Origin of the sequence: Pseudarthrobacter sp. NPDC058329 (assembly GCF_042879835.1) — a bacterium.
Lineage (GTDB): Bacteria > Actinomycetota > Actinomycetes > Actinomycetales > Micrococcaceae > Arthrobacter.
In genome coordinates this window covers 633,295-688,134 of the sequence record NZ_JBHVZR010000001.1, presented here as the reverse complement: position 1 = coordinate 688,134, position 54,840 = coordinate 633,295, and the positions used below count along the sequence as shown (strand labels likewise).

Here is a 54,840-nt window from a genome sequence, read left to right as displayed (position 1 = left end):
CCCAGATCGTGCCGCGTCCCGTCTCATAGAGATACGCCAACGGGACCGAGGTGCTTGCGGCGACGAGCAGTGCACCTATACCCACGGTGGATCCACTTCGGAGGACGATCGGTATGTGGGCCGCGGCTACTAGGGGCATCGTCCAGAGAACGGTGCGCGAGAAGGAGCGTCCCAGCCGCAGCCGGCGGAAAGCATAACCACGCCAGACGAGTTCTTCCGCGAGGCCGTGAAAGGCGAAAAGTCCGATCAAAATCCAGGGCCAGTCGATGACGAGCTCGAGGTCGGCCCCCGTGACGATTTCGGTGGTCGGAAAGACGAGCAACACCAGTACGGACACCACCAAGGAGAGTGCAACGGCGCGCCAGGCGGGCAATCCCAGACCGAGGTGCCGGATCGTCGCGCGCCACGGTGTCCGCGGGGTCGCCCGATCCACCACTACAGCAACGAGCACGACGACTATCAGGATCAAGATGCCCCACCGTCCGGTGGCATCCCATTCGCCGAGCAGGGCGAGCGTGCCCCACAGCAAACCGAACCCGATCAGGAACGGGACCCAGGCGCGGCCGCGCACGACACCCGGCTGGTTCGTCGGCGACGTCGCCGAGGCAGGGTTGGTCGGAGTGATCACGGCGGCCCTTCCGTTCGATGGCAAAAGCGGTCCTCACGGAGTCGTCCCAGTGTGCGCGCGATCAGGCGCCCGGACCAGTGCGCGCGACCGGGCGACTGGAATTATCCGCCACCAACTACTTCAAGAACCTGGCGATGATTTTGTTCATGGGGCTGAGCCTAGCTGGCGGTCTCCATCCCCTGAAGGAGTTAGCACCCTGTTCCGCAACTCATGGTTGGCCTCAAGGGGTCGTTGCAACACCTGCTTTATTGAGGTGTCTTCGAGGGGTCGGTGGTTCGCAGCGCTATTTGGCGCGTGGTACAGCCCGCAAGGGGATCCTTCACCGCGCATCATTATGGATCCACATTTCAGCCTTGGCGGACTAAACGCCAACTGAGTCCTCCCGTCGCTGGCAGGGCGCCTAGGGTTCAGCCGACTGGTCGCGTGCTTTGCCAATGATGGGGCGAAAACCGCGAAGGACTCCTATACCTCCCACGAGTGCCACTACGGCCCCCACGATCATGGCAATGCCGAGAACCCAAGTTCCTGCTGCCAAAAAATAGATGCCGAATGCCACCAATAGCGCAGACGAAGCAAAGCTAATTGAGACTCCGACTATCACGCTCGTTCGCAAACCACTCATGTCTATCGTCCTTGGTGATTGAACCCAGCGGCTGCTTCCTCTTCGAGGCAGCGGTCATCTTTGGCCCGAGCCTACTTTCGAAAATGCGTACCCGTCGAGGGTCAGGAATTCAATCGAGGTGGCAACGTTGCCTGCGTGACGTCCGGTAAAGGATCCTCAACCGGGCGCCCGATTTATAGCCCAGTACGGTAGCCCTGCAGGTAGCGTTCGCGAACCTCGAACCAATCGTTGGGTCCGGGCTTTCCGGGATAGGGCAACGGTGTCATCGCCAACCGCGATGAAGGAATGACGCCCACCTGCCACTGATCTTCATAAATGATCTCACCAGGATCAGCTGAAGTTTCGCACTCCCAAAAGACGCTGTTTGTGTCAAGCGTCTCTAGGAGCGGCTGAAGACGGTCCGCCATATCGTCGGCCTGTTCCTTGAATCAGGTAACTGCGCCGATGGAGTTCCCATCTGCATAAAAGGGCGGGTTGGGCAGGTTCTCCTGAAACCAGGCATCGGTATGGGCGTAGCGGGTGATTTCCTCCTCGCTGAGTCGCCCCACCCGGCGAAGATGGTCCACCGCCACGAATACGCCGACAGGGGCGCCCGTGCGCCCGACATAGTTCGACTGGAATCGTTGGAATTTCGCCATACCGGCATAATTCCACCTCCAGGTCTTCGCCACCTAGCCAATCGAGGTGCTCGCCCTTATACCGATCGGTTTGCGGGGCGAAGCGATTTCGTGACTCTTAGCCGTAGACTCAGCTCAGACCATGTCGCGCCGGGTTCGGCCTGGTCTAGTCATCAACGATATAGCGACGGATATGCAAATTTCTCAAAAGAGGGTTGGGGCTTCCTCATAATGAGGAAATGAAGCCCCAGTTCGAGAAGCCACGGGTCGGACTCAGGCGGCGCCCGGCCGCGTTTCTTACCGCATGTGCGTTCGGAGGAACTGTCGTACTTGCTGGCTGCAGTCCATCCATTTTTTGGGCACCTCCCTACATGCCACCTCCTTACTCTGTGATTCCATCGAGCGCCGCAATCGGTGAGACCGTGACAGTCGCAGCTCAGGACTCCGAGTGCGATCCCCGCTACGGCGAGAACGCTGAGATCAATGTGAATGTCACAGACGCGGGAGGCAAGCGGATCATCAGTACAACCGCGCCGATGCATGATGCTGGCGGTTTCACCTACTCTTTTCAACTGCCGGCCAACGCCACCCCTGGAGAGGCGGCCGTAGGGGCGTATCCACACGACGTTGACTGGTGCGACGACACGGGAAAGAACAACCGCGTCTCTGCCGCGGAGAAGCCCTTCATTCGTGCATCGTGCGCAGCTCGCATCGAGCCTCTGCTAATCACGGATCCGAGATAGTTCGAGTTGTGCGATAAGGGATCGGTAACCGGACCTGGCGAACGCCCGTGACGCCCGCGCTGAGCCGCGTCTGGCCCACCGTGTCCGATTCATGGCCGGGTATGCTGACAGGCATGGGAATGGTCCCGATGAGGTTCTGGTGTGTCACCTCGGTGGCCACGCGGCAGGCGTCCCGGTGAGGGCCCTCGTGCCGGCCGGTGTTCTGGCCGTACTGCTGCTGATAACCGGCTGCACCGACATCGGCGAGGTGACCGGTCCTACGCAACAGACGCCTTCCGGGTCCGCGCGTTTGCCAGGCCCGTCGAGCACATCGCCGCTAGCCGTGGAGTCTGCTCCGGGTGTCTCGCCGAGCAGCCAATCGGCTACCTCTAAGTCGCTCACTCCCGAAGAACTGCTCGCGCTGAATCAGAACCTGATCGGGGCGGCCTGGGACAACAATGTCACCCAAGCTCGCCAGCTCATCGCCGCTGGCGCTGACGTCAACTACGAGGACGAGACCGAACAGAGCGCTTTCCTCATCGCAGCGAGTGAGGGCTACATCGAGCTACTGGACCTCACCCTGCGCAACGGTGCAGACGTCCACGCGCGCGACAGCTACAACGGCACCGCCCTGATCCGCGCCGCGGAGCGTGGCCACGCGGTCGTGGTGCGAAGGCTGCTGGAGACGAAGTGGACGTTAACCACGTCAACAATCCGGGCTGGACCGCACTGCACGAGGCGATCATCCTGGGCGATGGCTCGCCCCGGTACGTGGAGACCGTGCAGCTGCTCGTCGAAGGGGGCGCCAACGTGAGGCTCCCCGTCCAGCGCGATGGTCTGACGCCCTTGCAACACGCCACGTCCCTGGGCTTCCAGGAGATCGCTGCCATTCTGCGCAACGCGACGGAACAGTAGGCCGCGGATGCCGCCACAACAGCAGGAGAAGTGTCGCCACTATCGACACGAGCCGCTGCGTGGCCAACCGAAACGATGCTCACCCATGTCAGCAGCCACCCGAGCGCCCGTAAGCCGATCCCTCAACGTGCGCCTAAGAAGCCTTTGAGTGCATAGATCCACTGGTCGAAGGAATCTAGATGGGCATCGTGTGTTGCCCCGGCGAGGTCGATGCGCGAGACGTTCCGCCCGCGGCTAATGAATTGGTCCTTCTGCTCGTCACTAAACATCCCGTGGTCGGCGAAGAGCACAAGTGTCTGCGTATTGATGCTTTCCCATTCGTCCCACCGTGGGGACATGACTGCGGAAAGGGTTCTGGTCATCACCTCCGGATCGAACCGGGGGTAGAACCCGTCCTGGCGTTCTTCGAGGTCCGCTACCCATGCCCGCGACAGCGGATTATCACCGAGAGCGGCTTGAGCTGTCTTCCTGGTTGCATACGGAACTTCCCATAACCGGAAGTAGTCGCCGACAGCCTTTGCCTCCTCAGTATTTCCGCCGTTGGCGTTGCACTCCAGGAGGACGAGCCGCCGTACCAGGTCCGGGCGTAATGCTGCAGCGAGCATCGCCGTATGTGCTCCCATTGACTGACCCACCAAGTCAACGACGCCAAGGCCTTCGGCCTCGATTATGTGGAGAACGTCGTCGACGAACGCCTGGCGTGACGTATCGACGGGGAACCGGGTACTTAACCCATGGCCGCGCTGGTCAATGAGGACAACCCTCCGCCCTGCTAGCGCCTGTGCGGTGCCGAAGAACTCCCTGCTGCTTCCTGCAAGCCCGTGAAGAATTACCACCGCAGGATCTGCACCATGGAAAACCCTGTAAGAGACGCTCGTGCCATCATTCATTCTGGCCTCGCGGACTATGTTCCTCATCTGACGATCTTAGAAGTAGGCCCCTCCCTGCCCCGTAGACGCAAGGACGTACGAGAGGGCTCCCGTAGGCTGACCTAGTGCTGCACCTCCTTATTGACACCTCTACATGTCTCGACCTTGCGCAACGTCGGGACGGGCAGCGCTGGATCGTCGCTCTGCGGATACTCATCCACGAGGGAAAGGTAAAGCTGCTGGTCCCGCCTGTAGTCATCGAGGAATTCGATCGCAACGAAGCCCGCGTACAGGTGGCGATGACGTCCAGTATCGCGGCTCGGTTTAGGCAAATCCGCCAGGATCTCGTGACCTACGGCAGTGACGACGATGGTCATGCCGTGGAGGTTATCGAAAACCTCGGTCGGCATCTCCCGCTCGTCGGAGCGATGACGACCCGGAACTTCCGTGAAGTCCGTGAGCTCCTAGTCGCTGGTCAGGTAGTCGAGCAATCGGAGGTCGAGACGAACCGCGTCGTCGAGCGTGGGTTGAGAAAGACAGCGCCATTCCACAGCGGGAAGAACAGTGTGGCCGACGCCGTCATCTTCGAGCTCTACCGGACTGCCACACAGGAAGCGGACCTCTCAACACAACCGCATGCCTTTATCACCTCCAATCACACCGACTTTTCTCGGACGAATGGCGATAGGCGGGAGCCGCATGACGACCTTGCGGATGCATTTGACGGAACTGGTAGCCGGTACGCCCTCGGGGTGGACGGCCTCAATATGATCCTGTGCGATCACTTCGGTGAGGAAATCGATGAGCTCTTCGAGGAGAATGACTTCCAAGAAGAGCCACGCCGACTGGACGAGATTCTCGCCGCGGAGACGGAGATGTTCGACCGTATCTGGTACCACCGTTCCTTGCAGCACGATTACCGCGCCAAACGGGAATGGGACGTAGAGGAGCTTGAGAGCCATCAGGCCATCGCCGGCCCTGCCCGTGCGCGAGTCGAGGCTACCTATACCAAACCCGGGCAGCTCGGGCCGTACACGGACTTCGAGCTCGGGATGCTGCACGGGAAGATGAGTGCCTTGCGATGGGTGCTTGGTAGCGAGTGGGACTTTCTCGACACCTAATCTGTTGTCCGTAAGCCGATCCCCAAACGGACGACTCTGAGTATTGTCCGTCTCCTGGAGGCGCTAAGCATGGTCTGATGGACGGATGAAGAACTGGGTTTGGGGCGTAACAGGAGTAGCTACGTTATGCATGGCTTTAGCGCTGATCGCAGTGGGTTTCCTTCAGCCTGGAGTCACATGCGCTGAAGACGATAGTTCCGCCGGCTGCCCGTCGACGCCTGTTCATGCAGTAATGCTGGGATCAGGCACTGTTCTACTTCCAACGGGTATCTTGTTCCTGATTCGATCAGGGAAACAAGAACTCCTGGCACCGGATTTGGTAGCTCCATTCAAGTAGCGGACTGTTCAAGGTCGCTACGAGTGGCACGTTGATGGATCCTCAACCAGGCGCTCGATTTATAGCCCAGTACGGTAGCCCTGCAGGTAGCGTTCGCGAACCTCGAACCAATCGTTGGGTCCGGGCTTCCCGGGATAGGGCAACGGTGTCATCGCCAACCGCGATGAAGGAATGACGCCCACCTGCCACTGATCTTCATAAATGATCTCACCAGGATCAGCTGAAGTTTCGCACTCCCAAAAGACGCCCCTTGCGTCAAGCGTCTCTAGGAGCGGCCCAAGACGATCCGCCATATCGTCCGCCTGTTCCTTGAACCAGGTAACTGCGCCGATGGAGTTCCCATCTGCATAAAACGGCGGGTTGGGCAGGTTCTCCTGAAACCAGGCATCGGTAAGGGCGTAGCAGATGATTTCCTCCTCGCTGAGTCGCCCCACCCGGCGAAGATGGTCCACCGCCACGAATACGCCGACAGGGGCGCCCGTGCGCCCGACATAGTTCGACTGGAACCGCTGGAATTTCTCCATACCGGCATAATTCCACCTCCAGGTCTTCGCCACCTAGCGAATCGAGCTGCATGTCCGTAAGCCCATCGGCTTACGGACGCCAAAAGCGAGCATCCGGACGGCTTGCATGAGACCTTGCGCTTGTATCTACAGGGACCCTGGGGGCCAGCATGATCAGGAAATCGGTGGCGATCTCGATGCTCGCGCTGGCGGTGAGCCTTGCCCTCCTGGTAAGCGGCGGAATCGCGTTCTGGCACGCCGGGATAGTTGCGGACGAGAATAACTTGACGACAAACTTCCCGCTTTTCCTGTGGGTTCCATTCGGGGCGGGACTCATCGGCTTCATGATTAGCCTCCCTTGGTTCCTAGGCATGGTTACCACCCCATCACGGCCGAGGAGTAAGTAAGCGCTAGAGGACCGGCTAAGGGACGGCGGGACTGCTTGACTACAGCCGTAGCTCAATGAATTCGTGTTCGTATCTGTCGGGTTTCATGTAATCGGACACAAACTCCAGCTCCAGCCCTTGGTCGGTCCACACCGCACGGTATGCCCCATCGCGGAACGGATCGTGGGCGTTATTGGTAGTCAGCGACCCTACCTTCACATAAGTGGGCCAGTTTCGGGGCTCGTAGATCGTGAAACCGCCCGCGAGGAGGACTGTCCTGTTAACGATCAGCACGCTTCGTCCGTCATTCGGAGATTGCAGCGTGTACGCAGTAACCGGGGTGAGCAGAAACATCGCTACCGCCAAGTAGGCGGAAACTAAGCCGACGCAGATTCCAACTACCCAGCCGGATGCTTTCACGAGGCGAGCGACCCACCGACGTCGAGTACTGGCAACTGCATATCGAGCCGATAAGTCGATTCCAGCGATGGCTGGCACCATCGCCAGGAGGGAAAGGAGGGTTCCCAAAGTCATGGTGTTAATGTCCGGAGCGAGAAGAAAATAAATGTCTGCGGAATCTAGCTGAAGCAGCGTCCAAGACATCAGCCCGAGACAGGCCGCCACCAGAAGCCATGCGAATCCCAGCCAGATGGAGGTTCGCGGACGATCTCGTGCAATGGCCAATATGGCTTCCTCATCGACGGTCATTTCTGGTGCCTCACTCCTAGCATCGTTGTTGGGTGGCAGAACCATCCTTCACCGGATACTCGCCACATTCTCCTCAGCTGGCGGCTACGAACTCGGTATCGACGGGCAGCCAAACTAGACCTCGACGAACCACTGACGATAACGCTGGCCGCAGCCCCCTTAGGAATGCGGCGTCTCCATGAGGTTGGCCGTGCCATACGCCGTCTTTTCAGCAAAGTTATAGATCACAACGCTACGAACGGGCTCGGGCATCGCCTCCCACATCCTGGGATCCATCTCGATGCGCTGACTACTCGATCCGCTGAGCGGCAGCGGCCCCAGCTCAATGAGTGTCGACGATGACAGCTCCAGTTCACCACTGGGCCCGGGGCGCACGGTCCCAGGACTCAGCACGAGACGGACCCCGTCTCCGGGACCTGTGGCAAAGCCTTCCAGCTGCACGAACGCACTGGACTCTGTGACACGGACGGTGGCCGTCCCAGTGGTAGTCGCTCCTTGCGACTGAAACTGTCCCTGCAAAGTCACGGGAACGGCAGCGGCCGTGGCGATGGGAGTCGAAGACGGTTGACTCAACTCACTTGCCGGGTCCGGCGCGGTCTCTGCGTAGGTGCAGCCGGCCAGGCCTGAAACTAGCAAGCTCACGAGCAGCGTCGATCGAAGAAGCTTCATTATTATTCCCCCAATGATTTTCGTTCATACGCACATTACCCGAGAGGTATCTGCGCAGATGGTCGTAAGGTGATGCGTTAACGCTCGTCCAAGAGTGTCGTCTCTAGGATTGCCCTATGAGCACTAAGCCGCGCACCGTCGAAGCCGTTCGGACTGAAATCGTTTCCGCGATTGCCGAAGTCCGCACAGCCGCTCGGTTGGGTCAGGATGAGCAGCGAGCCCATACCGCTGACTGGCTCGACGGGTTGTTCGCCGGCGTCTCTGATCGGCGTGGCCTGCGCGAAGCATCAGCCCAAGGCCTCACCCTTTATCGCGGCGGGATGGGCTCATTCAGAGACGTAGGTTATGCAGCTGCAGGACACGCCGTTGACCGTCTGTATGCTGCCTTCGGCGCGGCCGGTCCTGGTTCCTGCGCAACTCCTGACCAACAAATTCTGGCCTGCGGAGGCCTATGGGCTAACGGGCACCAGGGCTTCACTTGTCTCGCCGGCTTACGGGTGATGGTGTGACTCTGGGCGATCGCTCGAATTCCGCCACGAACCGATCAAATCCACATCCGTGTTGGAGGAAGTCTCGGTTTTGCTTGGCCCGGCTGTCGATAGAGAGGGCCGCAGTGCTGGAGTAGATCCTTCCCGTCGCTCTAGCGGCGGCGCGAACCGGCGTGGAGGCCCACGAGATTGGATGACTAACTGCTCTAATGATCTGATGACGTCACAGAAACTGAATCCGCCCGCGAAGGCCCGCGTTGGCGATCGGGTTGCGATCCTCTCTCCAGCATTTGCGGCACCAGCCGTCTCGGAAGCTGTTCACGAGCAGGCTATGAAGCGATTGACGGAAACCACCGGGTTGATACCAGTCGAGTACCCAACTACACGGCAGCTCGGCGCAAGCGCCCAAGCTCGGGCTGCTGACGTCACCGCCGCGTTCGCCGACCGCACGGTACGGGCCGTAGTTGCGACGATCGGTGGCGACGACCAGATCACCATCGTCAAGCACCTCGACGCCGATGTCATCGCCGACAACCCGAAGCCGTTCCTGGGCTACAGCGACAACACGAACCTGCACAACTTTTTGTGGGGCCTCCGGATCCCCAGTTACTACGGCGGTTCGACGCAGGTGCACCTGGGAGCAGGTCCGCGTGTGGATGACGTGCACCTGGTCTCGCTTCGCGCCGCACTAATCGAAGGCGGAACCATTGAGCTGACCGATCCGGGAGAGTCGGAAGACTATGGCATCCCTTGGACAGACCCACGCGCTCTGACCCGGTTCGGTGTCCGCGAGGCGACAGAACCATGGGTCTGGTCCGGTCCAAAGACGGTCGTGGAAGGACGGTCGTGGGGCGGTTGCCTAGAGGTGATTGACCAGATCGCGATGGCTGACCGGATGCCATGTGTTGGCGACCTCGAAGGGGCGATCCTGCTCTTCGAAACTAGCGAGGAGCTGCCTGCCGCAGACGAAGTGAAGAGATGGGTGCGAGCCCTGGGCGAGAGGGGAATCCTTGAAGCCGCCGCCGGCGTGCTGGTTGCCCGCCCACCAGTCAGCCGACTAGGGGAACCTGTTCCGGCAGTGGATGAACGAGCCCGACTAAGGGCAGAACAGCGCGAAGTGATCATCGGACAGGTCAGCGCGTACAACCCCGACGCGGTCATCTGCGTCGGAGTTCCCTTTGGCCACACCCGACCCCAATGGGTCCTTCCCCACGGCGGACTCATCCGTCTAGACGGAAGCAAAAAAACAATTACCGCTAACTACAGCTGAAGCGTCCGGTAAAGGACCGGCTTACGGGCGCCGGCGCAGGTGTACTTCTGTGAAGATGACGATATGAAGAAGTTCATGCGATCGCTGGCAAGCAACATTCTCGACGTCATAGGACCAGGGCGCCGGCTCGTCGCAATCGACGGTGTGGACGGCAGTGGCAAGACAACCTTCGCCGCAAAACTGGTATCCGGGATCCGGAATCGCCCTGTGGCCGTCATCCACGCCGACGACTTTCTGAATCCCTCGGTCGTACGGCATGCCAAGGGACGTGCCTCACCGGAAGGGTTCTGGAAAGACACCTACAACTACGCCGCCTTGCAAGATCAGCTACTCAGACCGCTCGGGCCAAGAGGGACCGGCTGGTACTCACCGGCCTCCTACAATTCAGTGACCGATCGACCTTTGCAAGTGGATGCCCTGCTCGCCCCATCAGATGCACTCATCTTTGTGGAAGGCATGTTTCTGCACCGCGATGAATTGGCCTCCTACTGGAACGCTTCCGTATTCCTGGACGTTCCTTTCACCGAAACCGCGGCACGTATGGCAGTTCGGAATGGCAGCAACCCGGATCCCGAGCTCCCAATAATGCGCCGATACGTCGGAGGACAACGCCTCTACTTCGACGCGGCACGCCCATGGGAACGCGCGACGTTCGTGGTGAATAACTCGGTTTTCACGTCACCGAGAGTCATCAGCCCCGACATGGTTTCAAGTGCCCGCTGAGGGATGGCTCTGCGCTCATCATTCGTAAGCCTGAGCCGGGCTGGGTGGAACGCTGACGAGGCGCGGGCACTGCCCTGCGACTCCCGCACGCAAGCAGAACTATGTGGAGAAAGGGGGGACACCCAGCATCCAGAAGATCAGTGACGCTACGACGACGACGGCCATGGCGGCGCCGAGCGCCCCAGACAAGGCAAGCCTGTCAATTCTGTCGGCGTCCTCGCGGAGTAGGACGTATGCGACGCCGAAGGCGGTTAGGAAAGCCCAAGGCAGAAACGACGGGAAGAAGAAATCCATCGAACCCTCCTTCAGCGCTGGTCTCGTCAGTCCTACCCCGTCATTGTCCTTCCCTCTGCAGCCAGCGAGCAATCGTATGGGAACCTCATTGAAAACTGCATCAAGCGGTAACAAGTGCCTGAATAACTGTGGATTCTGAGAAAACGTCGAATTGAGAATCCCGCGGACGATCGCTCATCGAAGTTGTGACTTTCGGCAGTAAATGGCGGCTTTTTTGACAGGCGCAATTTGTCGCGTATTGCACCCCGGTAGAGGATCTCCTAACGGGCGAGCTCCTCGCCAGGTCGGGCAAAGAGCGACGTATTGAGTGAACAGAAGCGCTGGCACGAGCGTGCATGGACCGATGCGCGGAAGGTACCCTGCTAAACCGGAGGTAGTCCCACCCCCATAGGGGACCACTCCGCTTCTTCCGGCTCGTCGCGTCCCCCCAGCCCGGACAGCAAGATGTCGAGACAACGCCGAGACTCAGTCACGAATTGCTCCAGGATTGGCATAACGTCAAACACGGTATCCCGGTACGTGAGCTGCACCTTCATGGCTGGGCGGAGGATCATGTGGCCGATCGTTCGGATCGGAGCTCCCGCGTGAATTGTCCCGAGCACCACGCCATCGCTGAATCTGACGTCGGAGAACATTTCAATGCGGGGGACGGCCTGGTTATCGTGATCCTCATACTCGAAGGAGCCTCCGAGGTTAATCTCGTGAATGTCAGCCGAGACAGTCAGGATGTCGCGGTGCTTGTCCTGGATGTCGAGTTCGTGAAGCATCGAGAGGAACGACACCCCTCTTGTTTGCATGTACGTGAACGGTTGCAGAATCCGGAGCCGCTCCTGGAACTCAGGATTTATCTCGCCCACCCAGTCGTTCAGGGCCCTTTTCCACTGCTTCTCGTTGATGCAAATGGGAAAGTACACAGACTTGGGGCGCGTGGGCTCGGTATCGTTGAAGTGCGCCATACCCCACGCAACAGCATCGAAGGCGCTTCGAAGGTTGTGCAGGGCGTCACCGACGTCGAGCGCCCAATCGTGCTTTGGGATTCCTTTGGGTGCTCGGGCAACGAGGTCGATCCCCAAGCGGTCCTCACGTAAGACTGCGTCTAGCGAAACCGGGGCGCTTGCCTGCCACTCAACGAACTTGGCCTGAAGCAGGGCAACGTGCAAGTTCCCCCGACTCCACTTGAGGTCGGCCCAAGTAGTGAAGTTGATGCCGCCGATGAGACGGATGGGCTCGACTAATGGCGCTTGGTCATCTTCTGCGGGAGCGTCCTGAGTCACGGGTCAAGCATGACAGACCCTACAGACAACACTCGCGTATATGCGTTCGCACGAACTGCAGCAAGAAAGGGGTGCCCGACGCCCGTAAGCCGGTCGATCACCGTGCCCACGAGATGCGCCGCCACGTTCCGCGCATCTGCTGGCTCATGCCATGTACGTAAGACCCGCACGATCAAATGCACGGTGATGGGGGGATTACTGCAACCATGGTCCTCACGACTGGAATGAAGATCGGTTATGCCGGGTCTCGACTAACGACCAGGACCTTACCGCGCAACGTAATGCCCTCCTTGCCTTGGGTGTAGAGGAAGCCCAGATCTTCATCGATCACGGACTTACTGGAGCGAACCGGGTCGCCCCGGGCTCCGTGAAGCGATGGCGGCGTGCCGAGCTTGCGACCCGCTCGTGGTCACTGAGCTCGGCCGGTTGGCCCGCTCACTTTTCTGTTGCCAAGAACATTGCCGACGAACTGACAGCAAAAGGGGTGGTGCTCCGTCTCGGCGGCAGCACCCACGACCCGACTGACCCCGTAGACCGGCTGCTGTTCAACGTCTCGGGCATGGTGGCCGAGTTTGAGGAAGATCTGATCCGGATGGGCACTCGCGAGGGCATGGCGGCTGCAAAAGCGAAGGGGCGGCTGAAAGGCAAGCAGCCCAAGTTGTCCCAGACGCAGCGGAAGCATCTCCTGACCCTGCACGATGCGGCGAGCATACCCAGGCCGAATTGGCCGAGCTGTTCCGGGTGTCCCGGACAACGGGTACCGCGAGCTCCAAAGGCGCACTACCTGATGACCTGCGCTGTGCCGACTGCTGGGAAGGCCACTTAGCTCTGCAAAGAAGGCCCCTTAGCGTTGCGATTCACACCGTAAGGACGCCGGCTTGTTGTTAGAGAAGTCCGCTGCCGGTCCGCGCAAGGACGTGTCCGCGCGGACCGGAGAGCCGGAACCAGCGGCCGGCACGGTAAAGCTTCTGCTCGCCGTCCGCAAGGAAACCAAGGGCCAGGGCAGCGAAGGCGGCTCCCGCCGGAAGCCCGGATCCATCAAGCTCCCGGCCCCAGACGGCAGCCCGGGCGTTGTTGACGATCAGCGCGCCGGGCTTGTCCGGCACGATTCCGGCCACTTCGGCGATGCCGGCCTCCGCAGCCTGCCGCAGTGCTGCATCGCTTCGCGGACCCAGCAGTTCCCATCCGCTCCTGGGGGCGCCGACGCCTGTCCAGGACTCGGTGACGGTGGACGGCGGCACCGGCAGCTCGACGTCGTCCTCCCCCGCCCGCGCGAGCCGGTCCAGCACTGCCGCCAGCGGAACGGTGACGTCCGTCCCGGACGGCTCAGCCAGCGCCATGGTGCGCAGCCCCAGGATGGTGGGGGTTGATTCACCAAGCACCCGGGGCCGCAGCACGCAGACGTACGCGGCGAGGACGGAACCCGCCGCCTGAAGCCGGATGGCGCCGTCGTCAATTGTCTTGGCGCGCGTGGCAAAGGTTTTCAGGTCGGCGAGATCCTGCGGATCGGCGAAACGGAAGGACGAGGTGAGGAGATCAGACACACCAAGAACACTACCGGCTGCACCTTTGTTGAGCAGTGCCGGGGCGCCGTCTAGAGTCGAACCATGACTGAAGCCGACGCGGAAATCCTGGCGCTCCCCAGCGACGACCCCACCTCATCTCTGATCTCCCTTCTTGACCTGGGTGAGCTGGAAGGGGCCCGGACCGACGAGGACATCTTCCTGGGCCCGTCGCAGCAGCAGCCCCACCACCGTGTGTTCGGCGGCCAGGTGCTGGCCCAGTCTCTGGTTGCCTCCATCAGGACGGTGGACCCGGGCCGTTTTGTCCATTCCATGCACGGCTACTTCCTCCGCCCAGGGGACGCAAACAAGCCCATAACTTTCGGTGTCCAGCGCCTCCGGGACGGCCGCTCCTTCTCCGCGAGGCGGGTCCATGCCTACCAGGAAGGCGTGCCCATCCTGTCGATGATCGCCTCCTTCCAGGGCGACGACGAAGGGCTCGAGCACGAGTCCGTGATGCCAAGCGGCATTCCCGACCCCGAGTCGTTGCCCAGCACCGCCGACCTGCTGGGAAAGTTCGACCATCCGGTGGCGCGGCACTGGGCGTATGAGCGGCCCTTCGACATCCGGCACGTTGATCCGCCGCTGTACATCTCGGCGAAGGGTGAACGGGAAGCACGCAATGCCGTGTGGATGAAGACCTTCGGCCCCATGCCGGACAATCCCAACCTGCACCGCGCTGCCCTGGCGTACGTCAGCGACTACACCCTGCTGGAATCGATCCTGCGCCGCCATGGCCTGAGCTGGATCACTCCCGGAATGAACGTTGCCAGCCTGGACCATGCCATGTGGTGGCACCGTCCCGCCCGGGTGGACGAGTGGCTGCTGTACGTCCAGGAATCGCCGAGCGCCCAGGGTGCCCGCGGGCTGGCGACAGGCAAGATCTTCAACCAGGCAGGCCAGCACGTTGCCTCCGTGGCGCAGGAAGGCATGGTCCGCGTGCCCACCGACCTGAAGAACAAGGTAGTGGGTGCTTTCCAGTCGAAGGTGATGGAGCACCAGCTGCGCAAAGCGGGCCGGGACTAGCCTTCCGGCCGTGTCCCGGCAGCGCCCTGGCACAAACGCCAACAGGCCGGCACCCCTGGGTGCCGGCCTGTCTCTGCCTGTGGCGGCTGACGCTGTTGCGCCTGTCGCGGGACGTGTCAGTCGCGGGTCAGGCGGCGGTGCGTGACGCGGTGCGGTTTGGCCGCATCCGGGCCGAGCCGCTCCACCTTGTTCTCCTCGTATGATTCGAAGTTGCCCTCAAACCAGTACCACTTGGACGGGTTTTCCTCGTCACCTTCGTAGGCCAGGATGTGGGTGGCCACCCGGTCAAGGAACCAGCGGTCGTGCGAGACCACCACGGCGCAGCCGGGGAATTCCAGCAGAGCGTTTTCCAGGCTGCTCAGGGTTTCGACGTCGAGGTCGTTAGTGGGCTCATCGAGGAGCAGCAGGTTGCCACCCTGTTTGAGGGTCAACGCCAGGTTCAGGCGGTTGCGCTCACCGCCGGAGAGCACACCTGCCTTCTTCTGCTGGTCCGGGCCCTTAAACCCGAAGGCGGCAACGTACGCCCGGGACGGCATTTCCACGTGGCCCACCTGGATGAAGTCCAGGCCGTCCGAGACAACCTCCCACAGCGTTTTGTTGGGGTCGATGCCGCCGCGGCTCTGGTCAGCGTAGGAGATCTTGACGGAGTCGCCGATCTTCAGGTCGCCGCCGTCGAGCGGCTCCAGTCCCACGATGGTCTTGAACAGCGTGGTTTTGCCCACGCCGTTGGGGCCGATAACACCCACGATGCCGTTGCGGGGCAGGCTGAAGGACAGTCCGTCGATCAGTGTCCGGTCCTCGAAGCCCTTCTGCAGGTTCTTGGCCTCCAGCACCAGGCCACCGAGGCGGGGTCCCGGCGGGATCTGGATTTCCTCGAAGTCCAGCTTGCGGGTCCGGTCTGCCTCTGCGGCCATCTCCTCATAGCGGGCGAGGCGGGCCTTCGACTTGGTCTGGCGGCCCTTGGCGTTGGAGCGCACCCACTCCAGCTCTTCGGTAAGGCGCTTGGCCTGCTTGGCGTCTTTCTTGCCCTGGATTTCCAGGCGCGCCCGTTTCTTCTCCAGGTAGGTGGAGTAGTTGCCCTCGTACGGGTACAGGTGGCCGCGGTCCACCTCGGCGATCCATTCGGCCACGTGGTCCAGGAAGTAGCGGTCGTGTGTGACGGCCAGGACTGCGCCGGCGTAGCTGGAGAGGTGCTGCTCGAGCCACAGCACGCTCTCGGCGTCCAGGTGGTTGGTGGGCTCGTCCAGGAGCAGCAGGTCCGGCTTCTGCAGGAGCAGCTTGCACAGGGCAACACGGCGGCGCTCACCGCCTGAGAGGTTGGTGACGTCGGCGTCCGCCGGCGGGCAGCGCAGCGCATCCATGGCCTGCTCCAGCTGGGAGTCCAGGTCCCACGCGTCTGCAGCGTCAATGGCTTCCTGCAGGTGTCCCATTTCCTCGAGGAGGGTGTCGTAGTCAGCATCGGGGCTGGCCATTTCCTCGGAGATTTCGTTGAAGCGCTGGATCTTGCCGTAGATCTCGCCCACGCCTTCCTGGACGTTGCCCAGGACGGTTTTTTCTTCGTTAAGGGGTGGTTCCTGCAGGAGGATGCCCACGGTGTAGCCGGGGCTGAGCCGGGCCTCACCGTTGGAGGGGATGTCCAGCCCGGCCATGATCTTCAGGATGGTGGACTTACCGGCACCGTTCGGGCCCACAACACCGATCTTGGCGCCAGGAAAGAAGGACATGCTTACGTCGTCAAGAATGAGTTTTTCGCCAACGGCTTTGCGGGCCTTGGTCATTGTGTAGATAAATTCCGCCATGGTTCCAAATCTAGTGGGTTGGCCGGCATATCTCACATTCGGGGCACCCGGATCAGGAGCCTACAAAGCACTTGCCGCTGGCCAGTACCGGAAGGACGGCCACTGTTACGGCACCGTCGCGGACCTGGCCGATGACACAGTCGCCGCCTTCAAGCACTGAGGCTTCGATGGCATCGGCTTCGAGCCCTGTGGGGGTCCGGCTCTGCGAAACCTGCAAGGCTGCCACTGGGATGCCCGCTCCGGTCAGGGCCTCCGTCACCTGCGCCGTGGCGGGCTTCGGTGATCCTGCCGCCAGCCTTCCCAGGGCGTCCGTTACGGTCTTCCGGACCGCTTCGGTGGCGGCGGACTCCGGACTTGCTGCCGATTGCCCTGCGGTTGGAGCGGCAGGCGGTCCTGCCGGAGGTGTTTCCGCCGTGACCGGATTGGTCCCGGTGCCGGCTGCGGATGAGGCCGCCGTTGTTGGCTCGGCCGTCCCCGGCTGGACACCCGACGGCACCCCGCCCACGCATCCTGACAGGGCGAGTGCCAGGGCAGTTCCAGTCACTGCCGGTACCAGGCGGCGTGCGGCCTGGCCAAACGCTGAGGGAGCAGCCGATGATGCGCCGGCCATAAGGTTCTGCCGGTGGTCAGGGGTGGTCCGCATGGTGTCATTCTGCCATGTGGTCCGGCAGCGGTTCACCACCTGGGCGGGCAGGGCGCGGCCGGGGGGTGCAGCGGTCCTGCCCGCCCAGGAAACCAGGGAGAACGTTGACAGGGGAAATTCCTAGACTCCGGATTCGGCGAGTTCCCCCGTTTCCAGGTCCAGGGAGACCAGGTCGCCGTTGCTGTCCTCGATGTACGCTGCGGCGGGATCGCCGCCGTCAGCCAGGTCTTCGTCGCTATCCTCCGGATCGTCGAAGGGTCCATCCGCGCCCGCACGGGGATCTGCGTCTAAGCCCGGTTCCTGCTCCACGAGCGAGAGGAGTGGTTTGGTGGAGGATCGGGTGAAGTTGGCGGTGCCCCATGTGAGGTCATGACCCACGGCGTCGGCATCGATGGTGTGTGAGTAGTAAACCCTGCCGTCCTTTTCCCAACTGCGGATTTTCAGCTTTCCAACCACGATGACGGGCTGGCCTTTCCTGATGCTGCAGCCCATGCTTCCCGCCAGGTGCCGGTAGCCCTGGACCGAGAACCAATTCGTATGGCCATCCACCCACTGGCCGTCCTTGTCACGTCGGCGGGAATTGGATCCGATGCGGAAGGAAGCGGTGGCCACTCCCCCTGTTGTGGTGGAGCTCTTGATCTCGGTGGCAACGAAGCCCCGGATGGTTATCGTGTCGCTCATCTCTACGTCCTGTCTTCTAGTGGTGCCCTAGCAGGCAAGACCAGCATCGCGCCGCCGGGAGGCCGCTGGGGAGGCAGCACTTGCGCTATGTGCACAACCAGCGACTGGACGGCCCTGTGGAGGAAAAGATCCCTCCGCACGTCGTTGAAGGCGCCTGCACTGCAGGCAATGTAAACTTTTTGAGGCGCCGGAATTCAGCTCCGACACCACTGCCCCAGTAGCTCAGGGGATAGAGCAGCGGCCTTCTAATCCGCCGGTCGGGGGTTCGATTCCCTCCTGGGGCACATGGACAAGCGGCTTCGACCTGCATAAACAGCAGGCCGAAGCCGCTTGCCGTGCTTTTGGGCTACGTCGCCGCCGGCCCTGCTGGTTGTCCGGACCCGCGTGGGGCCGGGTGCACGGCCGGGGCTCCGGTGCGGATGACCCACCAGCCCAATACCGCCATCACCACGCCAATCGGTATCCCGTAAGGGGGCAGCCCGGCGTTGTACCCAAGGACGCCTGCCACCACGAACAGCACACCGATCCATGCGGGGAACATGCGTGACCGCCAGCCGGCGATGCCAAAGACCATCCAGCCGAGGGCGAAAAGCACATAACTGGAAAGCCCGCCGACCGCCAGCATGCCGGACCCGCCGGCGAGGATGGCGCCAGGGGCGGCGTCGGCGATCCAGGGGCCCGCGAAGCCGTCAAACCACATATTGCCTGCCATGTCCAGGGTGCCCACAAGCGCAAAGCAGAACCCCACTGCGCCCAGCCCTCCGGCCCGGCCGTCGAGCCTGAAGTAGACGGACACCAGTGCCAGGACAAGCCCGATGAACACCACCCAGTACAGGGCGTTCGCAGCAATGAAAGGCGCCTGCCTCATCATTCCGATCCGGTCGAGGCTGCGGTCGGCCGCGAGCAGGCGGGCCGTGTCCACGGCGGCGAAGACAAGGCCCGACACCAGTGCGATAGGGCCGGCGGCTTTGGCTAGTGGCGAGGTCATTTTTCCTCCTGGCGTGGATGGGGGTTGCCGGGCCTGGCGGAAACCCGGGCGCCGTTCCCGCGGCCACTGGATTCCCGCCGTCGTTCACAGGGGACGTCTCCTCAACGAGAAAGCGCTGACGGCGATGGCTGGGCGGGGTGCCTTGCGCCAGGCCTGCCGGTCCAGCGCCATCGTGCCAAGAACAGCAAGGACAACCACCGCGAGGTAGACCAGTTCCACGCGGCCGGCGTCGGCGCCGGTGAAGCCAAAGGAACCCATCGTGAGAGTGCCCTGGCTGTTATGGAACAGGAGCGTCAGCAGGACGCTGCCGCCGGTCCGGTTGAAAAGCCACACGTAGAGGAAGGTGATGGCGAACGTCGTCGGCAGTCCGGTCGGGCTAAGCCCGCCGAAGAGGACCAGGGGCAAGTGCCACAGGGCCACCAGGACACCCAGGACCGCCGCGGACACCAGCGGAGAGCGGGACGCCTGCAGCAGCGGGAGGGCGTAGCCGCGGAAACCGGGCTCCTCGCCCAGCGGCCCGTCCAGCGGATTGACCAGCCGGACGGCGAAGAAGGTCAGCATCCCGCTCCACGTCAGGTGCGCGAGGCCTGGAGCGGCGGCGCCCAGCGCCATGGTGGTAAGCCCCGCAGCCAGGACAAGGAGGACGGGGAGGAACAGCGCGACGGCGTACCAGACCCACCCCACCCGCCACCGGATGAGACGCCGTCCCCACGCGCGGAAGCCCGCTCTGCCCTCGGCCAGGACGATGACGATAACCGCCGCGGCCAGCGGACCTACGGGCAGGAATTCCATGCGGGGAATCAGCCCTGCTGCGTACGCGGGCCACGATGCCCAGGAAATCGCGTAGGTCAGGACAAAGAACGCCAGAAGCCTGTGATGTTTTAGCCAACCGGTTGGAACGCATGATGGCTCCAAACAGTCACCGAAAGGTGCTCCAATTGTCCGCCCCTGCACGCGAGCGCGCCAGTGCTGCCGCAGGACGCTAAGCGTGCAGCCGGTGGGGTGCTTCGACGAGGGTCCGGACCACGCTCCCGGCGGCCCCCAGCAGCGCCCCGTATTCCCCGGCGGCAGCGGTGGTGATGTGCCCGGGCAGGAATTTCCCCGGCGCGTACCTGCCAAGGCTGTCCACCAGCGGCGGGCGCAGCCAGGGCTCAAGGACGGCGAAGTGCCCGCCAAGCACCACCGCCCTGATGTCCACCACCCGGGATGCGGACGCAACCGCCACGCCCAAGGACCGCCCGGCCCGCTGGACGGCCAGCAGGGATGCAGGATCCTGAGCGGCGAGCGCACTGGTTAGGGCGGACATGCTTTCCGACCTCGTTTGCCGTTTGCCAGCCATTCCCGCTGCAGACAAGATGGCGTCCTGGCCGGCGATGGTCTCCAGGCAGCCCGTTCCGCCGCAGGAGCAGGGCCCGCCCTCGGGGTCCACCACAATATGGCCCACCTCCCCGGCGTGGCCTTCCGGGCCGGTGAAGAGCTCCGAGTTGATGACCAGTCCGCCGCCGACGCCTACTTCACCGGAGATGAACAGGAAGTCTTTCCTGCCGCTTGGGCCGTGGGCCAACTCTGCCAGGGCAGCAGCGTTGGCTTCGTTGAAGAGCCTGACACCCAACGGCAGGCCGGGGAGCAGGCCGGTGACGTCAAGGAGCACGTCCCGCCACCCCAGGTTGGGGGCGGTGATGACAGTTGAGCTGCCGTCATCCACGAGCCCGGGGACAGCGAGTCCTCCGCCGAGAAGTTCAACGCCGTCCGCGGCGGCCGCCTTCCGCACCCCTGCAGCCAGGCTGGCCAGGGCGGCCATCACCGGCGCACTTGGACTGTCCCGGTTGTCCCGTTCACGGATGTCCTGCACCACCACCGCCCCGGAAAGATCAGTCACACCAGCGGCGATGTAGTCGACGTTGATTTCCATTCCCATAACGCCGCGCTTGGGATTCAGTTCCAGCCCCACTCCCGGGCGGCCGCGCTCGCCCTGGGGGTTCAGGCCGAGTTCACGCAGAATACCGGCGTCAAGGAGATCCAGAACGATGCTCGAGACGGACGCCTTGGTCAACCCCGTAGCTGCGGCAATCTGCGCGCGGGTCAGGTGTGACCCTGCCGGAGTCTTCGCAACAGTGCTGAGGACCAGGGCGAGGTTGCCCCTGCGCACGTCTCCCATGCTGCCTGGTCCCAGGTTACCCGGCGTTCCGGGGCCGGTCTGTGCAGGCGCTGCTGCCGTGTCCACTATCGCCGGTCTCCTCGTACTCCATGCGGGACGGCTTGTTGCGTTCCCTTTGCTATTGACCCTAGCGCAAGCAGGCTTATATAGTTCAGGCGATAAACTAACGCGCCGGCTGATGGCGACGGCCCCCTAGTGCAAGGACGCATCATGATCCCTTCCCCCTCCCCCGCGGACAAATTCACCTTCGGCCTATGGACCGTCGGCTGGACCGGTGCAGACCCATTCGGTGTCGCCACCCGCGCAGTCCTGGATCCGGCGGAGGCGGTGCACCGGCTGGCCGGGCTCGGCGCATACGGCATCACGTTCCACGACAACGACCTGGTCCCCTTCGATGCCACCGCCTCGGAGCGGGAGCTGATCCTGAAGAACTTCAAGGCAGCCCTGGCCGAAACGGGCCTGAAGGTCCCCATGGTGACCACCAACCTGTTCAGCCACCCGGTGTTCAAGGACGGCGGCTTCACCTCCAATGACCGCTCCATCCGCCGTTTCGCCCTGTCCAAGGTCCTGCGCAACATCGACTCCGCCGCCGAGTTCGGTGCCGAGACCTTTGTGATGTGGGGCGGACGCGAAGGGAGTGAATACGACGGCTCCAAGGACCTCGCCGCCGCCCTGGACCGGATGCGCGAAGGCGTGGATACCGCCGCCGCCTACATCAAGGACAAGGGCTACAACCTGCGGATCGCGCTCGAACCCAAGCCCAACGAACCCCGCGGGGACATCTTCCTGCCCACCGTCGGCCACGCCCTGGCCTTCATCGCCCAGCTCGAACACGGCGACATCGTGGGCCTGAACCCCGAAACGGGCCACGAGCAGATGGCCGGCCTGAACTTCACCCACGGAATTGCCCAGGCCCTCTGGGCCGAAAAATTGTTCCACATCGACCTCAACGGCCAGCGCGGCATCAAATACGACCAGGACCTCGTCTTCGGCCACGGCGACCTCACCAGCGCGTTCTTCACGGTGGACCTGCTCGAAAACGGCTTCCCCAACGTCGGTCCCCGCTACGAGGGCCCCCGCCACTTCGACTACAAGCCCTCCCGCACCGACGGCTACGACGGCGTCTGGGAATCGGCCAAAGCCAACATGGCCATGTACCTGCTGCTCAAAGAACGCGCCCTGGCTTTCCGCGCCGACTCCGAGGTCCAGGAAGCCCTCGCAACGTCCGGCGTCTTCGAACTCGGCGAAACCACCCTCGCCGCCGGCGAAACCGCCACGGACCTGCTCGCGGACACCACCGCCTTCGAGGCTTTCGACGCCGACAAGGCAGCCGAACGCTCCTTCGCGTTCATCCGCCTCAACCAGCTCGCCCTCGAACACCTCCTCAACGCCCGCTGACGCATGGCTCTTGTAGCAGGCATCGACAGCTCCACACAGTCCTGCAAGGTGGTGATCCGCGATGCGGATACGGGAGCACTGCTGCGCCACGGCAGGGCAGCCCACCCGGAAGGCACCGAAGTCCACCCCGACCACTGGTGGGATGCCCTCCAGGAAGCAATCCACCAGGCCGGCGGTTTGGACGATGTGGCGGCAGTCTCCGTCGGAGGCCAGCAGCACGGCATGGTCTGCCTGGATGCGGACGGCAAGGTCATCAGGCCGGCGATCCTCTGGAATGACACGCGCAGTGCCGGCTCGGCGCGGGAGCTGACCAGGACCGCGGGCGACGGCGACCCGGCGGCGGGTGCCCGATATTGGGCCAGTGCCACTGGCACCGTCCCGGTAGCGTCGCTGACGCTGACGAAGCTGCACTGGCTGGCTGCCAGCGAGCCGGAGAACGCGGCGAAGGTTGCCGCCGTCTGCCTGCCGCACGACTGGCTGACCTGGCGGCTCCTGGGCTACGGCGAAGGCAGCGGCCCCGAAAGCCTCGAGGCCCTGACGACGGACCGTTCGGACGCATCTGGAACGGGCTACTACTCGACGGCGGAGGGCGGATACCTGACGGAGGTCCTGGCATCATCGTTGGGGCACGTTCCGCTGTTGCCTGACGTATTGGGCCCGCTGGATTCTGCAGGCAAGACGCCCGCCGGCGCCCTCGTGGCAGCAGGTGCCGGGGACAACGCGGCAGCAGCGCTGGGTGTCGGCGCGGCCGTAGGGGATGTAGTAATGTCGCTGGGCACCTCGGGGACCGTCTTCGCTGTCTCCGGCATACCGGCCGCAGATCCGTCCGGGCTGGTGGCAGGGTTCGCCGACGCCGCCGGAAATTACCTCCCGCTGGTGTGCACCCTGAACGCCAGCCGGGTTTTTGACGCAACTGCAGCCCTGTTGGACGTCAGCATCGAAGAGTTCAACGAGCTGGCACTGTCCGCCGAAAACGGTGCCGGCGGCCTGACCCTCGTGCCCTATTTCGACGGCGAGCGCACACCGAACCTGCCAAATGCCACCGGTTCGCTGCATGGCATCACCCGCGGGAACTACACGCCGGCGAACCTGGCGCGCGCCGCCGTCGAGGGCGTGGTGTGTTCCCTCGCAGACGGACTGCAGGCACTCCGGGACCAGGGCGTCGAGGCAAGGCGCATCATCCTGGTGGGCGGCGGGGCGCAGTCCACGGCCGTCCAGCAGGCGGCAGCCCGGCTGCTGGGCATCGGGATCAGCGTGCCGCGTCCGGGCGAGTATGTGGCAGATGGCGCCGCACGCCAGGCTGCCGCCGCACTCGCGGGACAATTTCCGCAGTGGGCGCTGGACGCCGTCGACCTCACTGCCGGGCAGGACGACGCCGGCGTGCTGGCCCGTTACCGCCGGTTTGCCGCACTGCAGGCTTAGGCCGCAGGCGTTGGCAGCCGAAAGGACCCGGACCGCATGTGCGGTCCGGGTCTTTTCAGGTGGGGCGCAGGCTCCTGGCAGCCATGTTGGGAAGGCGTGGCAGGAGCCCGCGGTCAGGACAGGTCAGGCGTACGGGAGGACGAGCTCCGCGTAGCGTTCCTTCACTGTGGCCAGGACGGCATTTCCGTCCGTGTCCCAGATCTCCTGGTTGAAAATTTCAACCTCGATGTCGCCGGTGTACCCGGCATCGCGCACCCAGGTGCCGATGGTGGCGAAGTCCACCACACCGTCGCCCATGTATCCGCGGGACAGCAGCGGGTCAGCGGCGATGGGCATGTTGAAGTCGCACACCTGGTAGGAGGCGATCCGGTTTTCCCGGCCTGCGCGTTCAATCTGCGCCTTCAGCTCCGGATCCCACCACACATGGAAAGTGTCGACGGCGACGCCTACCGTTGATGCCTCGAAGGGCGCTGCGAGGTCCAGCGCCTGCCCCAGCGTGGAGATCAGGGCACGGTCTGCGGCGTACATCGGGTGCAGCGGCTCCAGGACAAGGCGGACGCCGTTTTCCGCGGCAAAGGGAACCAGATCGGCGAGGCGGTTCGCCACGCGGCGGCGGGCCGCGACCACGTCCTTCTCCCCCGGCGCCAGTCCGCCAACCACCAGGAACAGTTCCTTAGTGCCAAGGGCAACAGCCTCAAGGATGGCGGCCCGGTTGTCAGCCAGCGCAGCAGCCTGCCCGTCCGGGTCGGCAGCAGTGAGGAACCCTCCGCGGCACAGCGAGGAGACACGCAGGCCCGCATCCTTGATCAGGCGTGCTGCTTTGTCCAGGCCGGCTTCCTCCACCCGGTCCCGCCAAGGTCCGATGGACGGGATGCCGGCGTTGACGCAGCCCTCCACGACCTGGGCGAGGGTCCACTTCTTGGTAGTGGCGCTGTTGATGGCGAGGCGGGAGAAGTCGCTCATACCCCTACCCCGTTGATCCGCAGGTAATCGGACATCCGGAAGGCGGCCAGTGCCGGGTCCCTCAGCAGACCGGCCTTGTCAGCCAGTTCGAACGTCCTGGCCAGGTGGCACACCGAGCGGCCGGAGTGCAGGCCGCCCACCATCTGGAAGCCCTGCTGCTTGCCGTTGAGCCAGGACATAAACGCAATCCCGGTCTTGTAGTAGAACGTGGGGGCGCTGAAGATGTGCTTGCCCAGTTCACGGGTGGAATCCAGGATTTCGCGCGCCTTGGCGGCGTTGCCGGCGTCGTAGTTCTGCAGGGCCACCGAAGCGGCCGGGTAGATGGCCGCGAAGATGCCCAGCAGGGCGTCCGAGTGATGCCTGCCGTCGCCGTCGATCAACTCGGGGTAGTTGAAGTCGTCGCCGGTGTAGAGTCGGACGCCTTCGGGCAGGGTGGCGCGGAGGGCCACCTCGTGGCTGGCGTCGAGCAGCGAGACCTTAACGCCGTCCACCTTGGCCGCGTTGTCCTTGATCAGGCCGAGGAAGGTTTCGGTTGCCGTCGCGACGTCATCCGAACCCCAGTACCCGGCGAGGGCAGGATCGAACATGGTGCCGAGCCAGTGCAGGATCACCGGCTGGTCAACCTCCTGCAGCAGGGTGGAATACACGTTCAGATAGTCCTCGGGTCCACGGGCCACCTTGGCCAGGGCCCGGGAGGCCATGATGATGACCTTGGGACCGGCCTCGGAGACCACCGCAATCTGCTCGCGGTACGCCTCGAGGACGGCCTTGACGCCGGCTTCGCCGACGGGAAGGGCGTCGATGTCCAGCTGGTCAGTGCCGGCGCCGCAGGAGACGAGGTCCCTGACGGATTTGCCGGCGGTGGCTGCGTTGCCGGCGGAAACCACAGAGGCGGCCTCCACTCCGGTGCGCTTGATGAGCTGCTGGGTGGCTGCCCAGTCGAGCCCCATACCGCGCTGGGCGGTGTCCATGGCGTCGGCGACACCGAGGCCGTAGGACCACAGCTCGTGCCGGTAGGCCATGGTGGCTTCCCAGTCGAGCCGGGCGGGGGCGCCGGGGGTGTTGTCGGCCAGGACCTCGGGGATGACGTGGGCTGCGGCGTAGGCGCGGCGGGCAGTCAACGGGGAACTCGGGCGGGCCCAGGATGTCGCACCCTGCAGCCGGTATTCCCGTGTTCCGCCGTCGTGGGAGGGAAGGATAAGAGAGGTCATTAGAGGGTGATCTCCGGGATGTCGATGGTGCGGCGTTCGTCGTTGGACTGCAGGCCGAGCTCGGCGAGCTGGACGCCGCGGGCAGCGGAGAGCAGGCCGAAGCGGTGTTCGCGGCCGGCCACGACGTCGCGGAGGAACTCTTCCCACTGCAGCTTGAAGCCGTTATCGAGCTCAGCGTTGGCGGGGACTTCCTGCCACTGGTCGCGGAAGGATTCCGTGACGGGCAGGTCCGGGTTCCAGACGGGCTTGGGGGTGTGGGCGCGCTGCTGGGCAACGCACTTGTTCAGGCCGGCGACGGCGGAGCCGTGCGTGCCGTCGATCTGGAATTCCACCAGCTCGTCGCGGTACACGCGGACGGCCCAGGAGGAGTTGATCTGGCCGATGACTTCGTCGCCGCCCGGGGTCTCGAGTTCGAAGATGCCGTAGGAGGCGTCGTCGGCGGTGGCCTTGTATTCCTTGCCGGCTTCATCCCAGCGCGCGGGGATGTGGGTAGCGGTCTTGGCGTTGACGCTCTTGACTTTGCCGATGATGCCCTCGAGGACGTAGTTCCAGTGGCAGAACATGTCCGTGGTCATGCCGCCGCCGTCTTCCTTGCGGTAGTTCCAGGACGGGCGCTGGGCAGCCTGGACGTCGCCTTCGAAGACCCAGTAGCCAAATTCACCGCGGATGGAGAGGATGCGGCCGAAGAAGCCTTCGTCCACCAGGCGGCGGAGCTTGACCAGGCCGGGCAGGTACAGCTTGTCGTGGACGACGCCCGCGGTCACCCCGGCTGACTTGCCGATGCGGGCCAGCTCGATGGCTTCCTCAAGGGTCTCGGCCGTGGGCTTTTCAGTGAAGATGTGCTTGCCGGCCAGCATGGCCTTCTTGAGGGTGGCGGCGCGGAGGCTGGTCATGGACGCGTCGAAGACGATGTCCACGGTGGGATCGTTGATCACGGCGTCAAGGTCGGTGCTCCATTCGGAGACCTTGTGCTTTTCGGCGAGTTCCCGGATCTTGGCTTCGTTGCGGCCCACCAGGATGGGCTCAACCTGGATGCGGGTGCCGTCCTCCAGGGTGAAGCCGCCCGCGTCACGGATGGGAAGGATGGAGCGCAGCAGGTGCTGGCGGTACCCCATCCGGCCGGTGATGCCGTTCATGGCGATGCGGATTGTTTTTGTCTCGAAGCCCATAAGTCCTCCACGGTGAGTGAGCAGTTCTACTCAAGCTGGTTGGGAAAGCGCATTCCCACTACCTCAATGATGCACCGCTGGTACGTCATTGGCAAGCGCTTTCCGATAGGAACCTTAAACTGCCATAATGTGGGTAAGCCCATTGACCCCATAAAGCCCATCAGGAGACGCCGTGGCTGCAAGTACCCTTACCGAGGTGGCGCGGCTGGCCGGCGTGTCGCCGGCTACAGCCTCCCGCGTCCTGAATGGCTCGGCCCGCAAGCCCGGCCAGGACATCGCGGACAGGGTCCGCCAGGCCGCCGACTCCCTGGGATACATTCCGAACGCCCAGGCCCAGGGCCTGGCGAAGTCCAGTTCAGGGCTGATCGGCCTGATTGTCCACGACATCGCGGACCCGTACTTTGCCGCCATCGCCCGGGGCGTGCAGGAAGCGGCCCGCGAGCAGCGCAAGATGGTCCTGCTGGCCACCACCGGCGGAGCTCCGGCAGAGGAAAAGGAAGCAGTCGCTGCCTTCGCGGCGCGCCGCGCCGATTCAATTGTGATTGCGGGCTCCCGCTCTGCCCAGCCGGAGAACCAGGAAGGCAACGCCGAACTCGCTGCAGAACTCGACAGGTACTGCGGCAATGGCGGCAAGGTGGCGGTTGTGGGCCATCCGGTGGTGGGTGCCAAGGCGCCGGATGGCTATTATGTGGTGGCCGTGCCGAACCAGGAGCTCGCGGCAGCGCTGGCGGGCGAACTCGCTTCGGGCTGGGGCGGCGACTTTGTGATAATCGGCGGACCCGATGGGCTTTTTACTTCCGATGACCGGATCCGCGGCTTCCAGGAGGGCCTGGCTGCCGCCGGGCGTGAACCTGCGGACATCCTGCGCACCACCTTCAACCGTGCCGGCGGCTACGAGGCCGGCGTCAAACTCGCCGGCCTGATCAAGGCACGCCAGGCGGCGGACGGAAACGAACCTGAGGGCAGAAAGCTGTGCATCTTTGCCGTCAACGACGTGATGGCCATCGGCGCCGCCGCCGCACTGCGCTCCGAGGGGCTCCGCATTCCGCGCGACGCCATCATCGCGGGCTTCGACGACATCGAAACACTCCGTGACTTCCGCCCGGCACTCTCCACCGTCCGCCTGCCGCTCGAAGAGATCGGGCGCCTCGCCACCCGCGCCACCGCTCCGGGAACTGCCGCGGACGGGGAAGCACTCGACGGCGCCGCATCCGGCGCGTTGGGAAGCAGTGGCACAGACACGGGAACGGCAAGGGCCGGCAGCGGAGCGCCCCGTCCGATTACCGGCGAGGTTACGCTTCGGCGCAGCACCGAGCCGGCAGCCTGACCGTGACACCCCGCCTGACAGCAGTCCCGTCCCGTACCGGCGCGCCGGGAAACCGTCCCGCGGTTCTGGTTCTCCCCGGTGGCGGGTACGCCCGGCAGGCTGACCATGAAGCGGAGCCTGTTGCTGAATGGCTCGCCGGACTGGGCATTCACGCTTTTGTCCTGCGGTACCGGGTTGCGCCTGACCGGCATCCTGCGCCGCTGGAGGATGCAAAGCAGGCCATGCTCCACATCCGAAGCGGAGCGCACGGCCTCGCAGTTGACCACGAACGCGTGGGGGTGCTGGGGTTCTCCGCCGGCGGCCACCTTGCAGCCACCCTTTCCACTGCGGTGGCCACCGGCAGCGCTGACCTCGACGTTCCCCGGGCCGTCCCCAACCTCACCGTGCTGTGCTACCCGGTGGTGTCCTGCACCCGCGAGGTGCACCAGGGCTCAGTGGACAACCTCCTTGGTGCCGCGCCGCCGTCGGACGTCCTGGCGGAACTGTCAGCGGAGCAGCAGGTCACCGCCGGGACGCCGCCGGCGTTCCTTTGGCACACGGCCGACGACGCCGCGGTGCCGGTGAGTCACAGCCTCGGCTACGCAGGGGCGTTGCTCAGCGCAGGTGTTCCCGCCGAGCTGCACGTCTTTCCGCACGGACGCCACGGCTTGGGCCTTGCCGACGGCGAGCCCGGGCCTGATCAGTGGAGCTCACTGTGTGCAGCCTGGCTGGACCGTGCGGGCTGGACACAGCCGCCAGCCTGACCGCGGCTGTCCCACAATGGGCGCCTGGGGTCCTGTTGCCTCATCAGCGCAAGCCAGCCTGCTGCTTTGACGTGCCGCATCCGGGTGCAGAAGGACGCTGGCTAGAGTTGCAGCATGGTGAACCGGGAAGCGATCGATGCCATCCGTGCCGAACTCCGTGAATTGGCGGACCCGGTGCGTGCGGCCGGCGTGCAGTCATACATGAAATCGGCCATGCCGTCCCTGGGCGTGCGCGTACCGGAGGTGCGGCGGGTGGCGGCAGCAGTTGTTGCCCGGCACCCGTTTGACTCCGCGGACCAGCTGCGGGCCAGTGTGCTCCAGCTGTGGCGCAGCGCGGAGTTCCGCGAAGAACGGTACGCGGCCATCGACCTGACCGGCGGCCGGCTGGCAGCTGCGGACCTGGCCATGCTCCCGGTTTATGAGGAAATCATTCGCCAGGGCGCCTGGTGGGACTTCGCCGACGGCGTGGCCGGCCGCATCTGCCTGCTGCTGCAGGCACACCGTGCAGAGCTGTCAGCAGTAATCCTCGGTTGGAGCACGGACCCGGACTTTTGGGTCCGGCGGGCTTCGATCACCGCGCAGCTCAAGGCCAAAGCGAACACTGACACCGAGCTCCTCCGCCGGGTGATCGAGGTGAACCTTGCCGACCCCGAGTTCTTTATCAGGAAGGCGATCGGCTGGGCCTTGCGCGAGTACGCGAAGACTGCGCCGGACTGGGTTGCGGCCTTTGTGGCCGAGCATGAGGACAGCCTCAGCCCGCTCTCGCGCCGGGAGGCGCTGAAGAACCTGGCTAGATGACGGGCCGTTCAACCACTGGTTCGGGACTTTTCCGGAAGAGGCTCCTGGTGCGGGGATCCCAGAAAATCAGGTAGAGGCCGAACAGCAGCCCGGTAACGGCCGCGGCAACGCGGGCCAGGGCAAGCGCCAGACCAAGGTCCGCGGTCTGCAGGTACGGGAAGACCTCCAGCTGGTCGGAGATGGCGTAGATCATAAAGAACGAGACCACAAAGTAAAGTGCCTTGACCTGCCAGTCGTTCCGGATGCCCGTCACGGCAAACAGTGGAATGAGCCACACCACGTACCAGGACTGGATCATGGGCGCCAGCAGGACGATTGCCGCGAACGCAAGCGTCAGCCGGCGGATCAGTCGGTCGTACTCACCCCTGAAGATCAGCCAGCCGGCGATGCCCACCGCCAGCAGTTTCCCGGCGTCGAACACCCACCCCGCGAGGACCCATCCGTCCAGCCCCAAGGAGTTGCCCAGTGAGGCGACCACCAACCCGATCAGCCCCACCGGCGCGTACCAGATAAAGATGCTGCCCGGGGCCGAGAGCCCGTTGATCCAGCCGAAACCAAAACCGTTTACCAGGCTCATAAGAACCAGGAGCCCCAGGCTCAATCCTGCCGTCAGGCCCCAGTAGGAGAACTTGCGCAGCCAGCCGGCGTTCTTCCCTGCCCACAGCAGACCGATGAAGGGCAGGAAAACAATGGTGATGGGTTTGACGGCGATCGAGAGTGTCACCAGGACGATGCCCCGGACCACGCGGTGGGTCGCCGAGTAGTAAAGGCCCGCCAGCGCCAGCCCGATCATCAGGGCGTCGTTGTGGACGCTGGCGATGAAGTTGGTCAGGAAGAGGGGGTTGGCCGCCGTGAGCCACAGGGCCCTGCTGGGGTTGACCCCGTGCAGTTCGGCAAGTTTGGGCACATAGATCACGCAGAGGACCACACCGGCCAGCGCCACCAGCCGGAACAGCATCACGCTGGTTTCGGGCTGGACGTTGGTGACCCACACGATGAACTGTTCGATCCACAGGAACAACTGTCCGTAGGGAACGGGGGCCTCGGTCCACATTTTGTCCGCGCCCAGCTGGAAGTAGTTGGACAACGCGGAGATGCCGTTCTCGTAGGGGTTGAAGCCCTCCACCATCAGGCGGCCCTGGCCGATGTACGCGTAGACGTCGCGGCTGAAGAGCGGCACGCTGAACATCATGGGCAGCCCCCACGCGACCACAGCCATCAGGGTGGCCTTGCGGGCTTCTTCCCCCCAGGCACGGATGCGCTGCCCCAGCCGGAGCCAGGCGCGGACCAGAAGCATCCCGCCTGCGGCCAGCAGAACGATGGACAAGGCCACACCCACTGCTTCTGCGCGCATCCAGATGAACAGGGGCATCCGGCGGAGTTCCGAGACAGGGGCCAGCCAGCCCACTCCCAGGGACCCGATCAGCATAAACATCGAGCCCGTGAATCCGGCCAGGAGCGGTGAGCGGGGATTGTCCACTTCGGGCCCCACTGCTGCTGCAGTGTCCGCGGCCGCCAGTTCCCCGGCTGCAGGCACAGGCGCCGTCATCTCAGGATCGTCCAATCTCTTGGGTTGCGCTCTTGGTTTGCGGGATTATGCCCGGCGGGCTGCATGGCCGGCCGGGGCGGGTTGCAACGACAGCAACTTGTCCCGCCGCGTACCCGAAATCCTAGCACCGGCAGGCAGCCGGGAGGTGTAACGGTAGGCTGGTCCGGTGCCTATATCTAACGAACGAATCGTCTGGATCGACTGCGAAATGACCGGCCTGGACATCAAGAATGACGCCTTGATCGAGGTGGCCGCCCTGGTCACGGACTCCGAACTGAACATCCTCGGAGACGGGGTGGACGTAGTGATCAAGCCCGACGATGCGGCCCTGGCCCAGATGAACGACTTCGTCCGGGACATGCACACCAAATCCGGGCTGCTCAAGGAACTCCCCCACGGCACCACCATGGCCGAGGCCGAGGCAGCAGTCATGGCATACATAGAAAAGTGGGTACCGGATCCCCGGAAGGCACCACTGGGAGGCAACTCGGTGGGCACCGACCGGGTGTTCCTTTCCCGCGACATGCCGTCCGTGGTGGAGCACCTGCACTACCGCGTCATTGACGTAAGCACCATCAAGGAACTGTCCCGCCGCTGGTACGCCAGGGCCTACTTCCAGTCACCGGCAAAGAAGGGCGGCCACCGGGCCCTCGGAGACATCAAGGATTCCATTGATGAGCTCCGCTACTACCGGGAAGCAGTCTTCGTGCCCTCGCCCGGCCCGGACAGCGCCACTGCCCAGCAGATCGCCAAGCGCATCACCGCATCCGGGGACACGCAGCAGCCCGAAGAGTAATCTGCGCCACGTTTGCGGGAAATTTCAGCGAAAACGGCAAAAGTGGACGAAGCACCCTCGAAGAGCAGGTAAGCTATTTGAGTTGCCTTTCCAGAGAGCCGGTTCGCCGGTAGACCTGCAGGGCGCATGGTGGGCTTAGCTCAGTTGGCAGAGCGCCTGGTTGTGGTCCAGGAGGTCGCGGGTTCAACCCCCGTAGCTCACCCTCAGAGGATGGCATTGACTGCCATCCAGCAAGGAGGCCGCACCGGATATATCCGGTGCGGCCTCCTTTCTTTTGCACAAGATACCGCCGAAGGACCGTGAGATGACTGTTCTGCCAATCACCATCTGGGGAGAGCCCGTGCTGCACCGCAGGGCAACCGAGGTGGAAGTTTTCGACGACGAACTGCGGACCCTTATCGCGGACATGTTCGAAACGAACGACGCTGCCAACGGCGTGGGCCTTGCAGCCCCGCAGGTTGGGGTGGGCAAGCGGATTTTTGTCTACAAGTATGCCAATGACGACGGCGCTCCCCCCACGGGTGTGCTGGTTAACCCGGTCCTCACCCTCTCGAAAATATCCGGGGCTGTGCCCGACCCCGATGAGGAAGAGGAAGGCTGCCTGTCCTTCCCCAGCGGCCAGTACCCACTCAAGCGCGCCGAGTGGGCGCGAGTGGAGGGCTTTGACGGCTTTGGGCAGCCGGTGAAGTTCGAGGCGACGGGTTGGTTCGCGCGGGTTCTGCAGCATGAGTACGACCACCTTGACGGCAAGCTGTACGTCAACCGGCTGATGGACCGTTACGCGCGCAAGGCCATGAAGCAGGCCAAGAAAAATGGCTGGGGCGTCCCCGGGCTGACCTGGATGCCGGGCGTGGATCCCGACCCCTTCGGGCATTAGGCCCGACGGCGGCAGCGGGCCCGGCTGCGTCCCCGCGGCCTCCTGCGTGGCTTAGTTGGCCGAAATGGTCTGCTGGTCCGGGCAGGAACCGAGAACGCGCTTCATGGCGTCCTTTTCAGGCTCCGTGACCCACAGGCCGTAGGCTGCCTTGACTGAGATCTGGCGGGCCACGTAGTGGCAACGGATCGACTTGTTCCCGGGCAGCCAGGTGGCGGCGTCGCCGGCACTCTTTTGCTGGTTGGCCGGTCCGTCCGCAGCGATGAGGTTCAGGGGGTCGTTGGCGAGGCGTTGGCGCTCCCCCGCCGTCAGGACCTGGGCGCCCTTCTGCCAGGCGTCACCCAGGGCAACCACGTGGTCTATTTGGACTGCACGGCTGCTTTCGGAGCCGCGGCGGAAGTCCACGAACTCTCCGGTATACGGTTCGTGGAAAGTTCCTGCCGCAACACGGCATTGTGAGCCTTCCGTGAACATCACGTCCGCCAGGTCACGTCTGAGGATGTCGTTGCGCGTATCGCAGCCGTTGCGGTCCACGTCCTGCCAGGCCTGGCCGAAGGCCTCGCGGCTGTAATTGTCCTTGGCGGCCCGCCCTTTCACAGCAAGCCCGTCCAGTGCGGAGAGGGCAGTCCCAGAGGGCACCTGGTGAACCGGCACAACGGGCTTCATCCAGCCCGGGTCAAAGACGGGAGCGTCTGTGGGCCCGGACGCAGTTGGCTCCGCGATGGCAAACTGGCCGGCGGTAAAGAACCAGGTCAGTGCTCCCAATGCCGAAGCAGCAACAACTGCCAGGACTGCCCACGCCTGCCGTGAGCGCCGCCGGGCCCGCCGATACGCGGACCAGCTCACGGTCACGGGGCTCCGGCCCTTCCGGTATGGTCATGCACCAGAAGAGCCTAGGGCACCCGCGCACCGTCCCCGCCGATATCCACACTGTGGAGGGCGGGTGAAGGGTCACGCAGGGGAGCTATTGCTCCCGCATGACACGCCCGAGGTCTTCCTCGGCGATGGCCAGGAGTCCCTCAAGCTGCCGCACCCGATCCCCGCCGACGTCGCCCGTCTGGTAGCCGGCGCGGGCGCCTTCAAGCAAACGGATGGCTTCTTTGTGGTTGGACTTTGCCACGTCCAGGGCGTGTTCCAGGGTGGTTTCGTGCTGGAGCGTCGAGTCTTTATCCATGGCACAAGTGTGGTCCCGTTTCCCGGCTGATTCCAGTGAACCAGCCGGGAAATCCACACAGACCGTGCTGCGGATCAGACGGAGATTGCCGCCAGTGCCGAGGCGGTCTCCTTGGCGGGGAATGACGGCGGGTTGACGCCGGCCATCTCCTCCATCACGCGGACCACCTGGCAGCTGTAGCCGAACTCGTTGTCGTACCAGACGTAGAGGACAAGATTCTTGTTCGTCGACACGGTGGCCAGGCCGTCCACGATGCCGGCCCGCCGGGAACCGACGAAGTCCGTGGAAACCACCTCGGGCGAATCGATGTAGTCGATCTGCTTGCGCAGGTCCGAGTGCAGCGACATTTCCCGGAGGTAGTTGTTGACCTCGTCCTTGGTGGTGACGTTCTCCAGGCTCAGGTTCAGGATGGCGAGCGAAACGTCCGGGGTGGGGACGCGGATGGAGCTGCCCGTGAGCTTGCCGAGAAGTTCCGGCAGGGCCTTGGCCACAGCTTTGGCAGCACCCGTCTCGGTGATCACCATGTTCAGCGCAGCGGAACGGCCGCGGCGGTCGCCCTTGTGGAAGTTGTCGATCAGGTTCTGGTCGTTGGTGAAGGAGTGGACCGTCTCAACGTGACCGTGGACCACGCCGAACTTGTCGTTGATGGCCTTCAGGACCGGGGTGATGGCGTTGGTGGTGCAGGAGGCTGCGGACACAACCTGGTCCGTGTCCTCGATGCTGCGGTGGTTGATGCCGTGGACGATGTTCTTCAGTTCGCCCTTGCCCGGGGCGGTGAGGAGGACACGTGCCACGCCCTTGCTTTGCAGGTGCTGGGACAGGCCTTCGGCATCGCGCCAGCGTCCGGTGTTGTCCACTACCAGGGCGTTGTTGATGCCGTAGGCGGTGTAGTCGATGGTAGCGGGGTCATTCGAGTAGATGACCTGGATCTGGACACCGTTGGCCGTGATGGTGTTGGCGGCCTCGTCGATGCGGATGGTGCCTTCGAAGGAACCGTGCACCGAGTCGCGGCGCAGCAGGCTGGCACGCTTGGACAGGTCATTGTCCGAGCCCCTGCGCACCACGATGGCGCGCAGGCGCAGGCCGTGGCCGCCGCCGGCCTTTTCGATCAGGAGGCGGGCCAGGAGCCGGCCGATGCGGCCAAAGCCGTAGAGCACCACGTCGGTGCTGGTGCGGTCATCGCCGCCGTGCTTGCCCACCACCTCGGCCAGTTCGGCGCGGAGGAATTCCTCCAGGGTGGCACCCGCGCCCTCTTCCTTGAACTTCTGGTTCAGCCGGGCGATGTCGATCGCCGCCGCACCAAGCTCCAGCCCCGCCAGGGTGTTCAGGAGAGGAGCGGTTTCCTCCAGCAGCAGTTCATCCTTGCTCATCCGGCGGGCGAAGCGGTGTGCCTTGAGGATGTTCATGGTGGACTTGTTGATCAGGCTCCGGCCATGGATGCTGGTCACCACGTTGTTCTCGCGGTACAGCCGGCCGATCACCGGAATCATGGCCTCGGCAAGGGCCTCCCGGCCCATCCACGTATCAAGACAAGAATCTGACGTCTGGCTCACAGAAATACCTTCCTCGGTTCAGCCGCGTACGTCCTCGTACACGAATGTCGGCCACCTGATGATGTCCAGGGGCACCGGCACCTGCGGGATTTGGCCCCCGGGTGCCTGGATATGTGCAAAAGAAAACCGCCGGTTGCGAACGCAACTTTCGGCGGAAGAACTCCTGCGTCCGTTATCCATTCTAAATTGGCAAACTGCCCGGGGGATGCCTGTGCCGCGTGAAATCACTCACACAGCTGTTCGCATCGCCCCTCAGTTGTGGACGGCGGAATAGAGGTTCAGGCTGGCGGAGAAAACCACCCACGAGAAGTAGGGCAGCACCAGCACCCCGGCCCAGGTGTGGACGGGACCGAATTCCAGGATGAGCAGCGTCAAGACAAGCCCCAGGGCGCAGATCACAGCGAAGGCAATCCACAGGGCTGCGGTGCCTAGCAACGGGTACAGCGCAAAAAACGTGAATGGCCATGCCAGGTTCAGCAGCAGTTGCAGGCCGTAGACCGTTCCGGCGCGGCGCGTCAGTGTTCCCCTTCGCCACACCAGCCAGGCAGCCACCCCACTGCAGGCATACAGCGCGATCCACACGGTCCGGAACATCCACCCACTGGGCATCCACGGCGCCTTGGCGGAGGCGGCAAACCAGCCGTTGGAGTTGAGGATGATCGGGACGGAGGCGAGCATGCAGACGGCATAGGAAAGGGCAAGGAAACCGACAAGGGCAGCGGCCTGCCTGCCCGGGGAAGGAGTCCGCCGCGCGGCAACTCCCGGGGCAGATTGTCCATCAGTATTCGCGGGCACGGTCCAGCCTCCCCAACGCAGCGCTCAAGGTCAAACCGGTTTAGTGGATGGGTTGACCGATACGCCGGGTTCTGTGCTCCCGCTCCGTTGCCGGGTGCGGGAGTAGCGGCCATCCATCTACGAACGCCGTTGCCGGCGCCCTCCAGCGGCCTACCCGGACACTCGGGCGGGCAGCCCTCAAACGTGTCCTGTCTGGCCTTGCTCCGGGTGGGGTTTACCTAGCCTTCCCGGTCACCCGGGAAGCTGGTGGTCTCTTACACCACCGTTTCACCCTTACCTGGTTCGTGCCGCTTTCAAACCGGCGCGACCCAGGCGGTCTGTTTTCTGTGGCACTGGCCTGCGGGTTACCCCGAGTGGGCGTTACCCACCACCCTGCCCTGCGGAGCCCGGACGTTCCTCGAGCCACTTGCGTGACGCGCGGCCGCCTGGTCAACCCATCCGGCTCCAGTCTACCGGCGCCGCGCCCCGTTCCTGCCGCCGGTAGGATCGGACGGTGCTGATTCTGCTTCCCCCCTCTGAAGGCAAGACACCTGCGGTCCGTGGATCCGCCGTCAACTGGCCTTCGCTGAGCTTCCCGCAGCTGAATTCCTACCGCGCAAAGGTACTGGACGCGCTGGGTACAGTGAGCGCACACGAGGACGCCCTCGCATTGCTGGGGGTCGGGGCATCGCTGAAGGACGACGTCGACCGCAACACCCGGCTCCATGCTGAACCTGCGGCTCCGGCGCACCGGATCTATTCCGGCGTGCTTTACGACGCCCTCGGCTATAAAACCCTCACCGCAGGCCAGCGCCGCAAGGCGGACGAGGCGGTGCTCGTTGTTTCGGCACTCTGGGGCGCTATCCGCTTCGGCGACAGCGTGCCTGCCTACCGGCTGTCCATGGGAACTGCACTGCCCGACGTCGGCCGCCTCGCCTCATTCTGGAAGCCTCAGCTCTCCGATGCGCTGGCGGAGGCCGCGTCCGGGCATTTGCTGGTGGACTGCCGGTCGAGCACCTACGCGGCAGCGTGGGCTCCCCCGGCTGACCAGACCGTCACCGTCAACGTCTTTACCGAGGTCAACGGGGTCCGGAAAGTTGTCAGCCACTTCGCCAAGCACACGCGCGGGGAACTGGCGCGGCACCTGCTGTCCCGTCGGGGCAAGGCACCGGAAACACCGGCGCAGCTCCTCAAGGCCGGCCGCGAAAAGTGGGAGGCCGAACTCGTCCCGGGTTCAGCGCGGAAGCCTCACGCCCTGAACATCCTCCTGCCGGGCTGACCGCCCGCGGTCAGGCCCACTCGTCGGAGCGGACCAGGATTGCGCCGGAGTCCGGGCAGAACACGATCTCGTCGGCCGCAGCTGCCTTGATCTCGGCGAGGTCGCCGGGGCTCAGCTTCATTCCCGAGGCCTCGGACGTGCCGTGGAACAGCCTGGCTGCGCCTACTCCACGCTTGGCCAGGGTCTTTTCGTACACGGCCAGCATTCCGGCGTCGAGCGCAGCGGCGAATTCGGCGCGCTGGGTGCGGAGCCCGGCGGCTTCCGCTTCAACGTGGGCCAGGGCGGCGTCCAGCTCGGCCCGGATGCTGCCGAAGGATCCCTGGATGTCGTCCACGATCCCCTGTTGTTTCGCCTGGGTGGCCCGGAGCGAGTCGAGCCGCTCCAGGACCTCGAGTTCCACGTCCTCCAAGTCCGAGCGCCGTTTGTTCAGGGAGGCGATGTCCTTCTGCAAGGCGACGAGGTCCTTGGACAGGCCAGTCCCGCTGTTGAGCTTTGCCTCATCGCGTTCGATGCGGGAGGCAACCTGCTCCACGTCCGCCTCCGCGCGCTTCAGTTCGGCCTCGGCGTCGTGCACAGCCACTTTCGCGGAGCCCAGCTCGCCGTTCGCTACGGACAGGGCAGCCTCGAGGTCCTTGATCCGGGGATCGTTTTCCAACGAGCGACGGCGGTTGGCGAGTGACCTCAGCCTGGCGTCCAGTCCCTGCAGCTCAAGCAACTTCAACTGTTCCGCCGGTGCTGCCTTCGCCACTGTTACCTCCGCTTGATCCCTTCCGGCCGGGGGCCGGGCACCTGACCGGCGCTCTCTAGACTCTAGCGCGTGGCCTGCTCCGCTGGCTCGCTCCGTGACCACCGGCTTAGCCGGGCGTAAGGATGAAGTCCCAGGGATCGCTGTTGGTGGTGCTGACCTGGATTTCCACGTCGTGGCCCTGGTCGGCCAGGACGTTGCCCAGCGCTGCGGCAGCTGCCGGCAGCCACAGCCACTCGCTGGCGAAGTGCGAGACGTCCACCAGGTAAGGCCGGCCGTTCAGGGCCGCCTCCCGCGCCTCCGACGCCGGGTGGTGGCGGAGGTCAGCGGTGACATAGACGTCAGCGTTGCTGGCGCGTACTTCATTGAACAGTGAGTCCCCCGCACCGCCGCAGACCGCGATCCGCTGCACCAGGCCGTCCTTGTCCCCGGAGACGCGCACTCCCCCGGCCACGGACGGCAGGATACCGAAAACCCGGGCGGCGAAATCCCCGAGCGTCATGGCACCGGCAAGGTCGCCCACGCGCCCTATCCCCTCTTCGGGCAGTCCGTTGGCTGCCACAGTGAGCGGGGCGACGTCCTGCAGGCCCAGGGCGTCCGCCAGCACATCTGATACACCTCCGACGGCGGAATCACCATTGGTGTGAACGGTCAGGAGGGCGGTGCCGGACTCGATGAGCCGGTGCACGGCCCGGCCCTTGGGGGTGGTGGCAGCCACCGTGGTGACGCCCTTCAGGAGCAGCGGATGATGGGTGATCAGGAGCTCTGCGCCCCACTCCACCGCCTCCTCGATGACATCGAGTGTGGGATCCACCGCAAACATCACCCGGGTGACCGGAGCGGAGGGGTGCCCTGCCACCAGTCCAACCTCGTCCCAGTTCTCGGCCAGGGACTCGGGCCACAATTCCTCAACGGCCAGGAGCAGCTCACCAAGGGTGGGAGCCTGCGGCCCGCCGGCGGCCTCCTCTTCGCCGGAGGGGGCATCGGCGTCGTGATTCTTAGGGCCGGTAACGTCAGTGTCCACAGGTTCCATAGTCTTAGTTTTACCCCATCACGCCGCCGGGACCCCATGTTTGAAGCGGCGCCGCAAACTGGCCGGGGAATCATCCCGTGCCGCGAACCATTGAAGAGGTCATGAAAACTTTTGTTTTAGGCGGAGGCTGCTTCTGGTGCCTCGACGCCGTCTACCAGAAGACCAAGGGCGTCACCTCGGTGGTGTCCGGCTACACCGGGGGCCACGACCCCCACCCGGACTACTACTCGGTCTGCAATGGGACCACCGGACACGCCGAGGTGGTGGCGGTGACCTTTGACGAGGACGTGATTCCGGCGGAGGTCATCCTGGACATGTTCTTCGCCCTGCACGATCCCACCACGCCCAACCGGCAGGGATACGACGTCGGCACGCAGTACCGCTCGTCCATGTTCTACGAGACCACCGAAGAGAAGATCCTGTTTGAGGAAGCCATCGACCGGAACCAGGCCCTGTGGGCGAACCCCATCGTCACCGAGGTCAGCCGCCTCCCCCGGTTCTACGTTGCCGAGGAATTCCACCAGAACTATTACGCGAAGCATCCGGAGCAGGGATACTGCCAGGTGATCATCAACCCGAAGCTCGCCAAGGCCAGGAAATATTACTCTGCATGGCTTAACGCTTAGCGGGTGTTACGCGGCCTCGTTAGGCTGACCTCAGTATCCACCCCTCAAAGAACAGGCGTATTTACATGGCACGGATCTATGACGATGTAACCCAGCTGGTCGGCGGCACGCCGCTGGTCAAGCTCAACCGCCTCAGCGAGGGGCTGGACGCAACCGTTGCCGTCAAGCTCGAGTTCTACAATCCGGCCAACAGTGTCAAGGACCGCATCGGCGTGGCCATCGTTGATGCGGCGGAGAAGTCCGGCGCACTCAAGCCCGGCGGAACCATCGTTGAAGGTACGTCCGGCAACACGGGTATCGCCCTGGCCATGGTGGGTGCTGCCCGCGGCTACAAGGTCATCCTGACCATGCCCGAGACCATGTCCACCGAGCGCCGGGTCATGCTGCGCGCATTCGGCGCCGAGATCGTCCTGACCCCGGGTTCGGAGGGCATGCGCGGCGCCGTCGAAAAGGCCCAGGAAATCGTGGCCAACACCGAGAACTCCATTTGGGCCCAGCAGTTCGCCAACGAGGCCAACCCGGAGGTCCACCGCAACACCACTGCCGAGGAAATCTGGGCAGACACCGACGGCGCCGTGGACATCTTCGTCGCCGGCGTCGGCACCGGCGGAACCGTCACCGGCGTCGGCCAGGTCCTGAAGGAACGCAAGCCCGGCGTGCAGATCGTGGCCATCGAGCCCAAGGACTCGGCTATCCTGAACGGCGGCGCCCCCGGCCCGCACAAGATCCAGGGCATCGGCGCGAACTTCGTCCCCGAAATCCTTGACACCAACGTCTACGACGAAGTCCTGGACGCCACCCTTGAAGACTCGGTCCGCGTAGCCCGCGAGCTTGGTGTCAAGGAAGGCATCCTGGGCGGTATCTCCTCCGGCGCCATCGTGTGGGGCGCCCTGGAGCTGGCAAAGCGCCCGGAGAACGCCGGCAAGCTGATCGTCGCCGTAGTATGCGACTTCGGCGAGCGTTACATCTCCACAGTGCTCTATGACGACATCCGCGGCTGATTAGAACCGCCGGCCGCCCGTTTCCTGTAGAAAGAACTTTGTGGGCTTTTTTGCAAGACTGAAGGAAGACCTCGACGCCGCCCGGTCACACGACCCGGCGGCTCGAGGTTCTTTTGAGAACTTTTTCGCCTATTCCGGCCTCCATGCCATTTGGATCCACCGCCTGACGCACCGGCTGTGGGAGACCCCAGGCATGCGATTCCCGGCAAGGCTGATTTCACAGACCGGCCGTTTCCTGACCGGCATCGAAATCCATCCGGGGGCCACGATTGGCCGCAGGTTCTTCATCGACCACGGCATGGGCGTGGTGATTGGTGAGACCGCCGAAATTGGCGAGGACGTGATGATCTACCACGGTGTCACGCTCGGCGGCCGCTCCCTGGCAAGGATCAAACGGCACCCCACCATCGGCGACCGCGTGACCATCGGCGCCGGCGCCAAGATCCTGGGACCGATCACCATCGGCCGGGACAGTGCCGTGGGCGCCAATGCCGTGGTGGTCAAGGACGCGCCGCCGGAATCAATCGTTACCGGTGTACCCGCCAAATGGCGCCACCGCGACGCCCAGCGGGAAACCAAACCCGCAGTTGATCCGGCTGAATACGACATCGAATACCGGATCTGACGCTTACATCTTTCCGCTGGCCACCCGGGTCAGCACCAGCATGACTACAGAGTCGAATAGCCTGTAGGGCAGTATCCGCCTCAGGGTCAGGATGGGCCGGGCACCGCTCCCCACCGGGTAGCGGGTCCGGGGCCTGCCTGGCGCATCGCCGGCAGAAACAGCTGCGTCATCCTGGCCAGCCCGACGACATTCACCTCGAACTGGCGCCGACCTTCGGCCAGGTCCACCTCTTCCAGCGCCCCGTAGGATCCGTAGCCGGCGTTGTTGACCAGGACGTCTATCCGTCCGCATTCTTCCAGGACACGTCCGACGGCGGCGCGCATGGAATCCTCGTCCGTCACGTCGAGTGCCAGGACCTGGATGCCGAGCGCCGCCAGCGGTTCCATCCTGTCCAGCCGGCGGGCGCCCGCATAAAGCTGAAAGCCGTGGCTGTTGAGGCCTTTTGCTGACTCGAAACCGATTCCGGTGGATGCTCCCGTGATGAAGGCGACTGGCTTGGGCATCGTGGACTCCGTGGCTGGATGGACGCCGCAGTTGCGGTGAAAACGCCAACGGCCGGCAGCTCCCGGAATATCCTCGGAAGCGCCGGCCGCAGGGTGATGCAGTAAGCGGTGACTAGTGGGTGTCCACTGCCTCAATTTCGGACTTGTCCTCGCCCCAAAGGGTGTGGAAAGTGCCCTCGGCGTCGACGCGGCCGTAGGTGTGGGCGCCGAAGAGGTCGCGCTGGCCCTGGATCAGGGCAGCAGCCACGCGCTTGCGGCGCAGGCCGTCGTAGTAGGCAAGCGAGGAGGAAAACACCGGCACCGGAATGCCCAGCTGGACAGCCGTAGCGACAACACGGCGCCACGCCGGAACAGCCTCCGCGATGGCCTTGGTGAAGGCCGGTGCGAACAGCAGGTTGGCGGGCTTTTCGTCCGCGGCGTAGGCCTTGGTGATGTCCTTGAGCAGCTCGGCACGGATGATGCAGCCGGCGCGCCACAGGGAAGCGATCTCGTCGAGCTTCAGGTCCCAGCCGTATTCCTTGGCTGAGGATGTGAGCATGTCCAGGCCCTGGGCGTAGGAAACCAGCTTGGAAGCGTACAGCGCTTGCCGCACGTCCTCGACGAAGGTCTCCGGGATCTCCACCGAAGCCTCGTTTCCGGCCAGGAGTTCCTGGCCGAGCTTGCGCTGGCCTGCCTGGGAAGACAGGGCGCGGGCGAAAACGGATTCGGCGATGCCGGAGACCGGGGAACCCAGTTCCAGTGCCGAGATAACTGTCCAGCGGCCGGTGCCCTTCTGGCCGGCGGCGTCCACCACGACGTCCACGAACGGCTTGCCGGTCTTGGCGTCAACGTGGGCCAGGACCTCAGCGGAGATTTCGATCAGGAAGGAGGAGAGCTCGCCCTTGTTCCACTCGGAGAAGATCTTGGACTGCTCTGCAGGCTCGATGCCTGCACCCGAGCGCAGCAGGTCGAAGGCTTCACCGATGACCTGCATGTCAGCGTATTCGATGCCGTTGTGGACCATCTTCACGAAGTGGCCGGCACCATCAGTTCCCACCCACGCGCAGCACGGTTCGCCGTCGACCTTGGCGGAAATCTTCTCCAGCAGCGGACCCAGTGCCTTGTAGGACTCCTTGGAACCGCCGGGCATGATGGAGGGGCCGTTGAGGGCGCCTTCTTCACCGCCGGAGACACCAACGCCCACGAAGTGCAGGTCTTTCTTGGCCAGCGCAGCCTCGCGGCGGCGGGTGTCCTCGTAGTGGGAGTTGCCGGCGTCGATGATGATATCGCCGGCTTCCAGCAGCGGTTCCAGCTGCTCGATGACGGAGTCAACCGGCTTGCCGGCCTTCACCATGATGAGGACGCGGCGGGGCTTCTCCAGGGAGTCCACCAGTTCCTGGAGGGTCTCGGTCCGGACAAAGTCGCCGTCCGAGCCGTGCTTTTCGAGCAGGGCGTCGGTCTTTTCAACGGACCGGTTGTGCAGTGCGACCGTGAAGCCGTTCCGGGCGAGGTTGCGGGCCAGGTTGGCGCCCATCACCGCAAGGCCGGTGACACCGATGTGTGCAGACATCAAAACTCCAATTCATACTGTGCGTTGGATGTGCAGTGGCTCCCTTGGCGCGGAAGCACGGTTGCAGACCATGGGTCTGAATAAAGCATATATATTCGGCGGGTCACAGGAAAGTAACGCCCACCTATTGGAACCTTTTGTGTCGCCGCCCGTCCAGCACGAAGGGCATACGGGTGACAGCCCCGCACTAGGCTTAGCAGCATGACCACCAGCCTGCACCACCGTGCCATCGAGAATCTTGGCGCCCGAATCGTTGCGGGCAATCTCCCCGCCGGCCACGTCATGCTGGCCGAGCAGCTGGAGGACGAGCTGAAGGTGTCCCGGTCGGTCATCCGGGAGGCCGTCCGCGTTCTGCAGTCTTTGGGCCTGGTGGAAACCACCAAGAGGGTGGGCATCCGGGTCCTGCCGCCCAGCCGCTGGAACCCCTTCGATCCCCAGGTCATCCGATGGCGGCTGGCAAGCGACGCACGGGGCGCCCAGTTGCGCTCACTCGCCGAGCTGCGCGCCGCCGTCGAACCCGCAGCAGCGGAACTGGCGGCCGAGAACGCCCCAGCACCGCTGCGCCTGGAGCTCGTGGACGTTGCCTACGCAATGCGCGACGCCGGACACAACGGTGAGGTGCCCCGCTTCCTGGAGCTGGACATCCAGTTCCATTCCCTTCTGCTCTCAGGTTCGGGCAATGAAATGTTCGCCAACCTCATGGGCCAGGTGGCCGAGACACTCACCGGCCGCACGGTCCATGGCCTGATGCCGGACCATCCCCACGAGGCTGCCCTCCAATGGCATGTTGACGTGGCGGAGGCCATTGCCAGAGGTGACGCCCCTGCGGCGCGTGAGGCGTCGGACCGGATCATGCGCCGGACCATGTCGCAGATGTCGGATACCTGGACGGAGCAGCCGCGCGTCTTTATTCCGGTGCGGCACTGAACCTAAGGGCAGGCCATCGCCGAAAGGCCGGCAGGACCTTTACGCCAGGGCCGGACGCCGGCCGCGACACAGTGCCGACTCGCGCCGGGGACAACTTTTACGTTTCCGGCTGTTCACGGTATATTCATCTCAGGCCCTCCACCGCGGCATCCCCCAATAGCCGCGGTGGAGGGTTTTCCAATGCCCGGCTCCCCCGGGAAGAATGCATCAGGCAGCGTCCGCGACTGCTTCGCGCAGGCGCCACCCGCCTCCCACGCCGTCCCTCTCCAGCAGCATGGTGGTCAGTGCAGAGTGGTCATTGGCACCAAGCCGCACCTGCACCTGCAAGACCTCAACGTCAACCCGGCCCAGCCCCTTGGGCATCCTCCGGTTGACTTCCCACCATCTGACGCGCTCAAACCAGCGGACCGGTTCGGCACCCACTGTCCATTCCCGTCCGTTGCTCACTACCGACGTCGGCATTCCATTAATTTCCGTCCGCACCATCACGTGTTCCATACCTGCAAACTACGGCGGGGCACCGACAATCAGCCGAGGTACCGGACAACGAAAAAACCCTGCCGTTTCCGCCTGAAGGCGGAAACAACAGGGTTTCCTTGTGGGTCCTACCGGGATCGAACCGATGACATCCACGGTGTAAACGTGGCGCTCTACCAGCTGAGCTAAAGACCCAAAACCGCTGAATCCGGCGCTTCAGCGCCGCAACCAACGAACATAGACTCTACCGGATGAAGGCCGCGAAACGCGAATCGGCGCGGCGTCCGTCCGCATCGGCGTGTCTCTAGAGTGCTGGCAACTCTGCGGCAAGCCAGCCCAGGGCTTCACTGACGCCGGCCTCGAGTTTGATGGTGGCTTTGTCGTCTCCGCGGGTCTGCCCCCGGTTGATGATGATCACCGGCTTCCCGTCCTTGGCCGCGTGCCTGACAAACCGCAGGCCGCTCATCACCGTCAATGACGATCCCGCCACCACCAGGGCACCTCCGTCGTCAACCATCGCGTACGAGCGTTCAACCCGTTCTTTGGGGACGTTTTCCCCGAAGTACACGAAATCGGGCTTCAGTGTTCCGCCGCACGCGGGGCAGACAGCAACAACGAAGCTGCTGATCAGCGCTTTGTCCTCAACGGTGGCGTCCGCGTCTGGCGCCATTTCCACGAGGCCTGTTTCCGCTGCCCGGGACAGAAAGCCCGGGTTCAGTTCCTCCAGCACCCCCGCCAGCAGGCGCCTGGAATAGGTGCGGCGGCAGTCCAGGCACACCACTTGGTCGTACCTGCCGTGCAGGTCAACAACGTTGATGCTTCCGGCATCTTCGTGCAGGCGGTCAACATTCTGGGTAATCAAACCGGTCAAGTAGCCCAAGCGCTCAAGCTGGGCGGCCGCGTGGTGGCCCTGGTTGGGATCAGCATGCCGGAGATGGGACCAGCCAATATGGTTCCGGGCCCAATAGCGCTGCCGGTTGGCGGCCTCCTTGAGGAACTCCTGGTACGTCATGGGAGTCCGCGGAGGCGACCCCGGTCCGCGATAGTCGGGGATGCCCGAATCGGTGCTCAGCCCGGCCCCCGTCAGGAGGGCAAAGCGCCTGCCGGCGAGGACGTCCCGAATGTGGAACAGGACGTCAAGCTCATCCCGGGACGGACGCGCCGCAGCCACGGGCGGCATGCTGGCGAAGCCTGTCAGGCCAACACCCGCCCGCCGCTGGTCCATGGGCCGTCAGGCCTGCCCCATGTTGGCCAAAGCCGCGCGGTATTCCTGAAGGTCACGGGCCTGGCCGCGCGGGTTCACCACGGAGTACCGGACATGTCCGCCGGCATCGATGATGAACGTGCCACGCTTTGCCATGCCACTGTCCGGATCGAAGACGCCGTAGGCGGTGGCTACGGCACCGTGAGGCCAGAAGTCAGCCAGCAGGTCGAAGCCGTACCCCTCCTGCGCGGCGTAGGCACGGAGGCTGAACTTGCTGTCAACGGAAACAGCCAGGACCCTGGCATTGGCGTCCTCGAACAGGGCCAGGTTGTCCCGGATCTCGCAGAGCTCCCCGGTGCAGATGCCGGAAAAAGCGAACGGATAGAACACCAGCACCACGTTCTGGCCACGGAAGGATGACAGCCGGACAGGTTCGCCGAACTGGTTGGCGAGTTCGAAGTCAGGTGCCGGCCCACCAACGGCGGGCACCGCTTGGGTGGCAGCGTCAAGCGCTGCTGTCACTTGTTTTTCCTGCTCACCAGACGCGCGGCGCTCCAGTCCTTGGAGACGCCTGCAGAAGTTGTGACGTGCAGGCCGGCCGTCGGTGCAGCTTCCTGGATGTCAGCCGGTGAGACGTACCCGGCCCTTCCGGACTTCGGAGTCAGGACCCAGACAACACCGGTTTCGCTCAGCGTGGTGAGCGAATCCATCAGGAAGTCCACCAGGTCACCGTCGCCGTCACGCCACCAGAGGATGACGGCGTCAGCCACCTCATGGTCATCCTCATCCAGCAGCTCTGAGCCCGTGAGGTCCTCAATGTCGTCACGCAAGTCGAAATCGACGTCGTCGTCGTAACCGAACTCCTGAATCAGATCCCCGTTCTTGAAACCCAATTTTTCCGCCACATTTACCGAAGTGGCGGCGTCGGCCTCGCTCACGTGTTCCTCCAATGCCTCATACATGCAGTTCGCATAGTGATTTCCATTACTCCCAAGCCAACACCCTTTGTGCCTGCGCTTCAAGCTGACGCCCCCGAGACGGCGCATATTCTGCGTCACACCGGTGCGGCCAGCCCGCCCCGCAGCGGCTTTTCGTCACACAACCAGTATGACGGCGAAATACAACAGAGCCGCCCAGGCCGCGGCTACGCATCGCGCTGACGTGAGAGTTAGAGTGGCAGGTGACAACTATGCCTGCGGGGCAACAACCCTGTAACTCCAATGCAGACGTAGGAATGCTAGGACCCTGCCCGGCACACATGACCGGGCTGTTGTAACCGATACGTCGCACACGGCGTATGTACGCCGGGCGGTCACCCTGCCCGGCCTGAGTGCGCCATCGAATGCGCGCAAAGAGAGGTTGGACGTGGCTGCAGGAGAAGATACCTCCCATATCCTCAGCGGGTTGACTAACCAGCTGCCTGATCGTGATCCGGAAGAGACCGCCGAGTGGGTTGAGTCCCTGGATTCGTTGATCAGGGAACAGGGCACCGAGCGTGCCCAATACATCATGCGGAGCCTGCTGCAGCGTGCCGGTGCGCAGAGCGTCGGGGTGCCGATGGTGACCACCACCGATTACGTGAACACCATCCCGGTGGACCAGGAAGCACCGTTCCCGGGCAACGAGGAGTACGAGCGCCGCTACCGGGCGTACATGCGGTGGAACGCCGCGGTGATGGTGCACCGGGCGCAGAAGGCGAACATCGGCGTGGGCGGGCACATCTCCACCTACGCCGGGGCCGCGACCCTGTACGAGGTGGGCTTCAACCACTTCTTCCGCGGCAAGGATGCCCCCGGCGGCGGGGACCAGGTCTTCTTCCAGGGCCATGCCTCCCCCGGCATGTACGCCCGGGCGTTTATGGAAGGCCGCCTCAGTGAGGAGGACCTGGACGGGTTCCGGCAGGAAAAGTCCAAGGAGGGCCACGCCCTGTCCTCCTACCCGCACCCGCGGCTGATGCCGGAGTTCTGGGAGTTCCCCACGGTCTCGATGGGGATCGGGCCGATGAACGCGATCTACCAGGCCCAGTCCAACCGTTACCTGCATAACCGGGGCCTGAAGGACACCTCCGACCAGCAGGTCTGGGCGTTCCTGGGCGACGGGGAAATGGACGAGCCCGAGTCCCGCGGCCTGCTCCAGCTCGCCGCGAACGAGAACCTGGACAACCTGAACTTCGTGATCAACTGCAACCTCCAGCGCCTGGACGGACCGGTCCGGGGCAACGGCAAGATCATGCAGGAACTCGAGGCGTTCTTCCGCGGAGCGGGCTGGAACGTGATCAAGGTCGTCTGGGGCCGGGAGTGGGATGACCTGCTCACCCGCGACTCCGACGGCTCGCTCGTGAAGATCATGAACGAAACCCCCGACGGGGACTACCAGACCTACAAGGCCGAATCCGGCGGGTTCGTCCGTGAACACTTCTTCGGCAAGGACCCGGCCACCAAAGACCTCGTCGCGGACCTGACCGATGACCAGATCTGGAACCTCAAACGCGGCGGCCACGACTACCGCAAGGTCTACGCCGCGTACAAGGCGGCCACCGAGTTCAAGGGCAAACCCACCGTCATCCTCGCCAAAACCGTCAAGGGCTACGGACTCGGACCGCACTTCGAGGGCCGCAACGCGACCCACCAAATGAAGAAACTCACCCTCGATGACCTGAAGAAGTTCCGCGACCACCTGCGGATTCCGGTCACGGACGAACAGCTGGAAAAGGATCTGTACCAGCCGCCGTACTACCACCCGGGTACGGATGCCCCGGAAATCCAGTACATGATGGAGCGACGGGCAGCACTGGGCGGTTCGGTCCCGGAACGCCGGTCCAAGCACGCTGAGATCACCCTGCCGGACGCCAAGTCCTATGAGGTGGCCAAGCGCGGTTCGGGCAAGCAGCAGGCCGCGACGACCATGGCCTTTGTGCGCCTGCTCAAGGACCTCATGCGGGACAAGAACTTCGGCAAGCACATCGCCCCGATCATCCCGGATGAGGCACGTACGTTCGGCATGGATGCGTTCTTCCCCACGGCGAAGATCTACAACCCCAAGGGCCAGAACTACCTGTCCGTGGACCGCGACCTCGTCCTGGCCTACAAGGAATCCGCCCAGGGCCAGCTGATCCACCCCGGCATCAACGAAGCCGGCGCCGTGGCAGCCTTCACCGCCGCCGGCACCGCCTACGCCACCCACGGCGTGCCGCTGGTCCCGGTCTACGTGTTCTACTCCATGTTCGGCTTCCAGCGCACCGGCGACGCCTTCTGGGCAGCGGCAGACCAAATGACCCGCGGCTTCATCATCGGCGCCACCGCAGGCCGGACCACCCTCACCGGCGAAGGCCTCCAGCACGCCGACGGCCACTCCCCGCTCCTGGCCTCCACCAACCCGGCCGTGGTCACCTACGACCCCGCCTATGGCTACGAAATGGGCCACATCATCCGCGACGGCCTCGAACGCATGTACGGGCCGGACTCCGAAGAGCGGAACCTCATGTACTACCTCACCGTGTACAACGAGCCCATCTCCCAGCCCGCGGAACCGGAGGAACTGGACGTCGAAGGTGTCCTCAAGGGCATCTACCTGCTGGCCCCGGCAAAGATCGACGGTCCCCGGACCCAGATCCTGGCCTCCGGTGTTTCGGTGCCCTGGGCGCTCGAGGCCCAGCAGCTCCTGGCCGATGACTGGGGCGTCTCGGCAGACGTCTGGTCAGTCACGTCCTGGAACGAACTGCGCCGCGACGGCATGGCCGCCGAGGAGGAAGCGTTCCTCAACCCGGGCCAGCCGACACGCGTCCCGTTTGTGACCCGGCAACTGGAAGGAGCCACCGGCCCCGTCGTCGCCGTGAGCGACTACATGAAGGCCGTACCGGACCAGATCCGCCAGTTCGTGCCGAACGAGTTCGCCACGCTCGGTGCCGACGGCTTCGGCTTCTCCGACACCCGCGCCGCAGCCCGCCGCTTCTTCAAGAACGACATCCACTCCATCGTGGTGCGTTCGCTGGAGATGCTGGCCCGCCGCGGTGAGGTTGACGCGCAGGCACCGGTGAAGGCGATCGACAAGTACCGGCTGCACAACGTGAATGCCGGTTCCACTGGCAACGCCGGGGGCGAGGCTTAGCCTTACCCGCCGGGTTATCGGACAGGTACGAGGACTTCCGGGCTCTTGAAGTCGCCGTACCTGTCCAAAAACTCCCAAGCAAGCAGAGAACGACGGCGGCTCCCACCGAAAGGCGGGGGCCGCCGTCGTTCGTATTACGGGTACGGACGGTTGTGACCCACGACCAGCGGGGTTGTAGCCTTTGTACAAATGGAGCTTGCAGGGCAGTGGCCGTATGCTCAAAGCATGCCAGCACCAGCCGCCCCGTCCGCCAAGCGCAAACCGTCAACGCCCAGGGTCACGCCGGAGAAATCCGAAACCCTGAAAAAGCTGCGGGCAAATGTGGGACAGCTTTCCACCACCACCATGCGGGAGCTGGAAAAATCGCTGCCCTGGTACGGCCGGCTCAGCTCGGATGAACGTTCCGCCCTTGGCATGGTGGCACAGAACGGCATTGCGGCCTTTGTGACCTGGTATGAACGCCCGAGCTCCCCGTCCTGGATCCTCACCGACGTTTTTGGAACGGCTCCGACGGAACTCACCCGGTCCATCAGCCTGCAAAAAGCGCTGCAGCTGATCCGGATCGTGGTGGAGGTGGTGGAGGACCAGGTTCCGGTCATCGCTCCGGAGGCTGACCAGCCTTCCCTTCGAGAGGCAGTACTGCGCTATTCCCGCGAAGTGGCGTTTGCCGCGGCCGACGTTTATGCGCGTGCCGCCGAATCCCGCGGCTCCTGGGACACCCGGTTGGAAGCGCTGATCGTGGACGCCATCCTCCGCGGCGAAAACACCGACGCCCTGCGCTCAAGAATCGCGGCCCTGGGCTGGAAGGCGCAGGAACGGTTCACCGTTATGGTGGGCAACTCCCCCTCCGAGCCAAGTGCCAGCTACGTGAGCGAACTCCGGCGGATGGCCGGCCGCTACGCGGAGGATGCCCTGGTGGGAATCCAGGGCGATCGGTTGATCCTGATCCTCGGCGGTGTTTCGGACCGGGAAACCGCCTACGTGAAGCTCAGCGACATGTTTGCGCCCGGGCCCGTGGTGTACGGGCCCGAGGCCGGGTCCCTGCTGGAGGCCAGCAGCTCCGCCCAGTCCGCCTTTGCAGGCCTGACGGCCGCGCGGGCCTGGCCTTCAGCGCCCCGGCCCGTTGCCGCCGACGACCTGCTCCCTGAGCGGGTGATCTCAGGCGACGACGCCGCCCGCCGCTCGCTGGTGAAGAACATCTACCGGCCGCTCCTGGCAGCGTCCAACGGGCTGGTGGAAACCCTTGGGACCTACCTGGAACTGGGCCACTCACTTGAGGCAACAGCGCGGGAACTCTTTGTCCACGCCAACACCGTCAGGTACCGGCTGAAGCGGGTTTGCGACGTCACGGGCTGGGATCCGCTCCTCCCCAGGGAAGCGTTTGTCCTGCAGGCGGCGCTCGTGGTGGGCCGTCTCTCCACCCCGCCCAAAGCGGCCGTTGAGCGCCACGCGTCGCGGAACCAGCCTTGAGTCGTTGTAGACTTCCTACAACCTGACCCCGTGAGCTTGGTGCGGACAAACACCGCTGAATCACACAGTAATTTGGAAAGCTGGTTACGTGCTTGCAATAGTCTGCCCTGGACAGGGCTCGCAAACCCCGGGTTTTCTGGCCCCCTGGCTGGAACTGCCCCCGGTGGCAGGCCACTTGGCCTCCCTGAGCGACATCGCAGGCATCGACCTGATCGCCCATGGCACCACCTCGGACGAGGAAACCATCAAGGACACTGCCGTCGCGCAGCCCCTGATCGTTGCCGCCGGACTGGTTGCCGCAGCGTCGCTTTTCGACGTCGAGCTCAGCTCCCTGCCGGTCATCCTGGCGGGCCATTCCGTTGGTGAAATTACTGCCTCGGCCCTTGCCGGGGTCCTGACGGAGCAGGAAGCCATGACCTTCGTCCGCGAGCGTGCCAACAGCATGGCCGCCGCCGCGGCCGTCACCCCCACCGGCATGAGTGCCGTGGTGGGCGGCGACCCCGCCGAGGTGCTGGCCGCCATCGAGGCAGCCGGCGCGACCCCCGCGAATGTCAACGGCGCCGGCCAGACAGTGGCTGCAGGCACGTTCGAACAGCTGAAGGCCCTCGGGGAAAACCCGCCGGCCAAGGCGCGCGTCATCCCGCTGAAGGTGGCCGGCGCGTTCCACACCAGCCACATGTCCCCTGCTGTCAGCGCCCTCAAGGCCCTGGCGCCCGCGCTGAAGCCGCAGGCACCCAAGGTGCCCCTGCTGTCCAATTACGACGGCGGGCAAGTCACCGGCGGCGGTGCCGCCGTCGACAGCCTGATCGCCCAGGTCTCGCGCCCGGTCCGCTGGGACCTGTGCATGGACAACCTGGTCCAGCGCGGCGTCACCGGCGTCATAGAGCTTGCTCCTGCCGGAACCCTCGCCGGCCTGGCCAAGCGGGGGATGCCCGGCGTCAAGACCGTTGCGGTCAAGACCCCCGATGATCTTTCCGCCGCCCTGGCGCTCTTCGCAGAACTGGAGGGCAACGCATGAGCGTTCCCACATTGAAACAGGCTCCCCTTCAGGAACACACCCGGATCCTCGGCCTTGGCGCCTACCGGCCGGACGTCATCGTCACCAACGAAGACGTCTGCCAGTGGATCGACTCCTCGGATGAGTGGATCCGCCAGCGGACCGGAATCGTGACCCGGCACCGCGCTTCCGCTGACGTGAGCGTTATCGACATGGCTGAGGGCGCTGCCCGCGAAGCCATGGAAAAGGCTGGCATTGAGGCATCCGACCTTGGAGCCGTGATTGTTTCCACGGTCACCCACCCCTACGCCACACCGTCCGCCGCCGCGAGCCTGGCAGACCGTCTCGGCGCCACTCCGGCACCTGCCTTTGACATCTCCGCAGCCTGCGCCGGCTACTGCTACGGCATTGCCCAGGGTGACGCACTCGTCCGGTCAGGCACCGCGAAGTACGTCCTGGTGGTGGGGGCAGAGAAGTTGTCCGACGTCATCGACAACCGTGAACGCACTATCTCCTTCCTGCTCGGGGACGGAGCCGGCGCCGTTGTCATCGGCCCGTCCGAAACTCCCGGCATCGCCCCCTCCGTCTGGGGATCCGACGGCAGCAAGTGGGACGCGATCGGAATGACGCGCTCCATGCTCGATGTCCGCGACCTTGGCATGGCTGCCCGGCAGTCGGACTCCACAGGCGACCTTGCCCTGCTCGAGGAAGCCCAGGAGCTCTACCCCACGCTGCGGCAGGACGGCCAGACCGTCTTCCGCTGGGCAGTCTGGGAGATGGCAAAGGTGGCCCAGCAGGCCCTGGAAGCGGCCGGCGTGGAAGCCGAGGACCTCGTGGCATTCATCCCCCACCAGGCCAACATGCGCATCATCGACGAGATGGTGAAAAAGCTGAAACTGCCCGAGACGGTTACAGTGGCACGGGACATCGCCGATGCAGGAAACACCTCTGCAGCGTCCATTCCGCTGGCCACGCACCGCCTCCTGGCGGAAAAGCCCGAACTGAGCGGCGGGCTTGCCCTCCAGATCGGCTTCGGTGCCGGGCTGGTCTTCGGCGCGCAGGTAGTTGTCCTTCCCTAGGAACGCCCCCCACAGGCCGCAACCGCGTCCTGAACCGTTTCCGGCAGCCCCTGCCGGCAATACAAGAAAAGGAGCCATCAATGGCTAGCAACGAAGAGATCCTGGCCGGCTTGGCTGAAATCGTCAACGAAGAAACCGGCCTGGCCCCCGAGGCCGTGGAGCTGGACAAGTCCTTCACAGAGGACCTGGACATCGACTCCATCTCGATGATGACCATCGTGGTCAACGCCGAGGAAAAATTCGGCGTGCGCATCCCGGACGAAGAGGTCAAGAACCTCAAGACCGTCGGCGACGCCGTCAGCTTCATCGCCGGAGCACAGGCCTAGTCAAGGCTTTCGCCGTTTATCGGCTTGGCGGGGGGGGCCGCGCGCACCCCCGCCACCGCCACCCCCCCCACATAAGGGACCCCAAAACACATCGTAGCGGCCACGCCCCCAAAAAACAGCCCCACCCCCAGCCCGACC

General features: G+C 64.1%; 57 protein-coding genes, 3 tRNA genes, 1 other RNA gene and 1 pseudogene (1 of these 62 only partly in view). 29 read left to right on the top strand and 33 right to left on the bottom strand.

Features of this window, described 5'->3' with window-relative positions:
* Together ACFVYC_RS03280 and ACFVYC_RS03275 are read right to left on the bottom strand one after the other, a co-directional pair.
* Window positions 1–628, bottom strand: the 5' portion of a protein-coding gene (locus tag ACFVYC_RS03280; protein ID WP_387546493.1) for a CPBP family intramembrane glutamic endopeptidase. The gene continues 245 nt to the left of window position 1, outside the view; 628 of the gene's 873 nt are visible here — the first part of the coding sequence; it begins with the start codon at window positions 626–628; its stop codon lies beyond the left edge, outside the window.
* Between the two features lie 1,050 nt (window positions 629–1,678).
* Window positions 1,679–1,888 carry a hypothetical protein gene (locus ACFVYC_RS03275; RefSeq protein WP_387546490.1) on the bottom strand — a complete coding sequence of 70 codons (210 nt, stop codon included), beginning with the start codon at window positions 1,886–1,888 and terminating at the stop codon, window positions 1,679–1,681.
* A gap of 401 nt (window positions 1,889–2,289) precedes the next feature.
* On the opposite strand from ACFVYC_RS03275, the gene ACFVYC_RS03270 reads away from it, so the two are divergent.
* The 3 genes and pseudogenes from ACFVYC_RS03270 to ACFVYC_RS03260 all read left to right on the top strand — a co-directional run bounded on the left by ACFVYC_RS03270 (window position 2,290) and on the right by ACFVYC_RS03260 (window position 3,504).
* Window positions 2,290–2,610, top strand: coding sequence for a hypothetical protein (locus tag ACFVYC_RS03270; RefSeq protein ID WP_387546488.1), 321 nt, complete (start codon window positions 2,290–2,292; stop codon window positions 2,608–2,610).
* Window positions 2,611–2,701: 91 nt separating this feature from the next.
* Window positions 2,702–3,214: pseudogene (locus ACFVYC_RS03265) on the top strand (hypothetical protein); the annotation flags it as partial.
* 65 nt (window positions 3,215–3,279) lie between these two features.
* Window positions 3,280–3,504 (top strand): ankyrin repeat domain-containing protein, encoded by a 225-nt coding sequence (locus ACFVYC_RS03260; RefSeq protein ID WP_387546485.1) that lies wholly within the window; start codon window positions 3,280–3,282, stop codon window positions 3,502–3,504.
* A 122-nt stretch (window positions 3,505–3,626) separates the two neighbouring features.
* On the opposite strand, the gene ACFVYC_RS03255 is transcribed toward ACFVYC_RS03260, so the two are convergent.
* Complete coding sequence (locus ACFVYC_RS03255; protein ID WP_387546482.1) at window positions 3,627–4,421, bottom strand: alpha/beta fold hydrolase; 795 nt, start codon at window positions 4,419–4,421, stop codon at window positions 3,627–3,629.
* Between the two features lie 77 nt (window positions 4,422–4,498).
* Between ACFVYC_RS03255 and ACFVYC_RS03250 the strand changes: the two genes are divergently transcribed.
* Window positions 4,499–5,494 (top strand): PIN domain-containing protein, encoded by a 996-nt coding sequence (locus tag ACFVYC_RS03250; RefSeq protein WP_387546479.1) that lies wholly within the window; start codon window positions 4,499–4,501, stop codon window positions 5,492–5,494.
* A gap of 396 nt (window positions 5,495–5,890) precedes the next feature.
* Here the strand turns inward: ACFVYC_RS03250 and ACFVYC_RS03245 are convergent, their stop codons facing one another.
* Window positions 5,891–6,355, bottom strand: a complete 465-nt coding sequence (locus tag ACFVYC_RS03245; protein WP_387546477.1) for a hypothetical protein — start codon at window positions 6,353–6,355, stop codon at window positions 5,891–5,893.
* 149 nt (window positions 6,356–6,504) lie between these two features.
* Here ACFVYC_RS03245 and ACFVYC_RS03240 point away from each other — a divergent pair, with 149 nt between their 5' ends.
* Window positions 6,505–6,741: a hypothetical protein gene (locus ACFVYC_RS03240; protein WP_387546474.1), complete on the top strand. Its 237-nt coding sequence runs from the start codon at window positions 6,505–6,507 to the stop codon at window positions 6,739–6,741.
* Window positions 6,742–6,780: 39 nt separating this feature from the next.
* Here ACFVYC_RS03240 and ACFVYC_RS03235 read toward each other — a convergent pair whose 3' ends face one another.
* The gene (locus tag ACFVYC_RS03235) at window positions 6,781–7,428 is read right to left on the bottom strand and encodes a hypothetical protein (protein WP_387546471.1); all 648 of its coding nucleotides are present in this window, start codon (window positions 7,426–7,428) and stop codon (window positions 6,781–6,783) included.
* A 159-nt stretch (window positions 7,429–7,587) separates the two neighbouring features.
* Window positions 7,588–8,097, bottom strand: coding sequence for a hypothetical protein (locus ACFVYC_RS03230; RefSeq protein WP_387546469.1), 510 nt, complete (start codon window positions 8,095–8,097; stop codon window positions 7,588–7,590).
* A 116-nt stretch (window positions 8,098–8,213) separates the two neighbouring features.
* Between ACFVYC_RS03230 and ACFVYC_RS03225 the strand changes: the two genes are divergently transcribed.
* The 3 genes from ACFVYC_RS03225 to ACFVYC_RS03215 all read left to right on the top strand — a co-directional run bounded on the left by ACFVYC_RS03225 (window position 8,214) and on the right by ACFVYC_RS03215 (window position 10,578).
* A complete protein-coding gene (locus ACFVYC_RS03225) occupies window positions 8,214–8,606 on the top strand; it encodes a DUF6966 domain-containing protein (protein ID WP_387546466.1) in 393 nt (130 codons plus the stop codon).
* Between the two features lie 196 nt (window positions 8,607–8,802).
* A complete protein-coding gene (locus tag ACFVYC_RS03220; protein ID WP_387546463.1) occupies window positions 8,803–9,855 on the top strand; it encodes a S66 peptidase family protein in 1,053 nt (350 codons plus the stop codon).
* A gap of 63 nt (window positions 9,856–9,918) precedes the next feature.
* Window positions 9,919–10,578: a uridine kinase gene (locus ACFVYC_RS03215; protein ID WP_387546460.1), complete on the top strand. Its 660-nt coding sequence runs from the start codon at window positions 9,919–9,921 to the stop codon at window positions 10,576–10,578.
* A gap of 99 nt (window positions 10,579–10,677) precedes the next feature.
* Here the strand turns inward: ACFVYC_RS03215 and ACFVYC_RS03210 are convergent, their stop codons facing one another.
* Both ACFVYC_RS03210 and ACFVYC_RS03205 read right to left on the bottom strand, forming a co-directional pair.
* Window positions 10,678–10,872, bottom strand: coding sequence for a hypothetical protein (locus ACFVYC_RS03210; RefSeq protein ID WP_387546457.1), 195 nt, complete (start codon window positions 10,870–10,872; stop codon window positions 10,678–10,680).
* Window positions 10,873–11,234: 362 nt separating this feature from the next.
* The gene (locus tag ACFVYC_RS03205) at window positions 11,235–12,146 is read right to left on the bottom strand and encodes a hypothetical protein (RefSeq protein WP_387546454.1); all 912 of its coding nucleotides are present in this window, start codon (window positions 12,144–12,146) and stop codon (window positions 11,235–11,237) included.
* A 295-nt stretch (window positions 12,147–12,441) separates the two neighbouring features.
* Here ACFVYC_RS03205 and ACFVYC_RS03200 point away from each other — a divergent pair, with 295 nt between their 5' ends.
* Window positions 12,442–12,972, top strand: coding sequence for a recombinase family protein (locus tag ACFVYC_RS03200; protein WP_387546451.1), 531 nt, complete (start codon window positions 12,442–12,444; stop codon window positions 12,970–12,972).
* Between the two features lie 58 nt (window positions 12,973–13,030).
* Here ACFVYC_RS03200 and ACFVYC_RS03195 read toward each other — a convergent pair whose 3' ends face one another.
* Window positions 13,031–13,690 (bottom strand): hypothetical protein, encoded by a 660-nt coding sequence (locus ACFVYC_RS03195; RefSeq protein ID WP_387546448.1) that lies wholly within the window; start codon window positions 13,688–13,690, stop codon window positions 13,031–13,033.
* A 63-nt stretch (window positions 13,691–13,753) separates the two neighbouring features.
* Here ACFVYC_RS03195 and ACFVYC_RS03190 point away from each other — a divergent pair, with 63 nt between their 5' ends.
* Window positions 13,754–14,734 carry an acyl-CoA thioesterase gene (locus tag ACFVYC_RS03190; RefSeq protein WP_387546445.1) on the top strand — a complete coding sequence of 327 codons (981 nt, stop codon included), beginning with the start codon at window positions 13,754–13,756 and terminating at the stop codon, window positions 14,732–14,734.
* 116 nt (window positions 14,735–14,850) lie between these two features.
* Here ACFVYC_RS03190 and ettA read toward each other — a convergent pair whose 3' ends face one another.
* From ettA to ACFVYC_RS03175, 3 genes are all read right to left on the bottom strand, one after another.
* Window positions 14,851–16,533 carry an energy-dependent translational throttle protein EttA gene (gene ettA, locus ACFVYC_RS03185; protein WP_387546442.1) on the bottom strand — a complete coding sequence of 561 codons (1,683 nt, stop codon included), beginning with the start codon at window positions 16,531–16,533 and terminating at the stop codon, window positions 14,851–14,853.
* A 52-nt stretch (window positions 16,534–16,585) separates the two neighbouring features.
* A complete protein-coding gene (locus ACFVYC_RS03180; protein WP_387546439.1) occupies window positions 16,586–17,176 on the bottom strand; it encodes a DUF6993 domain-containing protein in 591 nt (196 codons plus the stop codon).
* 120 nt (window positions 17,177–17,296) lie between these two features.
* Entirely contained in the window at window positions 17,297–17,857 is a 561-nt protein-coding gene (locus tag ACFVYC_RS03175; protein WP_387546436.1) for a single-stranded DNA-binding protein, read from the bottom strand.
* 211 nt (window positions 17,858–18,068) lie between these two features.
* On the opposite strand from ACFVYC_RS03175, the gene ACFVYC_RS03170 reads away from it, so the two are divergent.
* Window positions 18,069–18,141: transfer RNA gene (locus tag ACFVYC_RS03170), tRNA-Arg, on the top strand.
* Window positions 18,142–18,203: 62 nt separating this feature from the next.
* Here the strand turns inward: ACFVYC_RS03170 and ACFVYC_RS03165 are convergent.
* The 3 genes from ACFVYC_RS03165 to ACFVYC_RS03155 form a co-directional block, all read right to left on the bottom strand.
* Window positions 18,204–18,845 (bottom strand): hypothetical protein, encoded by a 642-nt coding sequence (locus ACFVYC_RS03165; RefSeq protein ID WP_387546434.1) that lies wholly within the window; start codon window positions 18,843–18,845, stop codon window positions 18,204–18,206.
* Between the two features lie 84 nt (window positions 18,846–18,929).
* Window positions 18,930–19,637 carry a CPBP family intramembrane glutamic endopeptidase gene (locus tag ACFVYC_RS03160; RefSeq protein ID WP_387546431.1) on the bottom strand — a complete coding sequence of 236 codons (708 nt, stop codon included), beginning with the start codon at window positions 19,635–19,637 and terminating at the stop codon, window positions 18,930–18,932.
* A 190-nt stretch (window positions 19,638–19,827) separates the two neighbouring features.
* Complete coding sequence (locus tag ACFVYC_RS03155) at window positions 19,828–21,003, bottom strand: ROK family protein (RefSeq protein WP_387547120.1); 1,176 nt, start codon at window positions 21,001–21,003, stop codon at window positions 19,828–19,830.
* A gap of 210 nt (window positions 21,004–21,213) precedes the next feature.
* On the opposite strand from ACFVYC_RS03155, the gene xylA reads away from it, so the two are divergent.
* Both xylA and xylB read left to right on the top strand, forming a co-directional pair.
* Window positions 21,214–22,401 carry a xylose isomerase gene (gene xylA / locus ACFVYC_RS03150; RefSeq protein WP_387546428.1) on the top strand — a complete coding sequence of 396 codons (1,188 nt, stop codon included), beginning with the start codon at window positions 21,214–21,216 and terminating at the stop codon, window positions 22,399–22,401.
* Window positions 22,402–22,404: 3 nt separating this feature from the next.
* The gene (gene xylB, locus ACFVYC_RS03145) at window positions 22,405–23,823 is read left to right on the top strand and encodes a xylulokinase (RefSeq protein WP_387546425.1); all 1,419 of its coding nucleotides are present in this window, start codon (window positions 22,405–22,407) and stop codon (window positions 23,821–23,823) included.
* 123 nt (window positions 23,824–23,946) lie between these two features.
* On the opposite strand, the gene ACFVYC_RS03140 is transcribed toward xylB, so the two are convergent.
* From ACFVYC_RS03140 to ACFVYC_RS03130, 3 genes are read right to left on the bottom strand one after another with little or no spacing between them, the layout of a single operon-like run.
* On the bottom strand, window positions 23,947–24,786 hold the full coding sequence (locus ACFVYC_RS03140; RefSeq protein WP_387546422.1) for a sugar phosphate isomerase/epimerase family protein: 840 nt from the start codon (window positions 24,784–24,786) through the stop codon (window positions 23,947–23,949).
* Window positions 24,783–25,997 carry a dihydrodipicolinate synthase family protein gene (locus tag ACFVYC_RS03135; protein ID WP_387546419.1) on the bottom strand — a complete coding sequence of 405 codons (1,215 nt, stop codon included), beginning with the start codon at window positions 25,995–25,997 and terminating at the stop codon, window positions 24,783–24,785. The genes ACFVYC_RS03140 and ACFVYC_RS03135 overlap by 4 nt, the downstream gene beginning before the upstream one ends.
* Window positions 25,997–27,166 carry a Gfo/Idh/MocA family protein gene (locus ACFVYC_RS03130; protein ID WP_387546416.1) on the bottom strand — a complete coding sequence of 390 codons (1,170 nt, stop codon included), beginning with the start codon at window positions 27,164–27,166 and terminating at the stop codon, window positions 25,997–25,999. Before ACFVYC_RS03130 ends, ACFVYC_RS03135 begins: the two co-directional genes overlap by 1 nt.
* Before the next feature lie 172 nt (window positions 27,167–27,338).
* Here ACFVYC_RS03130 and ACFVYC_RS03125 point away from each other — a divergent pair, with 172 nt between their 5' ends.
* From ACFVYC_RS03125 to ACFVYC_RS03115, 3 genes are all read left to right on the top strand, one after another.
* Window positions 27,339–28,493 carry a LacI family DNA-binding transcriptional regulator gene (locus ACFVYC_RS03125; protein ID WP_387546413.1) on the top strand — a complete coding sequence of 385 codons (1,155 nt, stop codon included), beginning with the start codon at window positions 27,339–27,341 and terminating at the stop codon, window positions 28,491–28,493.
* A gap of 2 nt (window positions 28,494–28,495) precedes the next feature.
* Complete coding sequence (locus ACFVYC_RS03120) at window positions 28,496–29,236, top strand: alpha/beta hydrolase (RefSeq protein ID WP_387546410.1); 741 nt, start codon at window positions 28,496–28,498, stop codon at window positions 29,234–29,236.
* Between the two features lie 114 nt (window positions 29,237–29,350).
* Window positions 29,351–30,034: a DNA alkylation repair protein gene (locus tag ACFVYC_RS03115; protein WP_387546407.1), complete on the top strand. Its 684-nt coding sequence runs from the start codon at window positions 29,351–29,353 to the stop codon at window positions 30,032–30,034.
* On the opposite strand, the gene mptB is transcribed toward ACFVYC_RS03115, so the two are convergent.
* On the bottom strand, window positions 30,027–31,583 hold the full coding sequence (gene mptB / locus ACFVYC_RS03110; RefSeq protein WP_387546404.1) for a polyprenol phosphomannose-dependent alpha 1,6 mannosyltransferase MptB: 1,557 nt from the start codon (window positions 31,581–31,583) through the stop codon (window positions 30,027–30,029). The genes ACFVYC_RS03115 and mptB overlap by 8 nt on opposite strands.
* Window positions 31,584–31,749: 166 nt before the next feature.
* Between mptB and orn the strand changes: the two genes are divergently transcribed.
* From orn to def, 3 genes are all read left to right on the top strand, one after another.
* Window positions 31,750–32,379, top strand: coding sequence for an oligoribonuclease (orn, locus tag ACFVYC_RS03105; protein ID WP_387546402.1), 630 nt, complete (start codon window positions 31,750–31,752; stop codon window positions 32,377–32,379).
* A 129-nt stretch (window positions 32,380–32,508) separates the two neighbouring features.
* Window positions 32,509–32,581, top strand: a tRNA-His gene (locus ACFVYC_RS03100).
* Between the two features lie 102 nt (window positions 32,582–32,683).
* Complete coding sequence (def, locus tag ACFVYC_RS03095) at window positions 32,684–33,256, top strand: peptide deformylase (RefSeq protein ID WP_104045232.1); 573 nt, start codon at window positions 32,684–32,686, stop codon at window positions 33,254–33,256.
* A 51-nt stretch (window positions 33,257–33,307) separates the two neighbouring features.
* Here the strand turns inward: def and ACFVYC_RS03090 are convergent, their stop codons facing one another.
* The 5 genes from ACFVYC_RS03090 to rnpB all read right to left on the bottom strand — a co-directional run bounded on the left by ACFVYC_RS03090 (window position 33,308) and on the right by rnpB (window position 37,212).
* Entirely contained in the window at window positions 33,308–34,105 is a 798-nt protein-coding gene (locus tag ACFVYC_RS03090; RefSeq protein WP_387546400.1) for an HNH endonuclease family protein, read from the bottom strand.
* 112 nt (window positions 34,106–34,217) lie between these two features.
* Entirely contained in the window at window positions 34,218–34,427 is a 210-nt protein-coding gene (locus ACFVYC_RS03085) for a hypothetical protein (RefSeq protein ID WP_387546398.1), read from the bottom strand.
* A 74-nt stretch (window positions 34,428–34,501) separates the two neighbouring features.
* A complete protein-coding gene (locus tag ACFVYC_RS03080; RefSeq protein WP_387546396.1) occupies window positions 34,502–35,980 on the bottom strand; it encodes a glyceraldehyde-3-phosphate dehydrogenase in 1,479 nt (492 codons plus the stop codon).
* A gap of 252 nt (window positions 35,981–36,232) precedes the next feature.
* Window positions 36,233–36,775, bottom strand: a complete 543-nt coding sequence (locus ACFVYC_RS03075) for a TspO/MBR family protein (RefSeq protein WP_387546394.1) — start codon at window positions 36,773–36,775, stop codon at window positions 36,233–36,235.
* A 44-nt stretch (window positions 36,776–36,819) separates the two neighbouring features.
* An RNA gene (gene rnpB / locus ACFVYC_RS03070) (RNase P RNA component class A) lies at window positions 36,820–37,212 on the bottom strand.
* A 56-nt stretch (window positions 37,213–37,268) separates the two neighbouring features.
* Here rnpB and ACFVYC_RS03065 point away from each other — a divergent pair.
* Entirely contained in the window at window positions 37,269–38,033 is a 765-nt protein-coding gene (locus ACFVYC_RS03065) for a YaaA family protein (RefSeq protein WP_387546392.1), read from the top strand.
* Window positions 38,034–38,043: 10 nt separating this feature from the next.
* Here ACFVYC_RS03065 and ACFVYC_RS03060 read toward each other — a convergent pair whose 3' ends face one another.
* Window positions 38,044–38,781, bottom strand: coding sequence for a zinc ribbon domain-containing protein (locus ACFVYC_RS03060; protein ID WP_387546390.1), 738 nt, complete (start codon window positions 38,779–38,781; stop codon window positions 38,044–38,046).
* 106 nt (window positions 38,782–38,887) lie between these two features.
* Window positions 38,888–39,811: a Nif3-like dinuclear metal center hexameric protein gene (locus ACFVYC_RS03055; protein WP_387546386.1), complete on the bottom strand. Its 924-nt coding sequence runs from the start codon at window positions 39,809–39,811 to the stop codon at window positions 38,888–38,890.
* A 101-nt stretch (window positions 39,812–39,912) separates the two neighbouring features.
* On the opposite strand from ACFVYC_RS03055, the gene msrA reads away from it, so the two are divergent.
* From msrA to epsC, 3 genes are all read left to right on the top strand, one after another.
* On the top strand, window positions 39,913–40,437 hold the full coding sequence (msrA, locus tag ACFVYC_RS03050) for a peptide-methionine (S)-S-oxide reductase MsrA (protein ID WP_387546384.1): 525 nt from the start codon (window positions 39,913–39,915) through the stop codon (window positions 40,435–40,437).
* 65 nt (window positions 40,438–40,502) lie between these two features.
* Window positions 40,503–41,438 (top strand): cysteine synthase A, encoded by a 936-nt coding sequence (gene cysK, locus ACFVYC_RS03045; RefSeq protein ID WP_387546381.1) that lies wholly within the window; start codon window positions 40,503–40,505, stop codon window positions 41,436–41,438.
* Between the two features lie 40 nt (window positions 41,439–41,478).
* Complete coding sequence (gene epsC, locus ACFVYC_RS03040) at window positions 41,479–42,063, top strand: serine O-acetyltransferase EpsC (RefSeq protein ID WP_387546379.1); 585 nt, start codon at window positions 41,479–41,481, stop codon at window positions 42,061–42,063.
* 86 nt (window positions 42,064–42,149) lie between these two features.
* Here epsC and ACFVYC_RS03035 read toward each other — a convergent pair whose 3' ends face one another.
* Window positions 42,150–42,566: an SDR family NAD(P)-dependent oxidoreductase gene (locus ACFVYC_RS03035; RefSeq protein ID WP_387546378.1), complete on the bottom strand. Its 417-nt coding sequence runs from the start codon at window positions 42,564–42,566 to the stop codon at window positions 42,150–42,152.
* Between the two features lie 112 nt (window positions 42,567–42,678).
* Window positions 42,679–44,115 carry an NADP-dependent phosphogluconate dehydrogenase gene (gene gndA, locus ACFVYC_RS03030; RefSeq protein ID WP_387546376.1) on the bottom strand — a complete coding sequence of 479 codons (1,437 nt, stop codon included), beginning with the start codon at window positions 44,113–44,115 and terminating at the stop codon, window positions 42,679–42,681.
* Between the two features lie 201 nt (window positions 44,116–44,316).
* On the opposite strand from gndA, the gene ACFVYC_RS03025 reads away from it, so the two are divergent.
* Window positions 44,317–45,042, top strand: coding sequence for a FadR/GntR family transcriptional regulator (locus tag ACFVYC_RS03025; protein ID WP_387546374.1), 726 nt, complete (start codon window positions 44,317–44,319; stop codon window positions 45,040–45,042).
* A gap of 207 nt (window positions 45,043–45,249) precedes the next feature.
* Here ACFVYC_RS03025 and ACFVYC_RS03020 read toward each other — a convergent pair whose 3' ends face one another.
* The 5 genes from ACFVYC_RS03020 to ACFVYC_RS03000 form a co-directional block, all read right to left on the bottom strand.
* Window positions 45,250–45,540, bottom strand: coding sequence for a hypothetical protein (locus ACFVYC_RS03020; RefSeq protein WP_387546372.1), 291 nt, complete (start codon window positions 45,538–45,540; stop codon window positions 45,250–45,252).
* A 101-nt stretch (window positions 45,541–45,641) separates the two neighbouring features.
* Window positions 45,642–45,714: transfer RNA gene (locus tag ACFVYC_RS03015), tRNA-Val, on the bottom strand.
* 109 nt (window positions 45,715–45,823) lie between these two features.
* Complete coding sequence (locus ACFVYC_RS03010; RefSeq protein WP_387546370.1) at window positions 45,824–46,744, bottom strand: NAD-dependent protein deacetylase; 921 nt, start codon at window positions 46,742–46,744, stop codon at window positions 45,824–45,826.
* Between the two features lie 6 nt (window positions 46,745–46,750).
* Window positions 46,751–47,245: a peroxiredoxin gene (locus ACFVYC_RS03005; RefSeq protein WP_387546368.1), complete on the bottom strand. Its 495-nt coding sequence runs from the start codon at window positions 47,243–47,245 to the stop codon at window positions 46,751–46,753.
* Window positions 47,242–47,661: a DUF3052 domain-containing protein gene (locus ACFVYC_RS03000; RefSeq protein WP_387547118.1), complete on the bottom strand. Its 420-nt coding sequence runs from the start codon at window positions 47,659–47,661 to the stop codon at window positions 47,242–47,244. The genes ACFVYC_RS03005 and ACFVYC_RS03000 overlap by 4 nt, the downstream gene beginning before the upstream one ends.
* Window positions 47,662–48,088: 427 nt before the next feature.
* On the opposite strand from ACFVYC_RS03000, the gene aceE reads away from it, so the two are divergent.
* From aceE to ACFVYC_RS02975, 5 genes are all read left to right on the top strand, one after another.
* A complete protein-coding gene (gene aceE, locus ACFVYC_RS02995) occupies window positions 48,089–50,830 on the top strand; it encodes a pyruvate dehydrogenase (acetyl-transferring), homodimeric type (protein ID WP_387546366.1) in 2,742 nt (913 codons plus the stop codon).
* A 225-nt stretch (window positions 50,831–51,055) separates the two neighbouring features.
* On the top strand, window positions 51,056–52,300 hold the full coding sequence (locus ACFVYC_RS02990) for a PucR family transcriptional regulator (protein WP_387546364.1): 1,245 nt from the start codon (window positions 51,056–51,058) through the stop codon (window positions 52,298–52,300).
* An 88-nt stretch (window positions 52,301–52,388) separates the two neighbouring features.
* Window positions 52,389–53,318: an ACP S-malonyltransferase gene (locus ACFVYC_RS02985; protein ID WP_387546361.1), complete on the top strand. Its 930-nt coding sequence runs from the start codon at window positions 52,389–52,391 to the stop codon at window positions 53,316–53,318.
* Window positions 53,315–54,376 (top strand): beta-ketoacyl-ACP synthase III, encoded by a 1,062-nt coding sequence (locus tag ACFVYC_RS02980; RefSeq protein WP_387546358.1) that lies wholly within the window; start codon window positions 53,315–53,317, stop codon window positions 54,374–54,376. Before ACFVYC_RS02985 ends, ACFVYC_RS02980 begins: the two co-directional genes overlap by 4 nt.
* Before the next feature lie 80 nt (window positions 54,377–54,456).
* A complete protein-coding gene (locus tag ACFVYC_RS02975) occupies window positions 54,457–54,702 on the top strand; it encodes an acyl carrier protein (protein ID WP_009359314.1) in 246 nt (81 codons plus the stop codon).
* Window positions 54,703–54,840: the final 138 nt, after the last annotated feature.

What these genes read in the sequence shown, in the direction of transcription:
- ACFVYC_RS02990 (WP_387546364.1), top strand. Translation starts at nt 51,056, where the DNA reads ATGCCAGCACCAGCCGCCCCGTCCGCCAAGCGCAAACCGTCAACGCCC.
- ACFVYC_RS03215 (WP_387546460.1), top strand. Translation starts at nt 9,919, where the DNA reads ATGAAGAAGTTCATGCGATCGCTGGCAAGCAACATTCTCGACGTCATA.
- ACFVYC_RS03235 (WP_387546471.1), bottom strand. Translation starts at nt 7,428, where the DNA reads ATGACCGTCGATGAGGAAGCCATATTGGCCATTGCACGAGATCGTCCG.
- ACFVYC_RS03175 (WP_387546436.1), bottom strand. Translation starts at nt 17,857, where the DNA reads ATGAGCGACACGATAACCATCCGGGGCTTCGTTGCCACCGAGATCAAG.
- ACFVYC_RS03180 (WP_387546439.1), bottom strand. Translation starts at nt 17,176, where the DNA reads ATGCGGACCACCCCTGACCACCGGCAGAACCTTATGGCCGGCGCATCA.
- ACFVYC_RS03190 (WP_387546445.1), top strand. Translation starts at nt 13,754, where the DNA reads ATGACTGAAGCCGACGCGGAAATCCTGGCGCTCCCCAGCGACGACCCC.
- gndA (WP_387546376.1), bottom strand. Translation starts at nt 44,115, where the DNA reads ATGTCTGCACACATCGGTGTCACCGGCCTTGCGGTGATGGGCGCCAAC.
- ACFVYC_RS03160 (WP_387546431.1), bottom strand. Translation starts at nt 19,637, where the DNA reads ATGGAATTCCTGCCCGTAGGTCCGCTGGCCGCGGCGGTTATCGTCATC.
- ACFVYC_RS03055 (WP_387546386.1), bottom strand. Translation starts at nt 39,811, where the DNA reads ATGGAACCTGTGGACACTGACGTTACCGGCCCTAAGAATCACGACGCC.
- ACFVYC_RS03020 (WP_387546372.1), bottom strand. Translation starts at nt 45,540, where the DNA reads ATGGAACACGTGATGGTGCGGACGGAAATTAATGGAATGCCGACGTCG.
- ettA (WP_387546442.1), bottom strand. Translation starts at nt 16,533, where the DNA reads ATGGCGGAATTTATCTACACAATGACCAAGGCCCGCAAAGCCGTTGGC.
- ACFVYC_RS02980 (WP_387546358.1), top strand. Translation starts at nt 53,315, where the DNA reads ATGAGCGTTCCCACATTGAAACAGGCTCCCCTTCAGGAACACACCCGG.
- ACFVYC_RS03255 (WP_387546482.1), bottom strand. Translation starts at nt 4,421, where the DNA reads ATGAGGAACATAGTCCGCGAGGCCAGAATGAATGATGGCACGAGCGTC.
- ACFVYC_RS03025 (WP_387546374.1), top strand. Translation starts at nt 44,317, where the DNA reads ATGACCACCAGCCTGCACCACCGTGCCATCGAGAATCTTGGCGCCCGA.
- ACFVYC_RS03275 (WP_387546490.1), bottom strand. Translation starts at nt 1,888, where the DNA reads ATGGCGAAATTCCAACGATTCCAGTCGAACTATGTCGGGCGCACGGGC.
- ACFVYC_RS03220 (WP_387546463.1), top strand. Translation starts at nt 8,803, where the DNA reads ATGACGTCACAGAAACTGAATCCGCCCGCGAAGGCCCGCGTTGGCGAT.
- xylB (WP_387546425.1), top strand. Translation starts at nt 22,405, where the DNA reads ATGGCTCTTGTAGCAGGCATCGACAGCTCCACACAGTCCTGCAAGGTG.
- ACFVYC_RS03210 (WP_387546457.1), bottom strand. Translation starts at nt 10,872, where the DNA reads ATGGATTTCTTCTTCCCGTCGTTTCTGCCTTGGGCTTTCCTAACCGCC.
- ACFVYC_RS03115 (WP_387546407.1), top strand. Translation starts at nt 29,351, where the DNA reads ATGGTGAACCGGGAAGCGATCGATGCCATCCGTGCCGAACTCCGTGAA.
- ACFVYC_RS03245 (WP_387546477.1), bottom strand. Translation starts at nt 6,355, where the DNA reads ATGGAGAAATTCCAGCGGTTCCAGTCGAACTATGTCGGGCGCACGGGC.
- ACFVYC_RS03085 (WP_387546398.1), bottom strand. Translation starts at nt 34,427, where the DNA reads ATGGATAAAGACTCGACGCTCCAGCACGAAACCACCCTGGAACACGCC.
- ACFVYC_RS02975 (WP_009359314.1), top strand. Translation starts at nt 54,457, where the DNA reads ATGGCTAGCAACGAAGAGATCCTGGCCGGCTTGGCTGAAATCGTCAAC.
- cysK (WP_387546381.1), top strand. Translation starts at nt 40,503, where the DNA reads ATGGCACGGATCTATGACGATGTAACCCAGCTGGTCGGCGGCACGCCG.
- ACFVYC_RS03035 (WP_387546378.1), bottom strand. Translation starts at nt 42,566, where the DNA reads ATGCCCAAGCCAGTCGCCTTCATCACGGGAGCATCCACCGGAATCGGT.
- mptB (WP_387546404.1), bottom strand. Translation starts at nt 31,583, where the DNA reads ATGACGGCGCCTGTGCCTGCAGCCGGGGAACTGGCGGCCGCGGACACT.
- xylA (WP_387546428.1), top strand. Translation starts at nt 21,214, where the DNA reads ATGATCCCTTCCCCCTCCCCCGCGGACAAATTCACCTTCGGCCTATGG.
- ACFVYC_RS03165 (WP_387546434.1), bottom strand. Translation starts at nt 18,845, where the DNA reads ATGACCTCGCCACTAGCCAAAGCCGCCGGCCCTATCGCACTGGTGTCG.
- ACFVYC_RS03230 (WP_387546469.1), bottom strand. Translation starts at nt 8,097, where the DNA reads ATGAAGCTTCTTCGATCGACGCTGCTCGTGAGCTTGCTAGTTTCAGGC.
- ACFVYC_RS03130 (WP_387546416.1), bottom strand. Translation starts at nt 27,166, where the DNA reads ATGGGCTTCGAGACAAAAACAATCCGCATCGCCATGAACGGCATCACC.
- ACFVYC_RS03240 (WP_387546474.1), top strand. Translation starts at nt 6,505, where the DNA reads ATGATCAGGAAATCGGTGGCGATCTCGATGCTCGCGCTGGCGGTGAGC.
- msrA (WP_387546384.1), top strand. Translation starts at nt 39,913, where the DNA reads ATGAAAACTTTTGTTTTAGGCGGAGGCTGCTTCTGGTGCCTCGACGCC.
- ACFVYC_RS03135 (WP_387546419.1), bottom strand. Translation starts at nt 25,997, where the DNA reads ATGACCTCTCTTATCCTTCCCTCCCACGACGGCGGAACACGGGAATAC.
- ACFVYC_RS03225 (WP_387546466.1), top strand. Translation starts at nt 8,214, where the DNA reads ATGAGCACTAAGCCGCGCACCGTCGAAGCCGTTCGGACTGAAATCGTT.
- ACFVYC_RS03010 (WP_387546370.1), bottom strand. Translation starts at nt 46,744, where the DNA reads ATGGACCAGCGGCGGGCGGGTGTTGGCCTGACAGGCTTCGCCAGCATG.
- def (WP_104045232.1), top strand. Translation starts at nt 32,684, where the DNA reads ATGACTGTTCTGCCAATCACCATCTGGGGAGAGCCCGTGCTGCACCGC.
- ACFVYC_RS03140 (WP_387546422.1), bottom strand. Translation starts at nt 24,786, where the DNA reads ATGAGCGACTTCTCCCGCCTCGCCATCAACAGCGCCACTACCAAGAAG.
- ACFVYC_RS03155 (WP_387547120.1), bottom strand. Translation starts at nt 21,003, where the DNA reads ATGGGAGACGTGCGCAGGGGCAACCTCGCCCTGGTCCTCAGCACTGTT.